Source organism: Wolbachia endosymbiont (group A) of Scambus nigricans, assembly GCF_947251485.1.
GTDB classification, from domain to species: domain Bacteria; phylum Pseudomonadota; class Alphaproteobacteria; order Rickettsiales; family Anaplasmataceae; genus Wolbachia; species Wolbachia pipientis.
On the sequence record NZ_OX366356.1, the window covers coordinates 1 to 57,671 of the forward strand.

Sequence of the window (57,671 nt, forward strand, 5' to 3'; positions counted from 1 at the left end):
TGATAGAACTATTATTATTACTATACTTTAATATACAAAAGAATAAACAGAATAGATTGGAGAGCGGCAAAACAACAATAGCGAAAATTATTAAGAGAAATGAGCCAGGTGGAAGAGTGCCTATCTGGCTAATGCGTCAGGCTGGCAGGTCTCTTCCTGAGTACCGCAAAGCAGTAGAAAATATGAATAATTTTATGGAGATATGCTACAACACAGATTTAGTAACAGAATTGACGTTACAGCCGGTGACAAGATTTGACATGGATGCGGCTATAATTTTTTCAGACATTTTAATAATAGCTGATGTTTTGGGTTGTGACGTGAATTTCGTACGCGGTGTAGGTCCAATAATAAAACCCGTGGAAAGTCCTAAGGAATTGAAGGGTCCACAAGAAATTGAAACTAAAACCTTACCAATTCTAAACGCTATAAAAAAAGTCAGAAGCCAATTACCAAAAGAAAAATCTCTCATAGGATTTGCTGGTGGACCATGGACAGTAGCCTCATACATCATAGAAGGTGGGAGCAGCAAAATTTTTTCCAAAGTATTAAATTTTTATCCTTCGTGTTTGAAGGAAATAATTGAACGAATAACGGAAGTAACGATTATTTATCTAATTAAACAGATAGAATTTGGAGCAGATGTTATTCAGCTATTTGACAGTAATGCTGGTGCGTTATCGGAACCATTGTTTAAAGAATATGTTATCGAACCAACAAAGAGAATTATCTTGGCAATAGAGGATAGATTTTCTGATTTTCCAATAATAGGTTTTCCAAGGTCTGCTGGAAATCTTTATAAAGATTACTGCGAACAAACAGGTGTATCTGCAGTAAGTATAGATTATAATGTTCCAATAAAATGGGCGAAAGCGAATCTAAACATCCCTCTACAAGGAAACCTTGATCCTAATCTTTTAGCCTATAATAAAACGGAAGCAATCAAAGAAGCAAAACGTATAATAGATTGCTTTAGAGATTTACCCTTCATATTTAATCTCGGACATGGAGTACTCCCTGATACTCCAGTTGAAAATATTGCTGCGTTGGTAAACCTGGTAAAAAGCTACTAATACAATACACAAAATTCTAGCTTTTTTGTTGTACGGGGTTTATCATTTGAATTTATCTTCAGTAAGATATGTCAGACCTTGCAAAAAGAATGTCCCTAATAAAACCATCACCTACGATTGCTGTAACTGATAAGGCAAATAAGTTGAAAAATGAAGGAAAAAAGATCTGTGTTTTAGCTGCAGGAGAACCGGATTTTGATACTCCAGATCATATAAAAAAAGCAGCTATTCAAGCAATAAGTGAAGGTAAGACTAAATATACTGCTGTTGATGGAACGCGTGAGCTGAAAGAAGCAATAATTAATAAGTTAAGAAAGGATAATAACCTCGAGTACACGCTTAACCAAATCTGTGTTGGTACAGGTGCTAAGCAGGTGTTATTCAATTTGTTCATGGCAACAATTAACTCTGGAGATGAAGTTATTATTCCAGCTCCTTATTGGGTTTCATATATTGATATGGTAAGTCTTTTTGGCGGCTTGCCAGTTGTAGTAGAATGCAAACAAAATTTTAAACTGACAGCGGAATTATTGAAAAGCAGGATAACTAAAAAAACTAAATGGTTAATTCTTAACTCACCGAACAACCCTGCAGGAGCTGTGTACACATGTGATGAATTGAAAGACATAGCACAAATATTGCTTGAATATCCACATATGAATGTCGTTACAGATGATATTTATGAGCATATAATATACGACGAAAAGTTTTTTACTATCGCTCAGGTTGAGCCGAAGCTTTATGATAGAGTTTTTGTAGTCAATGGAGTATCAAAAGCCTATGCAATGACAGGCTGGAGAATAGGGTATATTGCAGGTAGAAGTGATGTGGTAAAAGCTATCTCTACGCTGCAGTCTCAAAGCACTTCTAATCCAAATTCGATAGCACAAGCAGCAGCAGCAGCAGCATTAAACGGTGATCATAGTTTTTTGAAAGAAAGAACAAGGATTTTTAAGAGTCGTAGAGATTTTATGGTGAAAGAGCTAAATTCTGCCCCGGGATTATCAGCGTCTGTTCCACAAGGTGCGTTTTATTTATTTGTCTCATGTGAAGGATTGCTCAGTAAAAGCACAAAAAGTGGTAAGATAATAAATAATGATTTAGATTTTACTGAATACTTACTGGGAGATCATTTGGTTGCTGTGGTTCCAGGAATTGCATTTGGTCTAGAAAATTTTATCAGAATTTCTTATGCAACCTCTCAGGAACAATTAGAAATTGGATGTGATAGTATTACTAAAGCGTGCCAGGAGTTAAAATGAAATAGACTATCCATAAGTTGTATATTTTGCCATACTTCGCCAAGGTTATTTTGAATGTTCTAACTTGTGTTTTTCTATGGAAGGCATTTTTATTGATTGAGCAAGTGTCTTTCTAATATTGAATTCCTCATTTTTTTCATTTTGTTGAAGTAAGTTAATGTTATTTATTTTATTTACTAAATCTTTCCCCTTTTCCAGAGTCTTTAAATCACTTTCGTTAATGTGATGTTCATTGTAAAATTCTGCAACAATTTCTTTTCTTTTCGGATAAGTATTTAAAAATTCCGATACCTGATGTTTAGCAACAGCTTGAATAAATTTCTTATTAAATCTTGAATCGTTATATAGATCTTCTAAATTTTCATCGTAGTGTTTTGCTTCATTTACAGCAAGCTTTATTATCTCTTCTATACCACTTAGAAGTTTCCTATACAATTTGTCGTATCTATTGCCTAGCACGTGTGTAGCGAATGTTTGTTCAATGTATTTTGTTATGTATAGCCTTTCTTATAATAGTCCGAATGCGATAAGATATGTGTTTATGGCTATAGCAGGCCAGTAGCATATTACGGTCTGTTCGGATTATTGTAAAAAGAGCTATACTTATCATTTGTGGTGTAATTTTTTTCATATACCTTATTCATGAGCCAGTTGTAGATATGGTAGAAAAAATTATAAGTAAAATAAAAGGTCTCTTTTAAAAATAGAAAAAGTGAACTTTTTCCATCATCCAAACTTGAACCTGGAAAATTTAGTTAATGCATAAACTACTTATGTTGGCTATGAGTTCAACTGTATAAAATTCCGGTAAATTAAAATAAGTATTCATAAAAATATTGTTTTCTATAAACAGAGTATCTATAGCTCTTTTTACAATAATCCGAACAGACCGTAATATGCTACTGGCCTGCTATAGCCATAAACACATATCTTATCGCATTCGGACTATTATAAGAAAGGCTATATAACGCTAGCTTTGGGGTAAAGTATTGTAGAGGAATTTTTTAATCTGGTTGTTGGCGTCACTGTTTTATGCATACCAATATATATTACGCGTAATTCCAAATATTATAATTCCTGAATTGGTAGTAAGGTTTAATATAGGAACAACAGAAATAGGACAATTTTGTGGACTGTATTATGTAGGTTATGTGTTAGCACATATTCCTGTAGGTATTCTTTTAGATAGATTTGGTTCTAAAGTTGTTATACCGATTTGTATTGCATTAACATCTTTAGGTGCTTTACCTTTAGTCAGTTCTAATGATTGGAGTTATTCTATTATTGGAAGAATAATTACTGGTATTGGGTCCTCTGCTTCAGTACTTGGACTCTTTAAAATAATAAGAATCTATTACCATAGAGAAAAATTTGCCATGATGTTCAGCATATCGGTTATTATTGGCATTTCAGGTGGTGTATTTGCCACCAAACCATTACATGTCTTACTTGATAAGTTTGGGTGGGATTATTTATTTACTGTGTGTATAATGCTTGGATTATTGCTTGCTTTAACTACCTTTATATCTATACCTAAAGTTGGCACCTCAGACGAAGAATTAAATATTAAAAATTTAAGCAAAGTTATATTTAATAAAGATATTTTATTGATAGGTTTGTTTGGCGGTTTTATGGTTGGACCATTAGAAGGCTTTGCAAATGCGTGGTCCGCAACATTCTTGCATGAGATGTACGCTATAGATAGACACATTGCATATAGCATTTCAAAATGGATACTAATAGGCTTTGGCTTTGGGCATTTATTACTTCCTTACATATTAGCAAAAAATCCAACCAAGCACTATGAAATAATAATTTCTTGTGCTATGGCCATGATAATTGTGTTCTTATTACTTTTTATATGCAATATTAGTGAACTCCTGGCATGTATATTACTATTCATTATTGGTCTTGCTTATGCATACCAAATTGTTTTTACTGCTAAAGTTGTAAGTTGTGTAAAAAACGAAGCAGTAGCAAGTGCAGGATCTGTAGGTAATTCCATAGTTATGAGTTTTGGTTATTTTTTTCACGTCATTATTGCAAATATAATGAATTTTTATTGGAACGGTGAAATTATCGATGGAAAGCCATTTTATGGAACTGATGTAATGGTTAAGTCTATGTTAATAATACCTATATGCCTACTAATAGGAATGATAGGCTTTTGGTTACTTAAAGTTATAAGCTGTAAAAAGAGCTAAGCAGATTTAGATGATTAATATAGTATTGTTTTTTATAACTAAAGTATCTACAATCCTAAATTTTAGCTGAGATTCATGTTGCAGAGGAATTTTTTAATCTGGTTGTTGACGTCACTGTTTTATGCATACCAATATGTATTACGCGTAATTCCAAACATAATTGCGCCTGAATTAATAACAAAATTTAACATAAGTATTGCAGATGTTGGCCAGTTTGGTGGGTTATACTATGTAGGCTATACGCTAGCTCATATACCTATTGGTCTTTTCCTTGATAGATTTGGACCAAAGTTTGTTTTACCTGCTTGTACCGTTTTGACATTTACCGGAACACTACCGCTTATATGCTTTGATGAGTGGAGTTATTCAATAATTGGAAGAATAATTGTGGGAATTGGGTCATCCGCTTCGGCAATTGGAATCTTTAAAGTTGCAAGCATGTATTTTGCGCAAGAAAAATCAGCAAGAATGGCCAGCTTATCTATAATTATAGGAATTTTGGGAGGGATATGTGGCGGGTTACCTTTAGACTTCTTACTCGATAAATTTGGCTGGAATTATGTTATCTATACATTCTCAGCATTTGGGTGTTTACTTGCTCTGTTGCTGTTCTTAGTAACGCCTGAAAGCAATGCTCAACAGGAAAAAGTTAGCATTAGAGACTTAAAAAACATACTTTTCAACAAGCATATTATTCTAATTAGCTTTTTTGGTGGACTCATGGTCGGTCCAATGCAAGGTTTTGCCGATGGTTGGGTAAAAGCATTCTTTTTTGAAGTATATAAAATGAATGAAGACTTGGCATCTTCTCTCTCTTCCGTAATATTGATAGGAATGTTAACAGGATCATTCTCTTTGGCTTATTTATTGGAAAAATATAAAAATAAGCATTATGAAGTAATAATTGCATGCTCATTTGCAATGATCGCTAGTTTTCTTTTGCTTTTTACTCAGATTGGTGGCTTGTATGTTGTATTACCTACGCTTTTTATTATTGGCTTCACATCTGGATATCAGGTGGTTACCATTTACAAAGCGATAAGTTATGTAAATAATAACTTAGTAGGCCTGGCTACAGCTGTGTCAAACATGATAGTTATGGTTTTTGGCTATTTTTTTCACACTGGGATCGCAAAAATAGTAGATTTGTGTTGGGATAGAACAATAATACAAGGAAATCCTGTGTATGGTGCTGAATTGCTGATAAAAGCAACATCAGTTATTCCTGTATGTTTGCTGGTGGCTGTTTTTGGGCTCTTATGGTTAAAAAAGCAGGATAAGCAGTCTTAAAATTGCTTGTGCATCTTAAAATTAAAGCGAGGTTTGATCTATGATGAGTGTTTTAAAAAAAATCTGTGGCTCTAAAAATAGTTTAAAGTCTTTTGATAACGAGGTTTATCAGTCTATAGAAAAAGAATTACAACGCCAAAAATCACAATTGCAATTAATTGCATCAGAAAATTTTGCAAGCAAAGCGGTAATGGAGGCACAAGGCTCTTTTCTGACTAATAAATACGCAGAAGGTTATCCAGGTAAAAGATATTACTGTGGTTGTGAGCATGTGGACAAAATTGAAAGTCTGGCTATAGAAAGACTTTGTAAGTTGTTTGGTGTTAAATTTGCAAACGTTCAACCTCATTCTGGTTCTCAGGCAAACCAGGCGGTATTTGCTTCACTGCTTACTCCAGGTGATACGATACTTGGATTGTCACTGAATTGCGGTGGGCATCTAACTCATGGTGCGGCACCAAGCCTTTCTGGTAAATGGTTTAAGTCAATTCAATATACAGTGAATAAAGACACTTACTTGCTGGATATGGATGAGATAGAAAAGCTGGCGCTGGAGCATAAACCGAAATTGATCATAGCTGGTGCTTCTGCTTATCCAAGAAAAATGGACTTCAAACGTTTTCGCGAGATTGCAGATAAAGTTGGTGCTTATTTGCTTGCAGACATTGCTCACTATGCAGGTCTTATTGCAGCGGGCGAATATCCATCCCCTGATGAATATGCACATGTTATGACTTCCACAACTCACAAAACTTTGCGTGGTCCTCGTGGTGGAATAGTGATGACCAATGATGAAGCATTACACAAAAAAATTCAATCTGCAGTTTTTCCAGGATTGCAGGGCGGGCCACTTATGCATGTGATAGCTGCAAAAGCTGTTGCATTTAAAGAAGCATTGGCGCCAGAATTTAAAACTTATAGCAAGAAAGTCGTGGAAAATGCGAAAGTACTAGCTCAAGAATTGCAAAAGCATGGACTCGACATTATAACCGGTGGCACTGACTCTCATATAGTGCTAGTTGACTTAAGATCGCAGAAATTAACTGGAAAAGACGTTGTAGATAGCCTTGAGAGGGCTGGCATTACCTGCAATAAAAACTCTGTGCCATTTGACACAGAAAAGCCAACCATCACCTCAGGGCTCCGTTTTGGCACCGCTGCTGAGACAACACGCGGACTTGAGGCAGAAAATTTTAAAGAAATAGCTGGTCTAATGAATGAAGTAATTCAAGGATTAATCAGCGGAAATAGCCCTGATATTGAAAGAACGGTGAAAACTAAAGTTGAAAAGATTTGTAGTAATTTTCCTATTTATTAATTTATGTGGTGTCATCCAAGTAGCGTGACTACTTGGATCTAAGCTGTATTACCAAGTCCAATTAAGTGCAGCATCATCACTTGTTGGAGGCTCAAAATACGGTTGTGACATTTCCTCTTGCACAGCTCTTTTAAATTCTGGACTTTGTATGCTTATCTTTGTTACATGCTCTTGTAAGGCTTTCTCAGCAGCTATTGGACTTTTACCATCTGCTCCTTTAGGACCAGTGGCTCCTGTCTCCCCTTTTAGCCCTTTACCTACTAAGAACACCTTTGCTGTTTGATCATTTTTGTCACCATACGCTGTGTCAGTAGCATCAAGAAATCCTCCTAATTTATCCACTAAAATTGATTTGTCGCCGTCTTTTGCATCAAATATAGCATTCACGACATCTTTCGCTGCAGCTTTTGTTTTAAGCTCTGTAGCTTTAACAAAAGCAGTCTCTGCATCAGTTTTAGTGTAAACTTCATCGGCTGGAGCAGCTTTAATATATACCTTATTTGTAAAATCAGGAGAAGCAGTTATAGCATCCACAACAGGCTGTTTTACTACTTCTGTTTTTAGCGTATCTGTAAGTCCTAAAGTTTTAACAAATGCATCATCAACACCTTTTTTGGTATAGATACCATTATCATCATCACCTTTTGCTAATTGTGGTATTAAAGCATCCACAACAGCTTTTTCTGCAACTTTTGTTCCAAGATCTGCAGTTTTAAGAAACGTGTCATCAACACCTTTTTTAGTATATATACCTTTATCATTAGCACCTTTTGCTAATTGTGGTATTAAAGCATCCACAACAGCTTTTTTTGCAACTTTTGTTGCAAGATCTGCAGTTTTAACAAACGCAGTATCTGCATCATTTTTAGTGTATACTTTATCGGTAAAATCAGTAGAAGCAATTATAGCATCCACGACATCTTTCGCTGCAGCTTTTGTTTTAAGCTCTGTAGCTTTGACAAAAGCAGTGTCTGCATCAGTTTTAGTGTAAACATCTGCAGTATTAGCTTTGTTGGCTAGATCAGCTGCACCAGCTTTCTCTCCTAGCTCGGCATCGACGTAATTCTTGTCAGCTTTTTTTGCCAACTCATCATTTACATTTCTTTTAGTGTAAACATCTGCAGTATTAGCTTTCTTTCTCAACTCATCATCCACACCTTTTTTAGTATATATACCTTTATCATTAGCACCTTTATTGAGTTCCACTATCAATTTTCCTAAAAAATTTTTGTTAGTTGCAAGGTTTTCTATTGTATCTATTGTACTCAATTTTTCACTCAACGCCATATCACCCTCCATTAATTACAAAAACCATAGCATGCATGAAAATAGTATAATTTTTGTTAATGCTAGATTTTACATAAGATTTCCTTGAAACTTGTTGTTTCAGAATTCTTCTCTTGTCATTCAAGTGTGTAGCAGATGATGTCATTCCAGTCTGGAATCCAGCCTTTATTATGCAGACACTTATTTAAAGTTAAGTTTTCTGGATCCCAGTGGGCTTTGTTGCATCGCTAGCTATGATGGATTAAAGATAAAAAAGATAGGGAATATCAGTAGCTTATTATTCTGGTATTTATAACAAGAACGGTCAATGAATACCTAAATTTGAGTAAAAGAAATTTCACTACCATTTACCAATCCGGCTAAAATTCAAGAATTTCAATGCTTTAGCTATTTTCAATAGAATTAAATTTATTAATATAAATAACAAATTACTATTCTTAAATTTGATCAGATTGATTGCAAAAAAACAAGATTTTCAATAGTTTGCTTATAATCCTATAGCCTTTCATAAGTAGCGATGCAACAAAGCCATCCCAGTGTCTGGGCACTGGGATGACACCGAAGGGGCTACTCGGATGACAAACCCTGTCATTCCAGGGCGTGACGCTGGTTTCCATCCAAGACGGCAGTGCTTGACACTGGAATGACAAGAAGAGGGCACTGCCCTCCTTGTCTGTATTAGATATAGGCCGAGTTGTGGTCGTGATAAATGTGATCGCTTGCGCAATCGAACATTTTCACAAAACCATTCTCTAGATAAAGATTATATTCGTGATGTTGATCTGATAATACAATATTATCTTGCTCCCCTGAATTGAAATGACTTGAATCTGACAGCAATTCGTAATTTGGATTATCTATTTTACTAATGCTGTTTATTACTTTGCCATTACCACTTGATATAGCTAAACTATAACTATCACCATCCCCCATTATCTTGATGGACACCTTATCTTCAGGTAACACTATAAGCTTCTTTGTGCCACTATCGTGGATTACGAATTTGCCTTTTTCAAAATAGTATTTGTCTTCCGGCAAAGCACCAACCTTATAATCTGATGTGTGCAGTTTGTTCCAAAAATCTAACACAGATTGCTTTTCTGCTCCTTCCGCTCTATCATACAAGGCTTTCACATCATTATAATTTATCGTTACATTTGCCTTATGCTTCCCTTCTGAGTCCTGCTCGTAGCTCTTTTCTATTTTGAGAATTGTGTCTTTTAATACTATCTGTTCTTGCTCTTTCTCCTCCACTGAAGCTGACCTTTTTGCCCTTGTTGGAATTTGTGGCTGATCAGACTGCATTTCACTATTGTCGTTTGATGCAGTTTTCTCTTCAGCAGCTTGTGCAACAACATTAGTAGTACTATGAACTTCTGTCTTAGTTTCACTTACTTGCCCTTTTGGACTTTCGGTTTTTGTATATATTCTCTGATAGTCCGTGTAGCCTCTATTAGTATCACCGATATCACCACTACCTTGATCGAAAGTTATTTTTTTACTTCCATTTCCCATATCCTCAATTTCAACTTGAGGAGAAACAGATGCTAGGAAATCGTTATAACTGTAGTTGTAGTCAGCAGAAAAGAATATTTTACCTTTGAAGTTATGGAAGTTATTAGATAACATTCCAATTTCTTCGTCGCCATCAAACAATTTTACTTTAGTGAAATATGTTTGATCTTTTATTCTAACTATTTCACCGCTAGAGTTTCTTTGTATGTGGTAATCATTTGGGTCGTACTTTATAGCAAAAAGTTTGCCAGAGCCATATTTCTCTAAGTTTATAAGGCCCACATTTACATGTTTATGAGAATAATCTCTCTTTTCATATTCATGTGCAAATATTGGATCTATATATCTATATTCGTCTGATATATTTGGCATACCTACTGGATGTTCATTCCCATCTTTCGTCACCGGAACAAGCTTATATGCTCCATCTTTTTCCACTAATTTTAGGTGAGTAATACTTTGTGGTAGTTGAAACCTTACGTTTGCTCCATGGTCATGAATAAATAGATCACCTTTCTCGGTAATATAAAAGCCCATATTTTTAAATTCATGTAAGCGCTCGTCTCCTTGCTTTACGACAGCTTCATATACATCATCGTCTGTCCTATCTGTTCCCTTATTATCCAGTAATTTTCCTTTTTCCACGATTACTCCATTTGCCTTTTGCTCATCAGAATATTGTGCATGTTCTGAATCCTGATGATTCAAAATTTTGGTACCTCTAAGAAGCGGAGAATCTAAATCTTTTTGGATGTGTCCAGTGCTAGGATGCAACAATTCATTTTCATGTAAATGCGCTTCATCAAAGTATTCATCGCGTTCAACTGTTCTGCCATCTATTAGGGAAGCTTTATAATGACCATTTTCTTTTGTAACTGCCATGTAAGCACCGCCTTCGTATGAAACATTTAAGTTGTGCAATATATCCTCAAAAACGAAAGTTTCTTTAGTTTGGCCTTCAACTTGATTAAAAAATCCTGATTCGCTCAATAATTCTCCAAGCTTTGTATTTCCGTCATATATAGACAGTGCACCCATATCTCCTTGACCATGAGCTTGCATAGAAAAAATCTTACCTTCTTGTAGATCAATATGATTTGTACCTCTTATCAAGTTTGAATCGATGTTGATCATCTCTCCTAACATCTTTTCTACGTCGATGTTCTTAGTCGCTTTTACTTGTTCTAAGCCAGTGTTTATGGTTTTATCAAGTAAGGTACTTTTTAATTCCTCATATTTGGAGGGAATTGAATAATATTTGTCTGAATACTCTTCGTAAGAAATCTTCCCTTCGCTATATTCTTTATTTATCTTGGGATATTCCATTTGCCTCTGCTCATCCAGATTTTTTAATGCATCATCATAAGCTTTCTTTAAATTTTCATCATACTTTGATAGCATTCTAAAAGCCTGATTTTTATACTCTAGACTGTTTCGGTACTCATTACCTTGTTGGTCAGAGTAAGTTAGTTTATCCTGTCCATCGGAAGTTTTTACTACCTTGAGGAAATGATATTCCTTTGATATATCAAATGTATCATTTGTTGCCCTATTTATAGCACGAGCAACATCATAAAATGCAACGTTTTCTCCATCCATTTTTTCTATATTTGCTTTATAGTAGGATACGTTTTTAATTTCTCCACCCACTATTTCTTGACCAATTGCTATGAAATCTCCTTTTGTAACTTGCAAAGCGTTGAGATGTTCCATTGCAGTTTCTGTATCATTCTCAGCAAGCCAACTTTTGAAGTCAGTATCGTGTCCTTTTATGTCTTTCAAGAAACTTTTTGACTCATCTGAGTTACCTTGACGTAAAGCATCTAGGTAGTCTCTTAATAAACTAGGATCTTTTTCCTGTAAGTACATTATCAACGCATGACCTGTTTTATAAACCAAGCTATTTGCTTCGCTGTACTTTGAGTATTCTAAACTTAAAATTTTATCTAAATCCAAATTTGCAGCTTCAGTTTTGTCGATACTTGATCCTTGAGAATTGAATTTATGATCTGAATGATGCTCAAAGTAGTCTGCAATTCCTTCCATTAATACTGTAGTAAAGATTTGCCTCCTGTAGCCAAGTAAGTTAAACCATGTGCAAATTCATGCTGAAGGTTATGAATGCCACCTTGCTGGTAGACGTACATTTCAGCAAAAACGTCAGCTTTCCCTTTGTAGTAACACTTACCACCTTCGTCTCCAAGGTAAGAACCGAAACGCTCGCTTCCGCCAAGGTGAGTGTAATCATCCTTGTCATCAAACATGTAAATTTTAAATGTTTGTTCTGAACTGCCGCGTTCTAACTCGAATGCGTTTTTAAAATTAGTAGCTGTTTCTCTTATCTCACTTTCAATGTTAGCAACTTTACTTGCTCTTAAATTGTGAGAATAAACCTCTACTTTAATATTTAAATCTTCAACTTCTATAACATGTGGCGAATTAAACCCTTTGCCGTTATTGTTGAAATATTCTGCTTTAATTATATTTTTATTTACTTGTTGACTAATTGTCATAATTTTAACCTCTAATTTGCTGATCTTTCAATATCAAGCATAAAGTAATTTCCCTAAAAAAAACGTAAATCCCTGTATTAATATAATTTATATCTTAATAAATAAAGTATAGATAGTTAACTTAATATGTAAAATTTAGAATATGGCTGAAATTCTATACAGCTATATTCCGGAATCACATTGGACAAGGACAAAAGCAAAGTGGTTTATTGACTTTCATTCCACCAAAGCACTATACTAAAACCACGATGGGTAATTAGCTCAGTTGGTAGAGCACTTGCTTGACGTGCAAGCGGTCGCTGGTTCGAACCCAGTGTTACCCACGTTTTTGTTTATGAAAAGATTTTATATGACAGCAGTGCATAACGGTAAACACTCAGCAGCGCAGTCCAAGCGCTTAATCTATTCCATAATAATAGTTGCGATAACAATGTTTATGGAAATAGTAGGTGGAATAATTTCACATTCGCTTGCTATATTATCAGATGCAGGGCATATGCTCACTGACCTCTTTGCCTTGGTTTTAAGCTGGTTAGCACATAGGTTTTCAGCTAAGAAATCCGATTTGCAGAGATCATACGGATATCATCGGTTGCAGATAATTGCAGCATTTGTTAATGGTTTAACTCTATTCCTCATTGCAGTAATCATTATAATTGAGTCAATAAAGAGGTTCATTTTTCCAGTCAATGTTGAGTGGAAAGTAATGTTAATAATTGCTACACTCGGTCTTGTCTCTAACATAATAGTCTTTTTTATATTACATAGTAAATGCGAGAGCAATATAAACATAAAAAGTGCTGTACTACACGTTATAGGAGATATTTTAGGTTCTGTAGCTGCTATACTTGCATCTATAATTATCATGCTTACTGGATGGCAAATAGTAGATCTAATCTTATCAGTATTTGTTAGTGTGATAATTCTAAATAGCGGCTATAAAATTCTCAAAAATTCTTGCCATATACTCCTTGAAGGTACGCCTGAGGGTATATCTGCTGAAGAGATAAAAAGTAAGATCACATCAGAATTACCTGAAGTGATAGATGTGCACCACATACATACATGGTCGCTGTCTGATAATTATTTTATAATTACCATGCATGCTAAAATAAAGCAAAATGTGCAGCACACCAATGTTTTATATGAAATAAAAAAAATATTGCTAGATAAGTTCGAGATAGCACACTCTACAGTCGAGATCGAATACGATGAGTGTGCGGATAATAAGATACTTAAACATTGACGTTTTAAATTATTATGCTATTACTAGAGTGTGATGATGTTGAAGGTAAGCTATGATAGGTATTTCTCAAATACAATTTCCTTCAAAGGATTCTAGTAAGCTAAAATTTGTTAGCTACTTTGGAGCTTTTGTCTCGTTAAGCATTATCACTAATCCTGTTAATGTTCTTTTTTCTCTTGGTACTATGTTCTTCAGGTCTGAAATTAAAACTCTTTATATCTACAAAGAAATAAAAACGGCAAAACAGCAAAAAATGAGCAAAAGGGAATATTGGGAAATATTTTTTAAAAACAATACAATCAAGGTAGCAGCCTTCCTCTTGTTTTCTGCTTTCATAACATATCTAACTTTCACTACCACTTTCTTGCTTATTTCGTTACTGGGAACTATACCACTTACAATGCTATTAATTTTATTGCAGAGTGAACTAAGGCCAAAAGATTTTAACCCATTTACGCTGCTTAAAGCTTCTATAAATTTCTTTTTGGAAGGTATAAAAGAGAATTTACGTGGTATGGTTAATAGTTTTGATGTTAAGCTTGAATATTTACTGCCCCATCAATTAAATGATGATATCATTAAAAATATTGATAAATTAAAAGGTAAGTATAGTGAACAAGTACCTGAAGACGTAATCAAAAATGATGAATATATTCAATTCATTGGATATATAAACAATTCATATGAGTTTAGTGATGAGGATAAAGGAAGAGTAATTGCATTTTTAGATGACTTTTGCAAAGATGATCAAAAGCATAGCTCCGGCTTTACAGGTGGGCAGGTTCTGCTTTTAGTTTTAAGGGCTTGCAATGATGGAGACGGAGAAGCCGTTAAGAGTAAAAAGGATGCATTGATTTCTAATTTAATTGATAGCCAAACTTTCTCTAGAAAAGAGCGAATTCCTAACACTTGCTTCACCGGTATTATCTATAGAATGTTAGGCACGCTAGAGGGTATTCATCCTGATCCAGAAATTAGATTTACTCCCCCAAGGGAAATGTTGCTCTCAGAAGCACAAAATAAAGCACGTGAGTTTATGTTAGACAGGTTAAAAAACAAGAAAAACAATAAAGAAATTCTTAAGGCTTGGTATGACGTTCAAAATGGTTATGAAGACGATGAAAGTCAAAAAATAGTTGATGATTTTATTTCAGAAGTAAGTATTCCTTTAATGAGAAAATTATTGAGTATTACTTCTCAATATAGTGAACAAATTGTGATGACGTTAATGAAAAATATTAGCTCTATAAAGTTAAATAAATTACAATGTTGTGAGCTGGTTCAGCACATGAGAAATAAACTGCAGGAGCATGATTTAGATGACCAAGAAAGTTTACTCGAAAACATCGGAAAAAAAGTATTCTTAGAGCTATTAAATCGAGATCTACTCGAGACAGATTTTTCTCTCAAGGATTCATCTTTGGATGGAGCTAAGAGAATAGCTAATAAGATAATAGAAGAAGAAGTAGCAGAATTTAAATTAAAGGCTGAGAAGACTATTGAAGGTCAGATAATTAGCATGTTAGATGGGTTAAGAATGCTCCCAAGAGAAAAAAGATGTTATAGGGTATATGTAGAACTCAGTAAAAATAACGAAAATGATAAGGAAAAAATAAAGAAAATTTTGCAAGAAAGGTTAAAAGTAACAAAAGCAGCAATGGATGAAATGTTAAAAAAAGGAGCTTCACATAAGCTAGAGCTAGAAATTGAAAGTGTATATGAAGGAAATAAAGATCACGTTACTCAACTTTATGAAAAAATAAGAGAAACAAAAAAGGAATTCATTGAAGATGGTCTTTTATAGCCTTTCTTATAATAGTCCGAATGCGATAAGATATGTGTTTATGGCTATAGCAGGCCAGTAGCATATTACGGTCTGTTCGGATTATTGTAAAAAGAGCTATAACACCTCAAGAAGTAGAGAATATAACAAAAGCAAAAATCATAGACTTAAACAAAGAGGACAAAATCATACCGTCAAGCAATTTGTCTCGTAGTTTAAGTGTCAATAATTTGGCAGTACATTATCTATAAAATTTATACTCTTTACCTTGCAGAAGATTCACAATATTTCTGTGGTGTTTTAGGAAGAGCAGTGCTCCTATAATTAGTAATGTTAAGAACAAATTCCTCTGAAAAAAAAAGGACCATGCTACAGCCGTTGAAGTAGCACTGAGTGAAGCAAGGGAAGAGTATCTAAAGGCAAGAAAGACTATTATCCAAATTATTACGAATACTAAAGTAATATCGATGTTAAATGCTATCAGTATCCCTAGAGTGGTTGCAACGCCCTTTCCTCCACTGAATTTTAGCCAAATAGGAAACATGTGTCCTAAAACTGCTAAAATTGCAGATACATATATATAAAAATCGTTATTATCACAAAATTGTTGTGCTATATAAACGGCAATAAATCCCTTAAAGGAATCCAGAAATAATGCCAAAGCAGCAAGAAATTTATTTCCCGTCCTTGCAACGTTTGTAGCACCAATGTTTCCTGAACCTACTTCTCTTAAGTTTATCCCTTTTATTCTTGTAATGATTAAGCTAAACGGTATTGAACCGAGTATGTAGGACAGCATAAGGACTACATACTTTTCCATTATACCAAGAACCTAATTAATTTTATTATTCCTCAGCCTTTTTAGGTAGCACTGAACTTCATCGTTAATCTGATTACTAAACAGTATAAGCGCTGTCATGTTGATGAGAGCTAAACAAGAGAATAAAGTTCCACCGATATTGGCAATAGCCATTATATCTTTAGAAAGACCAGAGAAAAACGCCACAATTATTACCGCTATGCGGTATATCACTATACTTTTTGCACCGAATAAATATAGCCACCCCATTTCACAACAATATACAAACGAAATTACTGAAGAAAATGCAAACAAAGGAGCAGCTACTGTTAGAAGGATAGGAAACCATGGAGAAACTGTCTCAAATGCTTTGTGAGTAATTAATATTCCCTCACCAACACCTGTTTGGTATGCACCTGTTATTACTATTGTTATTCCTGTTAAACAGCAAATTAACATTGTGTCAAAGCATGGTTCTATCATAGCGACTAGTCCAGTTCTTACTGGTTCTTCATCTTTAGTTGTTGCATGAGTAATTGAAGCAGAACCAACACCTGCTTCGCTGGCAAAGATTGCCCTTTGAATTCCAGCAACAAATGCTCCTACCATCCCTCCGCCAACAGCATTGAAATCTATCATAGTGGAAAATAATATTTTCAACGTATAACCAAGGTTATGAATATTAAATGCAATAATAATAATACAACTAAAGATATATATAAGTGACATAATAGGCACTAGTGCAGAAGATACTCTAGCTATCCTTTTAATTCCGCCAATAATCACTAGAGCAAGCAGCGCAGAAATTATGGAAGAAAGAAACCAAGAGTGACCATCTACCCAACTTGAATAGCCAGATAATATTGAAACCATTTGGTTGGTTTGAAACGCTACACTTCCACCAAGACCTGATAATACAAAGAATACTGCATACATGGCAGCCAGCACAATACCAAGTTTTTTAAATCCAAATTCCTCCAGACCATTCCTTATATACTGAAAGGGACCACTAAACAATAGGTCCTGATCTTCTGTTCTATGTCTAAACGCCAACGTTACCTCAGCAAATTTTGCTGACATACCAAAAAAACCTGTAATCATCATCCAAGGCACCGCTCCTGGTCCACCCATTGAAACTGCAATTGCGACTCCAGCAACAGTTCCAAGGCCTACTGTGCTTGAAAGTGCAGTCATAAATGCCTGAAAATGCGTAATATGACCATCATGGTGATTCGTGTCATATTTTCCACATAAAATAGCAAACGCATGCTTAAACATTCTTATGTTGAGAAATCCAAAACGTAATGTTAGAAACACATAACCAAAAACTAGTAGAAGGATTATAAATGGCACGTAAAGGATCTTGAAAAACAGTACTTCATTCATGAAGTTATTTATTCCATTCAACACAGCGTCATAACTTTCGTAAAAACCTGAAGCAGCGTACACATCATTAAACAATAGGCAAAATAACACCATACAAAGCAATCTATAAATCATGTTAATACCCTTTAGAATTGTAATAAGAATCTATTGTATTCAAAACTTCCCTTCTTAGTAGATATATTGCAACAGCATTTGGAATCATAAGGCACATAAACAAACTGTCACCTAGATAAGATATAAATTCCATATTCTTTGACATACAGCTGATATACACCGAAACCACTATAAGAATTTGGAACGGTATCAGTATTTTTTTACTACCAAATAAATACAGCAAAGCAACTTCACAGTAGTAACAATAAGCTATTATTGTGGAAAATGCAAAGGAAAACATCATTAGCGGAAAAACTAACTTGCTGAACAAGGGCAAAGCTGTTGAAAATATCGAACTAATTAGTGTAATATCACCCACGTTATCAGTGCTATGCATACCAGTGATAATTATCACAATACCAGTCAAAAATGAGATTAATATTGTGTCTATAAGTGGTGCAATCATTGCAACGCACCCAACTTTAATTGGATCTTCTTCTTTTACAGCTGAATGTGCTATAGCTGCTGTTCCGGTACCTGCTTCGTTAGCAAACACTGATCTTCTCACTCCGGCTATTAATCCGCTCAATACTCCGCTTCCTATAGCTGATTTATTGAAGATATCTTGGAATATTATGGATAGAGCATTCAGCAAATTACTTCTGTTTACATAAATTAAATATATACACATACCCACATATAGCACTATCATAATTGGTGTTAAGCTCGTTGAAACGAAAGCAATGCGCTTTATTCCTCCCAATATTACAATAAAGACAAGCAGGGATATAATAATGGATGCGTTGTATTCTAGGAGGTTATTTGATAGTGCTGCTATTTGATTTGCTTGAAATGGTATACCGCCCAAAATCATTGCAATAAGTAGCATAATCGCATAAGTGAAGGCAAGAAATCTACCAGTTTTTGCAAATCCAATTTTTGCAAGCCCGTACTTCATGTAATAAAAAGCCCCGCCAGTTGTATTTTCAGAGCGATAAGTAAATGCAAGCACCACCTCGGCAAACTTTATCGACATACCAAGTATTCCGGTAATTACCATCCAAAAAACTGCACTTGGGCCCCCTATTGTGATAGCTATTGCAACTCCTGATATTGTTCCAAGACCAACTGTTCCTGAAATTACTGTTGCAAACGCTTGAATATGAGTGATTATGCCATTGTTGCTGTTATTACACTTTAGATTGAATAGCGTCTGTATTCCATATTTAAGTAACCTAAAGTTAATGAATTTGAACTGGGCAGTACAAAAGATTCCAGTTGCAATTACCCAAATAATTATAAATGGAATGTTGAATATCTTTATATACAGAAATGAATTTAATAGTTCACTTATCTTCAAAATCATGCAGTTTTCTATTTTTTGTTAGCTAACGAGTTTTATATGTAAAATATATGTAAAACCCGATGCTTATTGGAATAGTAAGTGTATACACTATACCTAAAATTGGTAGAGTCATCCAGGGCTTACTGATGAAAAATACAATAAGTACTCCAAAAAATGACACAAATATATAGGATAGGCTTTTGGGAATATAAATATATTTTGCAGAGAAAGTTGGAATATGACTTATCGAAAAAAATGAAATGGCCAGAAAGTAACAAGCTACGTTTCTTGTGTTAAAAAATCGCTCTATGAGAAGTAAGTATTCACTCTCATGAGATTGAAAGGTAATAATTATTGGTAACAAAGAAAGTAAAGCACACACTGGAGCTGGAACACCAGAAAAGAAAAATTTTTCCCAGTATGGTTGTTCTGAGTGTAGCGAAACATTAAATCTTGCAAGTCTTATTGATATGCAGATTACGTATATCATTACTAAAATCCAACCTATGACTTTGATTTCGTTTAGCTTCCAAAAATACAAAAGAAATGCAGGCGCTGCACCAAAATTTAGAAAATCTGCAAAAGAATCAAGCTGGGCTCCAAAATCGCTAGTTGATTTTAGAATTCTAGCTATTCTGCCATCCATTCCATCTATTATTGCTGCAATGATGATAAAAATTACTGAGAATTCCCATTGTTCATTAAATGTAAATTTAAGTGAAGTGAGACCAGAACATAAACCCAATAAAGTTATAAAGTTTGGGAATAATTTAGTAATAGGTAAGAATCTACTGTTACTTCCATCGTTATTCATATAACGTCAAAAGTAAGCTTCTCTTGAACGTTTTCCTTATTTAAGTTTGCTATAATTGTTTCACCACCAATAACAGTTTGCCCTTCTGAAACTCTGACTTCTGTATCAGCAGGAACATAGATATTCACTCTACTGCCAAACCTTATAATTCCAAACCTTTCACCTGCTTTTACGTTCTGGGATATTCCTAAATTACAAACGATACGACGTGCAATTAATCCAGCTATTTGCTCCACAATAATTTCTTTCCCCTTTTCGTATTCAATTACAATAACCTGCTTTTCATTTTCATTACTAGACCTATTGCTCATTGCGGATACAAACTTGCCTTTTTTATAACTCATTTCCTTTATCGTACCAGATATTGGTATACGGTTCACATGGACGTTCAAAACACTTAAAAATATGCTAACAAGCGTAAACTTCTTCTCCTCTCCGTTTTCTGCTGATAAAGGATAATTAACTTCTTCAATTTTTGAAATCACACCATCAGCAGGACTTAATATAAGATTCTTATTGTTTGGCACAGCTCTTGCTGGATCACGAAAGAAATAAGTACACAATAATGTCGGAAACAAGCACGTAACGCCAAACCCCCAAGATATAGAGAATGCTATACACGTTACTATAAAGGAAACTACTATAAATGAATAACCTTCCCTGTTTATATTAGGTAAACCAAAACACATAATCTTGTTAACAATAACCTATTGTTAACAATTTATCATTTATAATTTCTCATGAAAAGCTTTTTTTAACTGCTTCAGCAAAGTCTTTTTGATACAAGGTAACATTACAGATTGTTATATTAGCAGATAGAATTACCGTCATACTGTAACAACCCGTCCAACACAAAATCTAATGCCTAAGTTTAGATCAGAAAACTGATTCTTCTAAAAGTTGCTCACTATCCTCGTCTATTATGATAGAATTATCATGATTTCTGAGTAAATCTCTGATTTTCGTTTCTATTTCATTTGCGACTTCTTTGTTTGTTTTTAGGTAAGTTTTTACATTCTCTCTTCCTTGCCCAAGACGTGTGTTGTTATATGAATAGTAAGCGCCTGCTTTTTCAAGCACACCAAGCTTTGCTCCCATATCTATTATTTCTCCGAGTTTTGATATACCTTCATTGTACATTATATCAAATTTCGCTTCTCTAAATGGAGGAGCAACTTTATTTTTTACAACTTTAACTCTTGTTTCATTACCTGTAATATTTTCTTTGTCTTTTATTACACCAACTTTTCTTATATCAAGCCTTACAGAAGTATAGAATTTTAATGCATTTCCACCCGTGGTAGTTTCAGGATTTCCATACACTACTCCTATTTTCATACGAATTTGATTAATAAATATCAATATACAGTTCGCTTTTGAAACGGCAGAGGTTAGTTTCCGTAGCCCGTGACTTAGAAGCCTTGCTTGCAGCCCCATGTGTTGATCACCCATATCACCCTCAATTTCAGCTCTTGGGGTTAACGCTGCAACAGAGTCAATAACTATCACATCAACCGCACCGGAACACACTAAATACTCAACAATATGCAACGCCTGCTCTCCAGTGTCTGGTTGTGAAATTACTAAATCATCAGTGCTTACCCCAAGTTTACGAGCATATAAGACATCCAATGCATGTTCTGCATCGATAAATGCGCATGATCCTCCTTTTTTTTGTGCTTCAGCAATTACGTGCAAGGCAAGAGTGGTTTTACCAGAACTCTCGGGACCAAATATTTCAATTATACGCCCTTTTGGCAGACCTCCAACACCTAGAGCCGAATCAAGCGCAATTGATCCTGTGGATATTGTGTCTATTTTTTCTACAGGGTTTTGCTTCAACTTCATTATTGCACCTTTACCGAATGCTTTTTCAATCTGGCTTATTGCGTTATCCAGCGCTTTTTGTTTATCACTATTTCTTTCTTCTGGGTTACTTGCCATAGATCATTTATTAATTTGCATAATTCTCTATGATAATCGAACGCGAATAACCTGCCAAGGTTTTTCTAGTATTTATGTATTATTTCAATGAAAAATATTAACGTTTTCATAAAGCAGATATTTGTTTGCCTTCGTTAGTAACACACTATACTTTAGTGTACGAACGTTGCAATTTGCAGCATAGCAGGTGGTGTCATCCAAGTAGCCAACACTGAAATGACTAAATTCGAAATGGCTACATGAATTTATTGTAAATTACTACCGTATAAGGTGCAATGCAACAAAGCCATTCCAGTGTCAGCTACTTGGATGACACCTCTTAGATGGGTCAGCTACTCAGATCTGCCATGCAAACTGCAAACCTAAATGTTGGAGCACTGTCATACACTAAGCGCTGTAATAACAATTTTAGTCGCTTCATACACTTATCATGCTAGTCATAACAGAAATAATTTTTACCAGAGATATTTATAAAATAATAGACATAGTTTGGAAATATGTATATTATGGAACATTAATAGTTAGTTAATTTGTAGGTGTAATGTAGCTAGAAATGTTTTGAATGAAAATGAGTACCACGCTTTAAAGCAGTTGTTTTTAACATTTAATATTCAAAAGGAGGATGTGGTAAATTCTGACATTAAGAATATTAAGAAAAAGCTTAGTCAACAATACCGTAAATTATCGTTAAAATATCACTCAGATAAAAACCCAAACAATAAAGAAGCGGAGGAGAAATTTAAGATTATTGCATTAAATAAGCCATTTTTTGAAGAATTTATAATAGAGCCATTGGAGAAAGGTCTCAATAAAAGAATTACGCGGTAAGTTGTGGAGTCGCAGTTATGAAGAATTGCAACAATACTTAGATGATAAGTGCAGAAATAAACTCTATAATAAGCAGCAGTCAATTAACAATAATGTAACTGCTTATGTAAAATATTCTTCTTATTCAAATCTCTTAGGAGCGTCGAACAAGAAAAAAATCTTGTTAAACCGGAAAGAAACTATTTCTTCACTTCCATAGCAATTTTTATATATAATTTATCAAGAAGTACTTCTGCAGTTATAACCGACTGATCAATGGTGCTTAAGTGCCCGTTTAGGAGCGTGGTTTTGGAGGAACGGTTAAACCACTGATGGAGTCTATTATGACTACCTCGATTAGAAGATTGTATAATCTAACCGTCCCAAGCTTAAGTGCTTCTCCATTATAAGTTATAGTAGGATAATTACCATGATAAAGGCAAAAAGTAAACCAGAAATAGTGAATCCTGATACAGCAGGAATTGATATCGGCTCAGCTGTACATTATGTATGTGTACCTGAAGGAAGAGGTGAACAACGTGTCAAAAAATTTGGATGCTTTACAGTTGATCTTCATAACTTAGCAGGGTGGTTAAAGAAATGTAAAGTTAGAACAGTAGATATGGAATCAACAGGAGTATATTGGATTCCTTTGTTTCAAATACTTGAGTCATATAGATTTGAGGTAAAATTGGTAAATGCACGATATATTCAGAACGTGCCTGGTAGAAAATCCGAAGTTCAAGACTGTCAATGGTTACAACAATTACACAGCTATGGATTACTCCATGGGTCGTTTAGACCTGATGATCAAATGTGTGTGTTGCGTAATTACGTTAGGCAACGTAGCAACCTGATTGAAAGTGCATCCACACATATTCTACGTATGCAAAAAGCGTTAATTCAAATGAACGTTCAATTACACAAAGTCATAAGTGATATTACTGGAGTGACCGGTATGCAAATTATCAAAGCAATAATTGAAGGTGAAAGGAATCCTGAAACATTATCAGAATTGAGAGATGTACGGATAAGAAATGATAGATCTACCATGGCAAAAGCGCTAAAAGGCGACTACAGAAAGGAACTCTTATTTGTGTTAAAGCAAGAATTTGAATTGTATAATATTTATCAGGAAAAAATAGCAGAATGCGACAAAAGCATCGAACAATATTACAAAACATTTGAAACAAAATCTGACGAGAATAAGCGATGCAGCAAAATAAAGAATAGGTTTTCAAAAAACAGACCAGACTTTCCTTTACACGAAGAACTGTATAGAGTAACCGGTATTGATTTTACTAAAGTTCCTGGGCTTGATGTGCTAACTATACAAACAATTATCTCAGAAGTTGGTTTGAACCACGATAAATGGCCATCAGAGAAGCACTTTACTTCTTGGTTGGGGCTAAGTCCTGCTAATAAAGTTACAGGGGAAAAAGTATTTGGGACGAGAACTCGCAAAGTTATTGCTCGTGCTGCAAATGCTTTTAGGATGGCTGCCCAGTGTGTGTCAAGAAGCAACAGTGGGATTGGTGCATATTGCAGAAGGTTAAAAAAACGACTAGGAGCACCGAAAGCGATTACCGCTACGGCTAGGAAATTGGCGTGCATTTTTTATAGTATGCTAAAGTATGGACAGGAATATGTAGAGAAGGGCATTGATTACTATGAAAAGTTATATAAGGAAAAAATAGTGAAGACTCTAAGCAAGAAAGCTAGTGAATTTGGTTATGTCTTGATTAAAAAAGAGCTACTAGCAGAAAGAGTTTCTTAGAAGTTCTTTTAGTATCCTTCACATCAATTGCATTTTTAATAATTAATGGTATTTCTTCTAATGTACCAATAGCAGTAGGTTTTCTTGCTCCCTTGTTAGCAGGATCTATTTTGAGTCTAGCTGTTAAGAGCATTTATACTAGAAATGGGAAAGAGTTTAATCATCAGACTAATATTTTATTATTGTTTAACTTTGACCAAGAATGCGAAAATTTTTCAAAGAGTGATAGGACTAAATTAAAGTGGCTAAAAAATTCAGTTATTTTGAGCAACACAATCTGTACATCTTTAATGTTTTTCGGTGTGGGATTAGATTTAGTTGCCAACGGCTTTGGTATAACTAACTCTATGATGTTATCCGGCTTATTATAGCCTTTCTTATAATAGTCCGAATGCGATAAGATATGTGTTTATGGCTATAGCAGGCCAGTAGCATATTACGGTCTGCTCGGATTATTGTAAAAAGAGCTATAATATCATCAAAGTTAGCTATTCTCCATAGCGAAGTCTCTAGCTAGGAACAATGAGCCACAGATTAGTATGGTTTTGACGTTTTGGGTAGAGGCTTTTAATATGTGATTTGATATTGCATCGCCAATTGATTCACATTCAACTGCTTTTATTCCTATGTTATTGGCTTTTTCCCTAATCAAATTTGTATTTGTTGCTTTAGGTTCAGACTTAACACAAACCGCACATAGTAGCTTGATATATGGCTTTAAGTGCTCTAAGAACTCTTCCACATTTCTGTTACTAGTAACACCAAAAACCATATAAATACCTTCAGCAAAATTATCTTTTACCCACTGAGATAGTACTCTAGCAGCATCATTATTGTGTGCACCATCTAAAAATAATTGCCAATCTTTCGGTAGTAGGAAAATTAAATTACCTTCTTTTATAGACTCTAGCCGTGCAGGCCAATAAGTGCACTGTAAACCTGAAGTGATATCCTCTTCTCCAATATCAAATTCATACTTTCCACTTAAAATACTACATGCTGCAATAGCATTGCCTGCATTAATCACCTGATGATCACCCTTTAAAGATGGCAAAGGAAATTCTATTGATTGAATAGCTGATTGAAAAACCATTTTGTTGTTCTTTTTTTTGCAATTCCATTCAAGACCTCCTCTATACAAGGGAGATTTCTTATTTATTGCGTGGTGTTCTAGCGTGTTCACTATAGATTTTTCTTGCGGTGCTATTACGCAAGGAACATTAGGTTTCATTATTCCAGCCTTTTCACCTGCTATAATTTCTACAGTAGGGCCAAGATATTCCGTATGATCAAGTGCAATGGAAGTAATTATTGTTAAAATCGGATTATCTATAACATTTGTTGCATCAAGCCTTCCACCCATACCCACTTCAACTAAAGTTATATCGGCTTTATGACGAGAAAAAGCTAAAAAAGCTGCAATAGTTGCAGCTTCAAACAGAGTGATAGGTTGTTCTGCAATTACTGCACGACATTCTTCTAATAAGCTATATAATTCATTATCGTCGATATAGCTGCCGGCTATCACTATCCTCTCATTAAAACTCACTAAATGTGGAGAAGTGTATGCGTGTACCTTATACCCTGCTGCTTGCATTATATATCTTATAAATGCTAGTGTTGAGCCTTTCCCATTAGTTCCAGCTATATGAATTACGGGAGGCACTTTTTTCTCGGGGTTATCTAGTTTGCTAAGAAAGCCTTTTATGCGATCAAGAGAAAAATCATTCGGCCTGCTACCAAGTGGCTTAGGCCAATGAGGCATATATATCATGGATTGTTATTGCATTTTAATTCAGCTATAACGCTTGCTATGCCATGCGTGTCGATTTTTTCACTAAATTGATAACGTTGATTAATAGCAATACTTATTCCACTCATTACAACATCACTTATCAAGAAAGAACTGTTATTTTTAGTAACTTTAAAATCAATATTTGTAAATTCTTCATCACCGTAAGAAAATCTTGTACCAATTAAGCAAGTTTCATCGTCAACTGCTTTTGTACTCATTATGATCATTTCACTATCATGCATGTATTTATATAAAACTTTAACGCACAAACGCGTAAGATACACTTCATACTCTCTTAAAAAATCTTCTTTTTCTTTTTGTTTAACTAAAGCCCAATGTTTTCCTATGACGAATTGCGATATTCCTTTGAGGTTAACATTGTTTTGAATGACCTCCTGAAGCTTTTTTTGCACACATTCCCGGTTTTTTTTATTCTCCTTTGTAGATATACCATCCACTTGTTGCTTCATAGTATGTACAAAAATTTTGTGATCTGTACAATTAGTGCAAGCACTTGAAGAAATTACAATAAAAACAATGATAGTTAAAACTTTAGTAATGTTCATAAGATATATTTATTAGCTATGATACTTAGAATGCAAAGTTTAATAAAGATTAAATAATAATCGCTAGCTTTAATATATCTATAGACACACCTTGTATAAATCATCTACAATTAATTAAGGGTCTGTTCTATGCGTTATGAGTTAAGTTAAATTTCCCGAGCGATAATTTCTAGTCAAGGGAATTGCCTCTGTTAATTTCGTTGAAATTGATATGCGATGCCCACCTTAACTTTAGTCTCAGGAATCTACTAAGGCTGACGGTAGATACGGATCCTATTTTGATTGGTTTAACATTTATGCTTCATCAATACAAAGAACAGGGTGTTTTCCTATGTTTGCCTAATGAAGTATTCCAAATTGTAATTGATGTTGAAAGGTATCCTGATTTTGTTCCTTGGTGCAAAGCCGTTTATATAAAAGAAAAAATTAACAACCAAATGGTTGTGGATCTCCTCGCAGCTTTTCATGGAATTAAAGGTAGATATACATCAGAAGTTACTTCTCTTTCTCCAAGTGGAACAAATGAAGGTTGGATAAAAGCTGTATCATCAAATGGAATATTTAAACATCTATACAATGAATGGCAATTCATTCCCATAGATGAAAATAAAACTATGGTAAAGTTTTATATAGAGTTTAAGTTTAAGTCCAACTCATTTTCCACTTTATTAAACTCAGTATATAAGTATACACAAAGTAAAATAATTGCTGCATTTAAAGATAGGGCTGAAAGCCTTGCTAAACAAAAGTTATCTTGACATTATTAATATAAATGTATAATTTTTTTTAGTAAGTTAAGTGTTTATATTGTAATGATTTTTAGACTATTGTTTTTATTAATTTTCATAGGTGTTAATTCTTATGCAGTTGTTAAGCAAGATTTATCTGATAACCAATACATTCAAAAAAAACCCAATGAAATAACATCAAATGAGCTATTATCGCCATTACCTAATGATAAATTATTAGGAGATCCAAAAGCACCAATTCTAATGATAGAATATGCTTCATTAACTTGTTATCACTGCTCTCTTTTTCATAGGAATGTTTTTCCTAAAATTAAAGAGAAATATATAGACACAGGTAAGATGTTATATATATTTCGTCATTTTCCTTTGGATTACAGAGGGCTAAAGGCTGCAATGCTAAGTCATTGCTACGAAAAACAAGAAGACTACTTTAATTTTAACAAAGCTGTTTTTAACTCAATAGATTCGTGGAATTACTACAATTTAAGTGATTTGACTTTACTACAAAGAATTGCTGCACTAAGCAACTTAAAGCAAGATGCATTTAACCAATGCATTAATGATAAGAAAATAATGGATAAAATCGTAAATGATAAATCACTGGCAATTAATAAACTTGGTATCACAGCCACTCCAATATTTTTCATCAAGCTTAACGATGATAAATCATATATAGAGCATAATAAAGTTAAACATGGAGGGTATAAAGAGCTGAAATACTTCACTAATGTGATAGATGAATTATATGGAAAAGCTATAGTGAAGTAACACCACTGTAGCTTACCATATAAAAGACTCTATGCTGAGTCATTGTTTTTCACTACTGTTTGTTGTTTTTTACGCTCAAACTCTCTTTTTTTACTGTGCCAAGTGTAGTAATACATAGCGATTTTATTCTCTATTAATACTATTGTCCCATCATAAAACTGAACCATATCCATAACTTTTCTCTGAGCTTCATCAAAACGTTCTTTATACTTTTCACGATAAGCTGGATTATGTAGTAACATAACCCCTTCATTCTTGTTAGATTTTTTGTTTAACGTTTCAACTTCACCAGCAATAGTATAAGACATATAACCCCTCTAATTGATTATAAAAATTATATTTTAAAAAGAGAAATGCGCATAAACAATCCCTTTAATTCTAGCATAATAATAGACTGTTTGTTATACTAGTTAACCATAGTACGATATATAATAATTTTTGTCACTTAAAATTTTATACTATGAAATAATAACTTAAAATAAATGTTTTTATTATTTTAAACTATATTATTATATTTATAAATTGTGTATGAATTAAGTCTCCCTAATTTATAATATATGCGTAATAATTTTAGTATAAAATTGTCATACATAAGAAATCTATTTGCAAAAGAATATAAAAAAATAGAAGAATGTTGTATTCTTGAAAAAAAGCAACATATTCAAATTGGCCCTGAAGAAGGAAAGCTATTAAGTTTATTTATAAAAATCCAAAAAATCAAAAGTATTGTTGAGATTGGCACGTTATACGGTTACTCGTCGATTTGCATGGCAAAAGCTCTACTAAAAGACGGTCATATATATACAATAGAAAATAATCCTCAACACTCAAGAATAGCAAAAAAAAAAATTAGTGCTTTTAATCTAAGTGATAAAATTACTCTAATAGAAGGCGATGCACTGGAAAAAATTAATGAATTATCAGCAAAAGCACCATTTGACATGATATTTATTGATGCTGACAAAAGTAGTTATCCTAAGTATTTAGATTGGGCAGAGTCATACATTAAACAAGATGGGCTAATCGTTGCAGATAACACTCTACTGTTTAACACAGTATTTTTAGAATCGCCTCCAAAAGAAGTATCAGAAAAATCATGGCATGCCATGAGGGAGTTTAATAATAGATTATCAGATGAAAAAAAATATTTCTCTATATTGATTCCAACTGATGAAGGAATGACTGTAGCTTTAAAGCTAACATAAGTTAAAAATCAAGGTCAGCATAATGTTTAGGAGGGATTAAACCAGAAATCCTCTCTAATAATATCTCACGAAAACAAGGCTTTGATTTAACAATGGAGTACCATTCTTTTAAAATTTTACTTTTTTCCCATGGAAAACTACTTACATAATCCATTACGGAAATATGCGATGCTAAAGTAATATCAGCTAAAGTGAACTTATCAGTTGCAAGCCAAACGTTCTTGTTAATTAAGTGTTCGATGTATTCCATATGGCAAGGCAGGTTATGCTGAGCTGCATGAAGAAATCTAGAGTCAGGGCTGCGGTTAGTAATTACTTTTTCATTCATAATATACTTAGCAACTTCATTGTAAAATTTGTTATCGAACCAATTGATTAGAGCGCGTATTTTAGACTTAATAATAGTGGATGAACCAAGTAATTTGACGTCGCTATTGTAAGTCTCTTCTATATATTCACAAATGGCATTACTATCCGCTATTACAAAGTTATTATCTATTAACACTGGTACTTGCCCGGTTGGATTGATCTCCATAAATTCATTCCGCTTTTCCCACGGATTTTCATACACTAGATCACAGCCTAATTTTTTTTCTTTTAGAAAAGCTCTAACTTTTCGTGAAAATGGACAAAGAGGAAAATGATATAAAATCATAATGTTCCTCTTTTGTTATACCAATATCCTTTTTTTGTTACTCTATGGCTTGACCTACAACTGTACGAACTTTCTTTGTAGTCCACAGAAGTTTGCGTAGCAGGTAGTGTCATGCAAGTAGCTGACACTGGAATCCAGTTCTTGTTATATAATTGCCTAGTGCGCTCATTTACAGTTAAGTTTTCTGGATCCAAGTAGTCAAGCACTGGGATGACATCCTTTTCGGTAAAAATTGCTCTTATATCACAACATTCATACAGCTGTATGCCTAGGCACTGGGATGACATAAATAAGCGCTGAAATGACATAAATAAACATTGGAGTGACAATCTTGTAGTGACTTGCATGACAACTAACTTTTTGTTTACTTCAAAATAGCACTGTAAAAAATTTAACATATTAAATTATAGAGCTAATATAGGATATACCTTGCTAAATAAAAAAAAAAGTATAATATTTTATAAGGTATGCAGGCAAAAACTCTGTAATTTGGTCAGATCAGAAATGAAGCAGCCATATCAGAACCTTTTTGGGTTGCATACCTATTTCATTATTTGTTTTATCCGAGGCTATGAATATAGCATTAAAACATCGTCCTAGTAGCTTCAAAGATCTAGTAGGTCAAGATATATTAGTGCGTGTATTAGAAAATGCTTTTATTTTAAACAAAATCCCACAATCTATACTGCTCTCTGGTAGTAGTGGAGTTGGTAAAACCACCACTGCAAGGATAATAGCTTTATGTTTGAATTGTTCCCTAGGGCCAATTTTTGAACCTTGCGGATCATGTGAAAATTGTCTAGCAATAAAAAATTCAAGCCATCCAGATGTAATTGAAATCGATGCAGCAAGTCACACTAGCATTGACGATATTAAAGTAATCCTGGGAGATATTTGCTATTCACCTATAAGCTCTAAATTCAAAGTCTACATTATAGATGAAGTACACATGCTATCTAGCAGTGCATTTAACGCATTACTTAAAACCCTAGAAGAGCCACCATCTAGTGTAAAGTTCATTTTAGCAACTACGGAAATAAAAAAGATACCAATAACTATTATTGCACGTTGTCAAAGATTTGATTTACACAACATTCCTGTAGCTAAAATAGTGGAACGTTTAAATGATGTTGCACAAAAAGAGAGTTATTCCATTGAAAAGGGAGCATTAGAATTAATTGCACGACACTCTGGAAATTCAATGCGTAACGCCTTGTTTTTGATGAATCAAGCAGTGCTATATAGCAAAGATGGTGCAATATCCACTAAAAATGTGACAGACATACTTGGCCTAGTGGATAAAGATATTATATTCGATCTATTAGGGGCAATATTAGAAGGTGATTTACAGAAAGCTCTATCAGTGTTTGACAAGGCGGTAAAAACAGCAAACCCACTTAGTATTTTTGAAGGTCTATTGCAAACAATTCAGTTAGTATGCCGTTTTTTGATTACAAAAGAGATTGATAATGCAGTTACAGAGCATGAAAAGAATAGGATAAAAGATTTAAGTATAAAGAGATCTTTAATATTTTTTTCGAGATTGTGGAAGATGTTGCTTAAAGGTATTCAAGATATAAAAACTTCAACATGCAACGATGTTGCTGCTGAAATGATGTTAATTAGCCTCTGTTATCTTTCTGATCTGCCTTCTCCGGAACAGGTGATCAAAAAAGTTCTTTCGCAGAATGTAGAGCAAGGAAATAGACAGGGCAGACCTGTTGCACCTTCCCCCTCTGTCATCCAAGTAGCTGACTACTCGGATCCAAAAAAATATGTGGAAAGTAAACAACAACCCCACTCTGTCATCCCAGTGCGTGACACTGGGATCCATGTGGAAAATAAACAACAAAATTACGATTTTGATAAGATTTTGCGACTATTAAGGCGAAGTAACCAAATTTATCTTTACAAACAACTGTGTAATAATCTACAATTAATAGATTGTAAACCTGGATATTTAAAATTAAAGGCTGTATCTAAGTTGGATAGTAATTTTTGCAATGATTTAAAAAATTACTTAAACCAGGTGACTCAGCAAGAGTGGGTTGTTGCAGTTGATACAGGTTATATAAACAGGGAAGTGAGTAATTTAGATTATGCACCTGCAGTTAAGGATATCCTTGACACGTTTAAAGGTGCAAAAGTAGTTAATATAGAAAATAAGGAGTAAGTTGTGGATTTTAGTCAAATAATGAAACAAGCGCAAGAGATGCAAAAAAAGCTTGCAGAAGCTCAAGAAAAATATGTTGGAAAAGAGTTTCAAGGTATTTCTGGTGGTGGCAAAGTTTCTGTATTAGTGGAAGTCATAAAAATAGGTAGATATAAAGCTAAAAAGGTGAACATAGACTTAGAACTTATGAGAAATGAGGAAAAAGATATAGTAGAGGATTTAGTAACAGCAGCGTTTAATGATGCCGTTAAAAAAGCAGAAGAAGATATGGCGAATGCAACTTCTGATCTTGCAGGTATGATGGGTTTACCATCTGGGTTTAAACTTCCTTTTTGAATTTACTACTGAAGTTTCTTTTAGTGTAAGTATTTTTTTTCTAATATTCCCAACGCTAGTACTTCTTCATATAATGTACCTATACTAGCATAGCCCTACGTCATACCGTGATTCATTCCACAACTGTACAAACATTGCAATATGGCACATAGTAAACGATGTCATTCCAGTTTGGAATCCAGCCTTGCCGTAATCTCATCAAGAACATTGTGTTTTAACATAAAACGGCTACTTTTATGCTTACCAACTTAATAAAATTCCTGGATCCCAGACTGGGATGACAAGAAGATGGTACTTGGATAAGAGGCATTGCCCTCCTGGTAGGCCCAAATTGCAATGTTCGTACAGTTGTGGATTTCTCATCCGCTAACAAGCAGCGAGATGACGAGGTCTTTCGATAGTAAATCTTACCTGTGTTAGCTATACCAAAAAATCAAAAGTCGTATTTATTCATTAATAAAATCTTTGTCTTCTCCTAAAAATTAGTTAAAATGTAGAATATTTTGTGTTATTAAGTTAGCACTTGACTTAACTTTAGTTGTTACTTAGACTGCTAAAGTGGAATTTTAATTTTTTTTACGAGGACAATTATGCATTATAAAAAGTTTTTTTCGGCAGCCGCTTTAGCAACGTTGCTAAGTTTATCAAACTCTGCTTTTTCAGATCCTGTTGGTCCAATAAGTGATGAAGAAACTAGCTACTACGTTCGTTTGCAATACAACGGTGAAATTTTACCTCTTTTCACAAAAATTGGAGGTATTGAATATAAAAAGGCCACAGACATTCATAATCCATTAAAAGCATCTTTTATAGCTGGTGGTGGTGCGTTTGGTTACAAAATGGACGACATCAGGGTTGATGTTGAAGGAGTTTATTCATACCTAAACAAAAATGATGTTACAGATGCAAAATTTACGCCAGATACTATTGCAGACAGTTTAACAGCAATTTCAGGGCTAGTTAACGTGTATTACGATATAGCAATTGAAGATATGCCTATCACTCCATACGTTGGTGTTGGTGTTGGTGCAGCGTATATTAGCACTCCTTTGAAAGACGCTTTAAATGAGCAAAAAAATAAATTTGGTTTTGCTTATCAAGCAAAAGCTGGGTTTAGCTACGACGTAACTCCAGAAATCAAACTTTATGCTGGAGCTCGTTATTTTGGTTCTTATGGTGCTAATTTCGATAAAACTGCTGGTGCGGCAGGTAAAGACAAAGGAGGACATACAGTTCTTTACAGCACTGTTGGTGCAGAAGCTGGAGTAGCGTTTAATTTTTAGTCTATCTCAGTCTTGTTATCCCAGTGGGTTTTTTCTTGTCATTCAAGTAGCATGACACTGGGATCTAGAAAAAAGAAATGTGGATTCCAGTGTCAAGGCACTGGAATAACACTATTTGCTATGTGTTTAAGCTATAACGTTTACCATTGTACTGGTAGAATATCATCTAAAGTTACATAATGTTATCCAATTAGCTAACGCTGCGGCCTACTGTCTCCAAGAAATTAGATGGAAAATTTGTACTTTTTTCAAATCAAAGCTTGAATTTTTGCTGGAAAATCAATATATTATATGCATGAAGTTTTAATTTAAGTTGTTATGTTGACCTCAATGGCAAACTTATGTGTCGATAGCAGAACCAATCTCATGCAATATATTGCTAGGGTGCAAAAATTTCCTATGCTGTCTCAAGAGGAAGAGGTACGATTAGCAAAAAATTGGAACCAATATAAGGATGTTTCTTCTGCTCATAAATTGATTACCAGCCATTTGAATTTGGTAGTGAAAATTGCAATGAAATTCAAAAATTATGGACTATTGTTGATGGATCTGGTCATGGAAGGGAATATGGGTTTAATGCATGCAGTGAAAAAGTTTAATCCTGATTTAGGGTTTCGTTTTTCAACTTATGCGGTGTGGTGGATTGAAGCTTCAATAAAAGACTTTATATTGAAATCTTGGTCGTTTGTGAAAATAGGCACAACGCAAGCACAAAGAAGATTGTTTTTTAGTTTACGTAAAATAAAAAAAAGAATTTTACAGTATACAAACAGGGAAACCTTAAATAATGAAGAAATAAAAGCAATATCTAATGAGCTTTCTGTATCCGAAGGAGACGTTCTGCAGATGAATTACCGTATGGCTTGTAAGGATCAGTCGCTAAACGATTGCATAAAAATAGGTGATGACTCTAAAAGGGAGCTACAAGATATGATCCCATGTAACTTGGTTAGTCAAGAAGTAACCTATCAGAATCATGAAGAAAAAGAATTAAAAGAAGCAATTTTAAACAATGCACTAGCGAGCCTCAACGAAAGGGCAAGAGACATTTTTATCAGTAGATATTTGTCTGAAAACATTCAAACTCTGGATGAACTTAGTAAAAAATATTGTGTTTCAAGAGAAAGAATAAGGCAGTTGGCTGAGCAGGCGATGGCTAAGGTAAAACAATATATACAATCTGAAAGTTTGAAATTTTGTTTGCATGCGTAGTTTTTTTATATTTCTAATATTTTTTTCGATAGACGCTTTTGCATCAGTTAGTGATGTGCAACTGAAGGAAAAATATAAAGATTGGCTCGTGTATACTGCATTGGAAGATGGAGAGAAAGTATGTTATATTGTATCCTATCCTAAAAAAAAAAGCGAATATTATACAACCAATCGCAAGCCGTATGTAATGGTTAGTTATGTTGATAAAAAAGCAGATGAGGTAAGCGTTACCTCTGGTTTTCAGTATGACAAGGAGCCTGTAGCTCTCAATATCGATAAAAAAATTAAATATACATTGCCTATAATACAGGGAAGTTTTGCGTGGGCAGAGCATACAAAAATAGATCAAGATCTCATTCTAAAAATGAAGCAGGGATTATCAATGGTAGTGAATGGAAAAGCAAAAACAGTAACCATTGATGATACTTATTCCCTACTTGGTTTTCAAAAAGCGTATCAAAAAATGCATGATTTATGCCATACAAAGTAAACTATTGTAACAGAATACCCAGCTATAGTATAAAACTAGACTACTCTTTCAATGGAAATATATAGCCTTTCTTATAATAGTCCGAATGCGATAAGATATGTGTTTATGGCTATAGCAGGCCAGTAGCATATTACGGTCTGTTCGGATTATTGTAAAAAGAGCTATAAATAGCACTTTACTTTATATGGGATGTGGATATCATTTAAAATATATTTTTGAGAGTTAGCAATGTCAGAGGTTGCAGGTGTAGATACAGAAATCAAAAAGCAAAATTCTGTGTGCGGGCAGATGCGTTTTAGCGTGAGCCGCACAAGTCTTTTAAATACATTATCCAGAGTAAGTGGAGTGGTTGAAAGGCGTAATGCAATAGATGTTTTGGCGTGTATAAATATCAAAGCACAACACGGCAGCATAAAATTAATGGCAACTGATCTTGACATTTCAATGTTTGCCTCACTTGCTGCAACCGTATTAACAGAAGGAGAAGTAAAAATTTCAGCGCATACTTTACATGACATAGTGAAGAAGTTACCCGCTGATTTGGATGTCAATTTTGAAGTAAACAACCAAGGAAAATTATTGATGTCTTGCGGAAATGCAAACTTTTCTTTACCGAATGTAGTTTCAAGCAGCTTTCCTGCTCTTGAAGAAGACAATTATAAACATGATTTTACTCTACTAAATACGGACCTGATAGACTTATTAACTAAAACAAAATTTGCTGTATTACTAGATGATACAAGGTATAATTTAAATGGAATATATCTACATACAGATGAGCAATTTCTGTACTGCGTTGCAACTGATGGCCATCGTTTATCATGTATCAAGAGGCCAAAGCCTGGGAACATCAATGGCGAATTTGGTGTGATCATTCCACGTAAAACTGTTATGGAGCTGTTAAAAATATTGGACGATTGTAATGAAATTAAAGTAAAACTCTCAGACAGAAAAATCAAGTTTACATGCGGTGAATATATTCTAATATCAAAATTAATAGATGGAACTTTTCCAAATTATAAAGCAGTTATTCCAGCATCTCAAGATAAGCATATGATTATTGAAAGTAAAAAACTTTCAGATGTTATAGATCGAGTTTCCGTTGTTGTATCTGATAAAGTAAAATCTATTAAATTCTCACTACAAGAAAAGCTGCTAACTCTGCATTCAAACTCCCAAGAGTGCAGTGATGCAACTGAATCCATAGAAGTGGACTACAATGAAGCCCCTATAGAAATAGGGTTCAACTCGCGTTATTTACTTGATGTTCTATCCTGCATAAAAAATAAATGTAAGTTTAGCTTGGCCGATGGTAATAGTGCTACAATTATCACTGATGAAGATGATTCAAGTGTATTATATGTAGTGATGCCAATGAGAACTTAAACTCGTCATCTCGCTGCTTGTTAGCGGAATCTGGAGATACCGTGGCGGTATGGCACTTATTTCACTAGCTTTTATTAAATTAGTAATCTATCTTTACCAAATATAAGCCAAAAGGTGGTGCAGTAACTCCAGCGGCATTTCTTTTGCATTGGTTTAATATATTTAGCATTTCTTGCGGATTGGTTCTATTTTTTCCAAATTCAACTAAAGTACCCACAATAATTCTCACTTGGTTATGTAAAAAGGAAATAGCAGATATTTTGATGTGTATATGATTCCCGTTTTGTATTATATCGATATCATCAATTGTTCTTATCGGATTTGCGGCGTGACAATCTTTTGAACGGAAACTTGAAAGGTCATGTTTTCCAAGTAGATGTTTAGCAGCTTCACGCATAATATTTACATCAAGTGGGCTAAACACTTGCCATACATAACCCGTCTCCAGAGCGGCAGGAGCATAGCGATTAACTATTCTGTATTCGTAATATCTTTTTTTTGCTGAAAACCGTGCGTGAAACGCATCATCTACAACTTCCGCATTAAGCACAACTATAGGAATTGATTTTAAATGATAATTTATTGCGTTTCTTATTCTATAAAGCTCAAATTCCTTTTCGATATCAAAATGAGCAACTTGTCCTAAAGCATGAACCCCTGCATCAGTTCTGCCACCACAGTACAAAGTAACTTTCTCACCACTAAAATTAAATATAGCATTTTCTATCTTCTCCTGGATTGAGTTAGCAGAGTGTTGCTGTTTTTGCCAACCAGAGAAACTACTACCATTATATTCTACCGTTATTTTGTATCGCACTGCATTATAGCTCTTTTTACAATAGTCCGAATGCGATAAGATATGTGTTTATGGCTATAGCAGGCCAGTAGCATATTACGGTCTGTTCGGATTATTGTAAAAAGAGCTATAATTCGTCCAATCTTAAATCTTGCTGCCACTGCTTCTCTGCTTTCTCCTTCGTCTAGCGCCTCCATTGCTTTTTTTCTTAAATCATAACTATATGCTGCTGGCATTCAACCTCCTTATCATTATCTATCCTTATCACATCCGGACTTCTATGAAAAGAGCTATAAATCGTGAAAAAGAACTGCTCATTAAGTGCTATTTGCTTAATAAATTTACTGACATTGGTATGGCTAAATTCGAAATGGCTACATGAATTTATCGTAAATTATTACCGTATAAGGTACGATGCGACAAAGCCATCCCAGTGTCAGCTACTCGGATGACACCGTCATAAAGGAACCAGTGTTAGCTACTCGGATGACAACCATTGTGCTTGAGGCAAAATTGACTATCACTTCTTTTTATAGAGCTTGCTCAAAACTTTGTTGTTAGTTAATACAAAAAACACTGTTAAAATTATAAAATACGCCACTACTTTTAATCCAAGTTTATGCCGGCGCTCTAATTCTGGCTCTGCTGCCCATTGTAAAAAATTTATCACATCATACGCCATATTTTCAACTGTGGCTTGCCTTGCACCATCATATTCCACCATTCCTTCAGAAAGTGGTGGCGCCATAGCTAATCTGCCTGTTGGAAAATACGAATTAAAATATAAATCATTTTCATCGTGTTCGCCGTTTTGATAGCCTGTTAACAATGAATAGACATAATTTGCACCATCATGCCTTGCTTTAATAATTAATGATAAGTCTGGTGGGACTGCACCATTGTTGCTTGCTGCAGCTGCTTCTTTTGTATCAAAAGGCGCAATAAAATAATCCGAAGGTACTCCAGGTCTGTCAAACATTTCACCCAAATCATTCGGACCATCTTTAACTTGATAAGAAGCTGCTATTTGTTTTACATCTTCTTCAGAAAAACCGACATCTTGCAAATTACGAAATGCTACCCTATTCATTGAATGACAAGCAGCACAGACTTCTTTATACACTTTATAGCCACGCTGAATTGACTCTCTATCGAAAGATCCGACAATTCCATCAAATTTCCAGTCTATTTTCTTATTTGGTGATGATTTAAATTCTTCTGCAGATATAAGACTAGATAGAAATAACATGCAGAAGATTGCAAATACATTAGATCCCATGCATAACCACTGTTTTAGTAAATTTCGAATTGATGTCATGCAAGTAGCTGACACTGGAATCCAGCTTATTTCATCACTGACATTATGGTTATCGTGCACTCCTAGAATCTGTTGTCCATTGCATGATTTGTAAGTATTTTTATACCTGGATCCCAGTGTCAAGCACTGGGATGACAACGGAAGATAGTGGAATGACACTGTGTGTTGTATACAACGTTCATACAATTGTGTACATGATGCTGGAATCCATTTATTTTTTTTCTGGATCCCAGTGTCAAGCACTGGGATGACAGAGAATTTTGTAAGAGATCTGCTTTGAATTGACATCACCTCATCTCCGGCACAGAATCACTTAAGGTTTTTGGTGGTTCTTTTGGCTTTTCATACTTACTAAGCAGTGGTAAAACTATCACAAAGTATGCAAAGTAATAAAGAGTAGATAGCCTACTCATAGTGATGTAAGGCTCTTTTACCTCTTGTCCTCCAAGCCAGGCAAGAAGTACAAAATTTATTGCAAAAACCCAAAAAAATTTCTTAAACACCGGGCGATAAGCACCACTTTTAACTTTTGATTTATCAAGCCAAGGTAACAAAAACCACACTAAAATAGACGCAAACATGGTAAGCACACCAGTAAGTTTATCTGGAATTGAACGTAGCATTGCATAAAAAGGTAAAAAATACCACTCTGGCACTATATGTACCGGAGTGACCATAGAATCAGCTTCTATATAATTGTCTGGATGCCCAAGATAATTGGGAGCATAGAAAACAAATGCGAACAAAACTACAAAAAACAGACCAAAAGTTATGCAATCCTTGACTATATAATAAGGATAGAGAGGGATGGTATCCTTATCTGATTTTACCTCCACTCCACTTGGGTTACCAGAGCCAAACCTATGCAGAGCTATCACATGAAGCATAGCTAAAGCAATAATAACAAAAGGCAGAAGATAATGCAGAGCGAAAAAACGGTTAAGTGTTGGGTTATCCACTGAAAAACCACCCCATAACCATATAACTATTTTATTGCCAATTAAAGGTATAGCAGAAAATAAGTTGGTTATAACTGTTGCACCCCAGAAACTCATTTGTCCCCAAGGCAATACATATCCCATAAAGGCAGTTGCCATCATTGCAAAAAATATAAATATTCCAATAAACCACACCATCTCTCTCGGTCTTTTATAAGATCCGTAATATAATCCACGCATTATATGAACATAGACTACCATAAAGAAGAGCGATGCTCCAACAGCGTGAGTGTAGCGTATTAACCACCCGTAATTCACATCTCGCATTATGCGCTCTACACTATTAAACGCATAATCAACATGCGGAGTGTAGTGCATAGCAAGAAATATACCTGTTATTATTTGTAAAATCAGCGCTATACCAGCCAAAGAGCCAAAGTTCCAAGCATAATTTAAGTTTTTTGGCACTTGGTAAGAAGCAGTGTGTCTTAGAAAAGAAAATATAGGCAATCTATATTCTATCCATCCTAATATGCCTTTTTCTTCTTTTATTGTTTCTTTTTTGTTATCTTCCTGCATAACTTAAACCTTTCTGAACACATGTCCATTGCTACTTTTATCTTATTTTTTTATTGTAGCAACTTATCCTTTACGCACAAATAAAAACTTTAAAGCAATATTAATTACCTCTTCAGCAACCTGTCACGTGCTGCGTTTAATTTTTGTGCAAAATATTCCGAGCCTCCTTTATCTGGGTGAACTAATTTCATTAAATTTTGATATGCTTTATTGATTTCATTTTGGTTCGCTCCAGAATCTATTCCTAGCACTTTAAATGCTCCATCTCTGAACATGTTACTACTACCAGACTAGTATGATTTTGTCTTGTAAATTTATTCAACAACCCTATTCTAACTATATAATGAAAAATTATCTACAAAGTGTTTATGAAGATGGTATGAAAATCCAACTATCTAAAGTCAACAAATATTTATTAGTTTTACTGATTACTGTCTCAGCATTTCTCATATCTGGGCAAGTATCCAGTTCAAGCAATATCGAGAATGATTTTCAAGATTTACAAGAAAAATTACCATTATTGAAAGATCAGGATTTGTTATTTTTAGATCCAGCTTCAGCTTTAAATTATGGTGATAGGGCAGGTAAAAAAGTGTTAATGGTTATAGTTCACCATACTGAAACATCAACACTAAAAGGTACAAAAGATACGCTGAATGCTAGAGGATTGTCAGTTCATTTTATTGTCGATAGGGACGGCAGCGTTACCTTAATGGTTCCATTAGAGAAAGAAGCATGGCATGCTGGTATTAGTTATGCAAGAGTTAAGATAAATAGCAAGCTTGAAGAGCTACGGAAGCTTAACAACTATTCTGTAGGTATTGAAATTGTAAACACAGGACTTGAGCCTTTTCCGGAAGAGCAAATGAGATCTGTTAAAGAGCTGATTTTATACCTTATGGAGCGTTTTAAAATTAAAAGGGATATGATATTTAGTCATTCTGAAATAGGAACTATAGTGTATGATCCAGAGCTTGGCTATACAATGCGTAAACCAGATCCACACAAATTGTTTGATTGGGAGTTATAGCTCTTTTTACAATAATCCGAACAGACCGTAATATGCTACTGGCCTGCTATAGCCATAAACACATATCTTATCGCATTCGGACTATTATAAGAAAGGCTATATTAGAGAAAAATGAAATTGGATTGCACATAAGTGACAGAATAAACCCTAAAGATGCTAAACACAAAATGGGCAAAACATTGTATAAAGCAGGTGATAGAAATGAAGGTATTTTGAAATTAAAACAAAGGCTGAACAGATTTTTCTATAAGATAGAACCTTGGAATGATAAGAAAGGTAATGTAATTTTTCCTGATAATAATGCTGATTACTCAGATGAGTTTGATGAGAATTTTGTATGGGTTATTTATCAGTTTTCAATACATAATTTACCAAGAGAAATTAGAAAAGATCTACCTCTTAAACTAGAACAAGCAGATATATTTCCTGAATTCTTTAGTGAATATAGTCATGGCATTTCTTCTAGTTATCTAACCTTTAGTGAAAAAATTAAATCGACTCTACAACCATGTTTAAGCAAAGTAGATTATGAGAATTTATTATCTTCTCTTGCACAATATGAGAATAACATTTCTCCTGATGCATCTACCACTTTAATGTACAAAATTAAGTTATACTATGATTCTTATTTAAGATATCGCATATGGTCTTCACTCTATAAACCATTTAAGCTTAATGTATTGGAAGAGTTAGAGATTTTAAAGAGTGGAGTGTTATCTTTAAAATTACTAGATAGCTCTAAAGCTGCAGAAGTTTCCAGTTTAATTGATAGCTTTAAAGTAGATATTTCTTTAGAATTTCAGGGTTTTGAAAAACAGTGGTTTCAGGAGTTTAAGAATGCTTGGAGACAAGAATTTATACCTTCCCTGGAAGAACAGATAACATGGACTGCACTACATGAAGCAATATTGGAGTATTTAGAAAAAGCAAAGGAAGAAATTCGTTAAACGAAAACTTTTTTTAAGATCACTTTTTTAACAATTTATCACGTGCCGCATTTAGCTTTTGCGCAAAATATTCCGAGCCTCCCTTATCTGGGTGAACTAATTTCATTAAATTTTGATATGCTTTATTGATTTCATTTTGACTTGCCTCAGGATTCAGCCCCAGTATCTTTAATGCTTCATCCTTGGACATGTTATCACCAGTGTAATTTTCAGTATAACTTCTACTGCTACTAAATTCGTTCAAAAACTTACTCAATATAGAGTTCATCATGAAACTCATATTATTTTTTTTTGTCAGGAAAAGAAAAAATACAACAACGCTAGGCAAGACAAATGTAATTACTATGAATACTAAAAAAAGAAAAAAGATGAATGACATGTATATTTTTTTATCATTTTATGATTAAATAGTAACAATTATAATTGTCATGGTAAATAACATGTTCATCCAGATTGAAGAAACACCAAACCCAAATACGCTAAAATTCCTTCCTGGATTTGAAATTTTAAACGAAGGAGAAACGGCTGATTTTTCAAATGCAAATGAGATAAAAAATTCTAAACTAGCAGCAAATCTTTTTCAAATAGAACATGTGGTAAGAGTGTTTTTTGGTCATGATTTTATTTCAGTAACAAAATTGGGTGGAATTAATTGGGATACATTAAAAGTAGAAATTTTAACTACAATCATGGATCACTTTACTTCAGGTGGAAAAGCACTAGATAAAGAAGGAGTAAATGATAATAATATACCGGATGAAGAATTTTTTGATAAAAATGATATAGAAATTGTAAATAGAATAAAAGAATTGATGGAAAGTCATATCAAACCTGCAGTTGCTCAAGATGGTGGCGATATCAAATTTCGTGGCTATAAAGATGGGATAGTTTATGTTGAGTTACAAGGAGCTTGCTCTGGATGCCCAAGTGCTGCAATTACTTTAAAGCAAGGAGTGCAAAATATGCTGAGCTACCACATACCAGAGATTGCAGGTATAGAGACCACACTATGACTAATCAAACGGTTAGAGGAACAAAAGATCTCCTGTTTGATGAATGGTACAAGTTTAAACACATAGAGCAAACAGCAAGCAGAATCTCAAATCTATATGGCTTTTTGCCTGCTCAAACTCCGATATTTGAATACACGGAGGTTTTTACAAAAACCTTAGGTGATAGCTCAGATATCATCACTAAAGAGATGTATAGCTTCAATGATAAAGGGGGAAAGAGCATAACTTTACGTCCTGAGTTCACTGCAGCGATTGTCAGGCTACTCATTGAAAAAAAACTGCAAACACCGATAAAATTATTCTCAACAGGACCTGCATTTCGCTATGAAAGACCGCAAAAGGGAAGACAAAGGCAATTTCATCAGATAAATTTTGAGGTTTTTGGCATAGAAGATCCAAAAGCTGATATTGAATTGATATCACTCGCTCAGCACTTACTAACTGAATTTGGCATCAATAAAAATGTAAAGCTGGAAATCAACTCTTTAGGTGATGGTGAAACAATAACTAAATATAGAGAAGCTTTGATCTTATACTTTACAAAGTATCAAAATGATCTATCAGAAGATAGCAAAAATAGGTTGATCAAAAACCCACTCAGAATACTGGATTCCAAGGACGAGAAAGATAAATCAATAATTTCTGATGCGCCCAAAATCAGCAATTATTATACGAAAGAGTCCTCAGATTTCTTTGAACAAATACTAAATGGATTAACAATTCTTGATATACCTTATACCGTAAACAATAAACTAGTTCGAGGTTTGGATTATTATTGCCACACAGTGTTTGAGTTTGTTACAGAGGATTTAGGTGCACAAGGGGCAGTTTTTGCCGGTGGAAGATACGATAATTTAGTATCTTCAGTAGGTGGAAAACACACTCCAGCAATAGGATTTGCAGGGGGTATTGAGCGCATAATGGAGTTAATCAATTATTCTCCGAAAGAAGAGCGACCTATTTACCTAATTCCAATCGGTAGAGAGGTTGAAGAATATACCCTAACACTTGCGAATGAATTGCGCAGAAATGGTTTATATGTAATCTATGAATATAGCGGAACGCTCAGAACCCGAATGAAAAAAGCAAATCAAGCAAATGCTAAAGCTGCTTTAATCTTTGGCGATGAAGAATTGAGTAGTAAAACTTTAAAGATTAAAAACATGGATACAGGTGAAGAAAAAATAATTGCTCGCGATAACACAATAGAAAATATCTATTAGGAGCAATGCAAATGTTTTTCTCAGTCAGCTATAGAAGAAAATTCGTCTGCACAAGAATTTTTCATAGTATTCAATGTATCATAATCTGTAAAATCTAATTTTACCGGTGTAATAGTAATAAATCCTTCTTTTATTTTATTTATACTACCACTGCCTGAGTGCTCTCGAGACCAATTTAAGCTAAAAGAGCCATTCGAATTTTCAGTAAAAATTAAATCCCCATCAATGTTATATTCACCTTGTTCAGCAAATTCTACTCCTTTTACTTTTTCCGTAGCAGGAAAATTTACACTCATCACTATGTTTTTAGGCCAACCAACCTTAACTAGCTTGGCAATAACCTTTGGTGCAAAAACCTTTGTATTGTGCCAGTCTATTTTATCATGATAAACTTGGCTTAGCGCAATAGAAGGTATAGACCTTGCAGCACCTTCCATTACAGCACCAATTGTTCCTGAATAACAAATATCGTCCCCGACATTTGATCCAATATTTACTCCGGACAATATTAAGTCTGGTTTTTTATTCATAACTTTATTTAGCGCAATAATGACACAATCTGCAGGAGTACCAGACACACTAAATTCCCTTTCACTATGTTGTTTTATTCCAATAGATTGTTTCACTGGATAATCAAGAGATCTTGCAGCTCCGCTTCTATCAGTATCTGGTGCCACTATCCATATTTCTGACGCAAAATTCCGTGCAACCTCTTTGAGTAATTTTATTCCTTCACTTCCAAAACCATCATCGTTTGTTATTAATATTATCATATACAATGTTCAGCTATACAGCTCCAAATTATGTAAACCACTGGCTGTAAATAAACTCATGAGGCTTTAAGTTTCCTTGCATAACTACGAACTGTAACAAAGAACCTGCTGTAAATCAATAGATTTCTTGCACAGGCCATAACTGTCATTACAATAGAAACGAAAAAACTTACTTGACAAACTCCGCCAGTCCCCTTATCATGAAACTGAAGCTATTGTATTTGCTTTCGCCAATCTGCAGATTAAAAGGTAAGGGTTACTTAATGTATCGGCGTCTTATGTTTAATTTTTTGCAGTACATAGATACTGTATGTCTTTACAAAACTTCATCTACATCTAGATTTTTATCTAAATAAGCTGAACGCGCTTATAAAGCGTTACAAGACATCAAAAAATGCCAATACTCGACAGAGATAGTAAAAGACTAGCTAACTCGGGGATTCTTTGTCTTTTTTTCTGCTTAGTAAATTTCTTAAACGTTTGCAGCGTAAGTTAGTTGCAATTAAAAGCAGCTGAATTTCGCTTGTCAAGCGTTTAAAACATAAAAAACGCCAATATTTTAAAGCGGATAATAACCCCAGGGCTTCTTTTGCCTTTTTTTCGTTTGGTGAATTTCTTAATATTTATAGCTAAACAACAACCGTCATCCCGCTGCTTGTTAGCGGGATCTCTTGTTAGCGGCTGAGATACCGCGAATGAATCGCGGTATGACGTGTTGAAACAATCCGATAAGGTAAGCCTCGTCATCCCGCTACGTGTTAGCGGGATCTAGAGATACCGCGGCGGTATGACGTGTTGCTTGGGTCAGCTATAGTATTTCTTAAAATTAATAATAAATTTCTTGGCTAGCAAGAAGCTGTAAATTTTTTTGCGATACCTAAGCCGCTTTTGATATAGCTAAAGGTTTACTGATGATTTGTCTCATTCCACTACCTGCTGACTTACTTTCTGCTTAGCATATCCATCAAATCAGATTCTTTGAGTTTACTATGGTCAACTTTACTGAACTTATTTACCATAGAGCTCATTTGATTATACTGCTTAATTAGAAGATTAATGTCAGTTACAGTTGTTCCGGACCCCTTAGAAATTCTAAGTCTTCTTTTGCCATTTAAAATATCTGGATTTTGCCTTTCTTTTTCAGTCATTGAGTTTATGATGGCTATATATTTTTTCACTTTATTGTCATCTGGCACACTGCTACTTAGCTTTTTTGTAAATGAACTAGGAATGAATTTCATTATGTTGCTAATGCCATCCATTTTACTCAGAGTTTTTAACATTCCCACTAGGTCGTTTAGGTCGAATTTACCTTTTTTCACTTTCTTTTGTAACTTATCAATTTCTTCCTGACCAACAATCTCAGCAGCTTTTTCAACCAATGAGACAACATCACCCATGCTAAGTATTCTTTTTGCAATTCTATCTGGATAAAAATCATCGAGGTCACTTAATTTTTCACCACAAGCAATAAATTTAATTGGACAATCGGCGATCATTTTCATAGAAAGAGCAGCACCACCACGTGCATCACCATCAACACGGGTAAGAATAATGCCGGTTACACCTATTACCTCATTGAATGATTTGGCAATGTTGACCGCATCCTGGCCTATCATTGCGTCGGCTACTAAAATAACTTCTGCAGGTGAAGCTATTTCCTTTACGGCTTTCAACTCATTCATCATATTATTGTCAATATGAAGCCTGCCTGCAGTATCTAGTATTAATACATCATAATTATCGTCCTTTGCTGCTGCCAGTGCCCTTTTTGTAATTGTAATGGGCTTCTCATCTATTACTACAGGTAAAGTTTGCACATCTATTTGTTTACCTAGCACTTCAAGTTGTTTCTGGGCAGCAGGCCTATAAATGTCTAAAGAGGCAAGCATCACTTTTTTCTTTTGCTTTTTTAGTTTTAAAGCAAGCTTTCCTGAGGTAGTTGTTTTACCTGCACCTTGTAAGCCCACCATCATAATCACAGCAGGGGGTTTAACTGCTAGATTTAAGTCACTTTTCTCTGATCCGAGAACTGCAACTAAATTATCCTGTACAATTTTAATTATCATTTGTGCTGGAGAAACACTTTTTATGACTTTTTCCCCAATCACTTTATCTTTAATGTCGTTGATGAATTTTTTTGCAACTTCAAGTGAAACGTCAGCTTCAATTAAGGCTATGCGTATTTCACGCATGGCAAGATTAAAATCATCTTCAGAAATGATTGACTTTCCTCTCAGTTTACTAAATACAGAATTTAAACTTTCAGTTAACGATTTAAACATAATAGCATTAGTAGAATACTCATTAAAAAGAGAGAAGAAGCCGAAACAAAACTCACTGAGTTATAACCCAGCACTTCTTTAAGTTTAGTAATATTATTAAAGTATAAACCAGTAAGTGGATTAGTCAAGTTTTGCACTACGCTGGCAAACATTTCTCTAGTTTTAGAGACTAACTGATTGAACAACAAGACAATATAGGATATGAAAGTTCTAAAAATCCAATCAACATCCATTTTAAAATTTACTCTCGGGTAAAATAACTTGCGTAAAGGAATAAACAATAAAGTGGTACATAGTAACAAATTAAATTGCGACAAAATATTTTTTGTGTTGTACACAAAATCGAAAATCGAAGGTTTTTTGTAAATAGGTAAGTAAGGATTGCCAGCGATTACGCATATAAATGCTAAAATAATCATAGTCATTTTGCCTCCTCTCTCTGCTAAAGGTTTTGACTTACTTTTTGCAATAAATAAGTAATAAAGAAACTTTAGCCCCACGCTTAAATGAAGCAGCAAATTTAGAAGCTTATATAAATTTTTATACCCTTTAAAGGCAACAGTGTTCATTTCAATTTCAGCTGTGATATATGATTTACTGATAAATCCAACGGTTCCAGGAAATGCAGCCATTGTAAGTATTGCGATTATAGCACACATGCCTTCCACTGACATCAGTTTACCCACTCCATTAAAACTAATTGTTTTTGTTTGTGAAATAATCGAATTACTGACCACAAACAATAATGATTGATAAACAAGAGAGAAGATTATATGCAGTATCAAAATTGGTATTGCTTTTTCCGAAGGACTGAGCAAACTTCCTGCAATAATCAGCAAGCCCATTTGTCCTACAACGTTATAGCATAAAAATCTGCGAATATTTTGCTCAAGAGAAGCAAATATAATGCTGTAAATTGCAGTGATGGCGCCTACAAGCGCTAATATTTCAGTACAATCTTGCCATAGGTTATAAGTGTGTAAAAGCATCACTAAAAAAGAGACTTTAGTGGTAAATAAAGAGAGATATGTGGTGCCATGTAGCGATGCAGCAGGATATGCATCAACAACCCAAAATGAAAAAGGAAAACAAGCGCAGTTTATCAATAAACCCAAAATTATCAGGTTAGTGCTTTGAAGTGCCAATCCTGCTATTAATATAACTCCAACGAAAAAGTGTACACAAGCGTACCTTATTGCAGGTCCACTATCTCTACAGCTAGCTGCGATAATAAAAAATGCACTGATGGTCATTAATTCACAGAATATTATAACCAATATCATATGTTCAGATAAAACTGCATAAAGTGAACTAATAGTGTAAGCAGCAAAAGATAGCATCTCTGAAAAAGTCAAATTTTGTGCTGGTAGAACAGCTAAAAATGCAACTGATAAAAAAGATATTAGTATGGTACGAAAAGATAAATCAAAATCTAGAATTGGGAGAGACGAATTTACTGCAATGCTCAAATTTTCAGGTAATTTTAGGACTATAACTATTAATACAGTAAGTAGAAGTAACAGTGACGATTTATAAAGTTGCACAATAATTAAAACCAATATGGTTTATGCTATCTCAATATATGAATAAAATCAATTTGCATATTAACCACTAATTAAACTAATTATCATATAATTATATCAGAGTTTAGAGGGTTATAGAGAAATCGGTCAGATTAGGTTTTTAATCTAATCTGACCGATAGCTTTAATAGTGAGGTAAGCTTTAATATAGCACTCCTAATTCATAACGCTACACTCGTGCATAATTTATTTTTAATTTGTGCACGAGCGTTAGTAAATTATTTACTTTTTGAAATAAAATTTGGCATCACTTTAATATTGAGACTTAGTAAACCTCAGTAGGTCTGCCAGTTGGGCCCATAAGAATTATTTGCTCGCCTTCTCTTAAGTGTCTGCATAAATTAGTGGAGCCGCCGATTTCCAGCACAATAGTGGAAATAATTCCTTTTTTTTTGTCTACTTCAGTGCCAGTCACAGCTATACCTTCCATAGCAAGGTTAGTTTTTCTGCTATTGGTTTCAAAATTTTGCAACCTAAAAAATTGTCCAGGTTTAAAATTCTTTGCCGCAAGAGGTGCTTTAATCACTATTTCTATCACTTTATCTGTTAAATATTGAACTTTTATGACTTTTGCAGTGAATTGCTCTTTGATTCTATTAAATAATTCTTTATTAGCCAGGTCTTCAACACTTGACCACGCATTTTTTTTCTGGCCCACAACATCACACACTGGAATGACAGAAACGAAGCTATTAACTCCACTCAAAAGCTGAGAAATAATAGGGTAGCCGTTCTTAGCACTTGCCATAGCTTTCACGACGCTGCCTCTATACGAAGGATGAAGGTCACCAAAAAAGCTAATTGTTTTATTGCCTTGCTTGTATACTAATATTCTGTCTTTATTTTGCATTTTAGGAGAAAATATTGGGTCTATTTCTTTTCCCAATGAATTCAATTGAGTAAAATACCCATTACTTAATTTAAAATGCTTTTCATCTTCTGTTGCAATAACCGTATTTGGCTCAGTACCTGCTGCTATAAAAATAGAACGTGCTTTTATACGTTTGATTTCGCCGGATTTTGTGTCTATCAGTTTTATTGATTCAGCATGGTTATATTTATCCGTCACAACTTCAACTGGCTCTAAGTTTTCAATAAAGTAAATTCCTTCTGACAGTGCATTTTGCACCTCTTCGCTATTTAATCGATAACTCGGTGAATCTTTTAGCTCTTTTCTATATATAACTTTCACTCCCCCGAGGCTCTGCATCAACTCTAATATTTTTATTTCTCTATTCTCTTTTTTTGCTAACTCTTGCTCTGCTTGGATCAACTTTGCGTGCGATATGAGCTCATTTGCAATTTTGTGTTCTTCTTCTGTCCAATCTTTTTCAACACAGTCCTTTCCATACTTATCAACTAATATCTCATAACGAAGAAGAAATTTTTCTACTTGAATTGGATAATACGCTAAAGCTTCAGTGGCAGTGTCAATCGCAGTAAGCCCCGCACCTATGACAACTATCGGCATACGAACTTGCAGATTTGCTATAGAATCAAATTTAAGAGCACCAGTCAGTTGTAACGACATAAGAAAGTCAGATGCCATACGTACTCCACGAGCTAGTATATTCTTTATTTTGATCATTCGTGGCTTGCCAGAGCCAAGTGCTAGGGCGATGTGATCAAAACCCGAGTTGAACGCGTCATCAACATTAATCGTGCCACCAAAACGAATGCCTCCATAAAGTGCAAAATGCTCACGTCTTTCCAGCAGTAATCTAATAATCTTTAAGTAATTCTTATCCCACCGAGAAGTAATACCATATTCTGCCACCCCACCAAACCCTCCTGCCATGCGTTCACTCAATTTTTCGTGTTTGAAATCTTTAATTAGCTGGAAATTATCGATCAAAGGCTCAATTTTTAGTCCATCAATGGTGATAACGTTATGCCCATCGTTCAACAAATGATGAGCTAAATTAAAACCAGCAGGACCAAGGCCTACAACTAGAACGTTTTTTCCAGTGTTTCCTCTTGGCAATGAACGCTGAAAATTTAAAGGATTCCAACGGCTGAGCAGAGAATATATTTCAAATCCGTACGGTAAACTGAGCACATCATCCAGAATCCTTGTTTCAATTGCTGGCACATTTACGGGTTCTTGTTTTTGATATATGCACGAATTCATGCAGTCATTGCATATTCTGTGCCCAGTGGCTGCACATAATGGGTTATCTATCATCACAATTGCAAGACTTGCTATGCTGTACCCTTCGCTTTTCACCAGATTCATTTCTGATATTTTCTGCTCTAGTGGGCAGCCGTGCAGTTCAACTTTTAGTGGAGATTGTTTAAAAGTATTGTCGTTATTAATTAGCCCCTTTGAGCAGCTGTCCTTACTTTGCTTATGACAAAATATGCAGTGGTGAGCATTATCTAGTGCTTTATTCAAACTCACCTTTTTGCTTGTTAGATCAAAACCGTATCGTCTTTTTACTTCATTTGAATACAGCACTTCAACTTTGTCTACTTCTTTTTTAGAAAATGGTATGAGGTTTTCGTGGTCGATTTTTTTATGAATACTGAATAATATACTCTGTTTATTTTTTACTCTCCACACTGCATATTGTGCTGCAAGTTCTATTTCTTCTTTGTGATTTTCTTTATCTTCAAACCAATGCATCACCTGCTCAGCAAAATTTTTTTCTGTTGTTGGCAAAGTGAGAAAATGACTTAGTTTGTTAGTAATATCTATATTCGCCACATTAGTGTATTTCTTCAATGCATAGCGTTGGACAAATAACCTTTTGCATTTATATATTACAGCAAAGTCGTTGTGCTTTTTCTTTAGCTCTTCTATTTCTTTTTCAATGTTGAAAAGTTTTGCAATAAATTCATCAAGTAAGTACGAAAGGTCTATAACGAGCTGGCTATCTGTCATCCAAGTAGCTGACCGTCCTTCTTGTTTTCTAGATCCCAGTGTCAAGCACTGGGATGACGGGGGTTGACAATGGGATGACATCGAAGAAGAAGCTGCTTTTTCTCTTGCTTCAATTAATGAACAAAACAAGCTCTCATCACATGATTTAATATAATTCAAAAATGTCTCATCTAATTTTGTTAATCCATTGCGAGTATATAGATTCGAAAATGAGATTTTGAAATTCAGCTTCATTGCTATACTATAAAGTGTACATGCTGTTTCTTACAGATGAAGATTTTATTTATTTTGCAGTACTGCTGAGATTGTTGCTTCTGCAACTTTTTCTTCGCTAACAGATGCAATACACCTAAATTTGTGTACACCTAAACACACACTTTGAATGTTAGCTTGAAGAATCAATGTGTCCCCTGGAGTAACTGGCTTTCTGAATTTTGCATTTTCAATGGATCTCAAGTAAACAACTTTATTTTCTATTGTTTCTTTACCTAGAACACATATAGCAGATGCCTGAGCTAGAGATTCAATTATCAAGACTCCTGGCATTATTGGATGACCAGGGAAGTGGCCAATAAAAAATGGCTCATTGAAAGTCACATTTTTGATTGCTTTTATACTTTTACCAGGATCACACTCTATAACTCTATCTACTAAGAGAAACGGATAAGAATGTGGTAATATTTTTATAATATCACTGATATTAAATTGCATAAGCCTACTCAATGCCTTTCAAAGCAAATTCAGGTATTTTCTTGTTTATATTGTTTAATACCACATCTGATAAATCAACTTCATCCATGGAGTATAAAACTTGGTTCTTTTTTGAAATAAATAGTACCAAATCTATGTTGTTTTTTTCTGCCGTTTTTTTAGCGACTTCTTTTATCTTGTTAAAAACACTCTCTACTGCGTCTCTATAGCTTTCTTCTAAATGTAACATTTTTTTAGCGTAATTATCTCTAGTATTTACAGTGTGCTTATTAAACTGTTCTGTCTTTTCTTTTTTTGCTTCTTCTGACAAAAGTTCAAATTCTTCTTTTGATGGCTTAAGTTTTTCTAACTCACTTTCAAATTCTTGTTGTAATCTAGAATTCTGCTCCTTTATTTGTTGTTGTATATTTTGCAGAGCAAGAGATTCATTGATGACTTTGTCACTATCGATAATTGCAGCTTTTGTGTTCTGAGGTTGATATCCTACAAACTTATACCCCACAAATAAGGAAATAATTAAGGCAATAACTGATATAAATAACTGTATATATTTCATTCAAATCCCCGCTTCAATAGAAAATTTAACATTTGGTGATGGTATTATATCATAAGATTCCTTTACTAAAGGAAACCCGAAATCCAATCTAAGTCTACCAAAAGGAGAAAGCATTGAAAAGCCAAAACCTGGTGACACTCTCACAAGCTTGCTATCGTAGTATTTCCCTTCATACTTCTTATTTTTATCATCTAAGCCAAAAAGTGTTGCATAGTCAACAAATAGTGAGCCTTTGATACCAGCATAGTCATATAGTTTTGGTAGAGGAAAATCCACTTGCTGTGTTAGATTAAAATAAGTTTTGCCTCCTAATGAGCTTTTATTTTTGTCTTCTGCTCTTGGTCCAATACCGGAAAGGTCAAACCCTCTAATCTCATTACCCCCTTTAAAAAAGTGCTGGCCAATGTTTAGATTTTCATCAGTATAAGAAAAAATATGACCTGCCGCCATCTTAAAGCGTAGCGTTATATCATCGTCAATTTTGCTTAATATAGGGTGCGTATAAAAAGATAAGAATTCAGATTTTAGGAAATTCACGTTTCCTCCCAATCCTGAAATATCCTGACTTAAGCGCAGTAAATACCCTTCTTTTGGAGCATATAGATTATCCAGTTTATTATGTGCCAACGTGTATCCCACTGATGAAATCTGATGTTTACCTTTTCGGTCCAGTATTATTTCAGAGATATCGGTGTCTTGTCCACCCTTATTATCCATGTGTATATGATTATACTTATAAGAATAGCGAAGGGAATTAGTTAAGTTCTCTGTGACTTTATATGATAACTTTGTAAAAAATCCCATATCGCAACTATCAAAAGTAGTGTTTGGTTTATCTTGTTTTTCATAAAATACACCCATGCCTAGTGACGTATCAGAATCGTTAAAATTATTTTCAACAAACTCTAAATCAGTAGAAAATACGTATTGACTTTTTTCAAGAGCAAAAGAGAGCTCTTTTCCAGTACCAAATAAATTACGGTCTTTGAGGTCAATTTTAATCAATGCTCCACCAGGAAGAGACACACCTCCTCCCAAATACAACGAAGTAGTGTTTTTTTCTTTAACACTTAAGTCAAGATTTACTGCATTATCATTAACTGCATAACTATTTACTTTCACTGTTTCAAAAAAATCACTACTCATTAGTTTTTTACGTGACTTTTGAATCTCAGATATATTGTACGCATCACCTTCTGCTACACTTAGCTTACTTCTGATCACTTTATCTAAAGTGCGATCGTTACCATCAATTGTAATTTGATTTATATAAATCTTTTTACCCGGCAGCACTCTGTAGGTTACATCTACAACATTGTCACGTTGTGCATACTCTGGATTAACTTTTGCAAATATATATCCTTTCTCATTTAAATATTTGTTTATTTTTTCTACTGTATTATTAATTTTAACTCTATTAAATATCTTATCGTTTTCCTCTGTTATAAAATCCAATATTTCTTCTTTTAGGCTCAAATCCTGAATTTCAGTTTCAATATTAACCTCATTATTTCCAAATAAATACTGCTGTCCTTCGTCAATCAAAAAAGTTAACTCTGTTTGATTGTTATTATCAACCTCAACAATTGGTTGAATATTATTTTGAATATATCCTTTAGATGAATAAAAATGATCGAGCAATTCTGTGTTAATCAATAGATATTGCGGTGAATAATGATTTCCGCCTTTAAAAATAGCTCTAAATAACTTACTAAATATGTCATTACTATGTCTTTTGATAACTTGCTCTAGCTCATTTTCAGAAAAGTTTTTATTGCCTATAAATCTTATATCCTTAATTTTAGAGGTTTTGCCTTCTTTTATTTTAAAAATTAGATTGACCCTATTGCCATCAAGCTTATTCAGGTCATATTCAATTTTAACACCAATCTTACCGTTATTTCTATAAGTAGTGACTAAATTCACTAAATCGTTTTGCAATTTTGTTTCAGTTAAAATAGTTAGCGACTTTGATTGAATCACATTACTTAGCAGCTCTTTGCTGTTAAATAACTTATTGCCTTTTAACACTACCTTGTTAATCAGTGGATTTTCTTGAATTTTTATTACTAAATTTTTTTTATCATCTATGTAAGCATTAACACTAGCAAATAACTTTGTTTTATATAGATCTTTTATAATTGAGTCTATATCATCGTCGTTTATATAATCACCAGATTTTAGTTTTATATAGAACCCTATTGTCTGGTTGCTTACCCTCTCATTACCAATACATTTGACATCTTTCACCTGCACTTTTTCCGCAGTTCCTAAAGCAACAAGCAGGGCAGGAAAAGAAATAAAAACCACTACCAGCATATAAAATAGCTTTTTCATATTTTATTTCAAAAAAGATCCCTAATATCATTTGACATTCCAGTTGCCATAAGCAAAAACAACACTAAAGCACCAAAAATAGCTGCATATTTTTGACATTTCAAGCTTAAATCCCTACGTATAACCGCTTCTATGATATAATGAAATAAATGCCCACCATCTAGCAGTGGTATTGGCAGCAAGTTAATTGCAGCTAAATTAGCTGAAATAATTGCCATGAAATACACAACCATAACGAACCCCTTTTTAGCTGATTGCCCTGAATACTTTGCGATTTTTATTGGCCCACCTATTTCATTGATACTCCTTTTACCAACAATAATGTGAAAGAGAGCTTTGATCGTTAAGCACATAGTGTGGTAAGTTTCACTTACTGATAAGCTCACAGCCCCAAGAAAAGACGACTGCTTTAATGTATTGACTGAAATAATCCCTATAGTTTCTCCTTCTATTGTGTTGCCAAAAACGTCTTTGTACTTGATTATTAATGGAGTTAAACTGGTCCTGTGCTTCTCATTATTTCTGCTATACTCAATCTCCATTCTTGTTTTAGGATTCGACATTATCACACGTGAAATATCTTCAAAGTATTTTATTTTATGCTCATTGATTTGTGTAATAGTGTCACCTGGCAACAAACCAGCTTGCTTAGCTGCACTACCTTCGATTACATTTTCAATCACCGGTGGAGTGCGATAATAACCTGCTATGCTAAAAAATATTGTAAAAGCTATAACAGCAAATACCATGTTTGCAAAAGGCCCTGCAAAAACTACTGCTGCTTTTTTATGACGCGGTTTTGTATGAAATGAATACAATTTTTCTTCTTCCGTTAATTCTTGTTGATCAGCTGGGACACTCGCTGCATTAGTATCTCCTAGCATTTTAATATAACCACCCAATGGAACAACGCTTAATTTCCATCTAGTTCCAGACTTATCGTTAAAACCAAAAATTTCAGGACCAAAACCTATGGAAAAGGATTCAACTTTAACTTTGCATGCTTTGGCAACAACATAATGCCCATATTCATGCACGAATACTATGACAGAAATTATTAAAGAAAATGATAAAAAATAATATATTCCATCGCTAAATTGATGGATAAGATTAGAAATTAATTCCACCTGTATATTTAGATCTTAACAAAATGTTAAGTATATTAAAATGCGCCTCGCTTGACAAGTATTTAGTTTAACTTTTAAATTAAAAAAAGTTTAATTGTAATGACAGATACCTCACTACTCAGAAGAAAATTAATATATAGAAGCTGGCATAGGGGTTGCAAAGAAACCGATATACTTTTAGGGCATTTCGCATTGAAATATCTTGATAAATTTTCCTTAAGCGAACTAATCGAATACGAAAAAATAGTTGATCTTGATGATTACGAATTATATTGTTACATAACTCGTAAGACAAACCTCCCTCCTGGCTTGAATAGTCAGATAGTCAATTTAATTGCTTGCTTTATTGAAGCTAATCCTTTATGCACTCAAGATTAGTGATAATCTTATTTACCTTATCTAGTACCTCAGTATATTCTATTCTTTTCTCGTTTCTATACTTTTCGCGCTCTTGATTTACTTCATCTAATCGCTTTGTTAATTCTAAAATTTTATCCT

The 57,671-nt window shown here is 34.2% G+C and carries 54 protein-coding genes, 1 tRNA gene, 2 other RNA genes and 5 pseudogenes (1 of these 62 running past the window's edge); 29 read left to right on the plus strand and 33 right to left on the minus strand.

Annotated elements, in window-relative coordinates; translation table 11 throughout:
- The first annotated feature begins 56 nt into the window (after positions 1–56).
- Both hemE and OPR46_RS00010 read left to right on the plus strand, forming a co-directional pair.
- Positions 57–1,073, plus strand: coding sequence for a uroporphyrinogen decarboxylase (hemE, locus tag OPR46_RS00005; RefSeq protein WP_265044113.1), 1,017 nt, complete (start codon positions 57–59; stop codon positions 1,071–1,073).
- A gap of 68 nt (positions 1,074–1,141) precedes the next feature.
- Positions 1,142–2,335, plus strand: coding sequence for a pyridoxal phosphate-dependent aminotransferase (locus OPR46_RS00010; protein WP_265043370.1), 1,194 nt, complete (start codon positions 1,142–1,144; stop codon positions 2,333–2,335).
- Between the two features lie 45 nt (positions 2,336–2,380).
- Here the strand turns inward: OPR46_RS00010 and OPR46_RS00015 are convergent, their stop codons facing one another.
- Positions 2,381–2,794 (minus strand): hypothetical protein, encoded by a 414-nt coding sequence (locus OPR46_RS00015; protein WP_265043371.1) that lies wholly within the window; start codon positions 2,792–2,794, stop codon positions 2,381–2,383.
- Between the two features lie 19 nt (positions 2,795–2,813).
- Entirely contained in the window at positions 2,814–2,966 is a 153-nt protein-coding gene (locus OPR46_RS00020) for a hypothetical protein (protein ID WP_265043372.1), read from the minus strand.
- Positions 2,967–3,171: 205 nt separating this feature from the next.
- Between OPR46_RS00020 and OPR46_RS00025 the strand changes: the two genes are divergently transcribed.
- From OPR46_RS00025 to glyA, 4 genes are all read left to right on the plus strand, one after another.
- Entirely contained in the window at positions 3,172–3,303 is a 132-nt protein-coding gene (locus OPR46_RS00025; RefSeq protein ID WP_265043373.1) for a hypothetical protein, read from the plus strand.
- Between the two features lie 48 nt (positions 3,304–3,351).
- Positions 3,352–4,539, plus strand: a complete 1,188-nt coding sequence (locus OPR46_RS00030) for an MFS transporter (RefSeq protein ID WP_406833320.1) — start codon at positions 3,352–3,354, stop codon at positions 4,537–4,539.
- Positions 4,540–4,614: 75 nt separating this feature from the next.
- Positions 4,615–5,829, plus strand: a complete 1,215-nt coding sequence (locus tag OPR46_RS00035; RefSeq protein ID WP_265043374.1) for an MFS transporter — start codon at positions 4,615–4,617, stop codon at positions 5,827–5,829.
- Between the two features lie 40 nt (positions 5,830–5,869).
- Positions 5,870–7,147, plus strand: coding sequence for a serine hydroxymethyltransferase (gene glyA / locus OPR46_RS00040; RefSeq protein ID WP_265043375.1), 1,278 nt, complete (start codon positions 5,870–5,872; stop codon positions 7,145–7,147).
- A 48-nt stretch (positions 7,148–7,195) separates the two neighbouring features.
- Here glyA and OPR46_RS00045 read toward each other — a convergent pair whose 3' ends face one another.
- The 4 genes from OPR46_RS00045 to OPR46_RS00060 all read right to left on the minus strand — a co-directional run bounded on the left by OPR46_RS00045 (position 7,196) and on the right by OPR46_RS00060 (position 12,462).
- Positions 7,196–8,434: a collagen-like protein gene (locus tag OPR46_RS00045; protein WP_265043377.1), complete on the minus strand. Its 1,239-nt coding sequence runs from the start codon at positions 8,432–8,434 to the stop codon at positions 7,196–7,198.
- A gap of 505 nt (positions 8,435–8,939) precedes the next feature.
- A complete protein-coding gene (locus OPR46_RS00050; protein ID WP_153296799.1) occupies positions 8,940–9,095 on the minus strand; it encodes a hypothetical protein in 156 nt (51 codons plus the stop codon).
- Between the two features lie 17 nt (positions 9,096–9,112).
- The gene (locus tag OPR46_RS00055; protein ID WP_265043379.1) at positions 9,113–11,995 is read right to left on the minus strand and encodes a collagenase; all 2,883 of its coding nucleotides are present in this window, start codon (positions 11,993–11,995) and stop codon (positions 9,113–9,115) included.
- The gene (locus OPR46_RS00060; protein WP_264339519.1) at positions 11,995–12,462 is read right to left on the minus strand and encodes a hypothetical protein; all 468 of its coding nucleotides are present in this window, start codon (positions 12,460–12,462) and stop codon (positions 11,995–11,997) included. The genes OPR46_RS00055 and OPR46_RS00060 overlap by 1 nt, the downstream gene beginning before the upstream one ends.
- 250 nt (positions 12,463–12,712) lie before the next feature.
- Here OPR46_RS00060 and OPR46_RS00065 point away from each other — a divergent pair.
- The 3 genes and pseudogenes from OPR46_RS00065 to OPR46_RS00075 all read left to right on the plus strand — a co-directional run bounded on the left by OPR46_RS00065 (position 12,713) and on the right by OPR46_RS00075 (position 15,742).
- Positions 12,713–12,785 (plus strand) — tRNA-Val (locus OPR46_RS00065).
- Between the two features lie 26 nt (positions 12,786–12,811).
- The gene (locus OPR46_RS00070; RefSeq protein WP_265043381.1) at positions 12,812–13,708 is read left to right on the plus strand and encodes a cation diffusion facilitator family transporter; all 897 of its coding nucleotides are present in this window, start codon (positions 12,812–12,814) and stop codon (positions 13,706–13,708) included.
- Positions 13,709–13,760: 52 nt separating this feature from the next.
- Positions 13,761–15,742, plus strand: a pseudogene (locus tag OPR46_RS00075) (hypothetical protein).
- Here the strand turns inward: OPR46_RS00075 and plsY are convergent.
- The 6 genes from plsY to recA all read right to left on the minus strand — a co-directional run bounded on the left by plsY (position 15,733) and on the right by recA (position 21,872).
- Complete coding sequence (gene plsY / locus OPR46_RS00080; RefSeq protein ID WP_265043384.1) at positions 15,733–16,311, minus strand: glycerol-3-phosphate 1-O-acyltransferase PlsY; 579 nt, start codon at positions 16,309–16,311, stop codon at positions 15,733–15,735. The pseudogene OPR46_RS00075 and the gene plsY sit on opposite strands and share 10 nt — an antisense overlap.
- 12 nt (positions 16,312–16,323) lie before the next feature.
- Complete coding sequence (locus OPR46_RS00085) at positions 16,324–17,790, minus strand: alanine/glycine:cation symporter family protein (RefSeq protein ID WP_320109354.1); 1,467 nt, start codon at positions 17,788–17,790, stop codon at positions 16,324–16,326.
- Between the two features lies 1 nt (position 17,791).
- Positions 17,792–19,135, minus strand: coding sequence for an alanine/glycine:cation symporter family protein (locus tag OPR46_RS00090; protein WP_265043388.1), 1,344 nt, complete (start codon positions 19,133–19,135; stop codon positions 17,792–17,794).
- A 22-nt stretch (positions 19,136–19,157) separates the two neighbouring features.
- A complete protein-coding gene (locus OPR46_RS00095; protein WP_015589351.1) occupies positions 19,158–19,928 on the minus strand; it encodes a CDP-alcohol phosphatidyltransferase family protein in 771 nt (256 codons plus the stop codon).
- Positions 19,925–20,617: a phosphatidylserine decarboxylase gene (locus OPR46_RS00100; RefSeq protein WP_007548750.1), complete on the minus strand. Its 693-nt coding sequence runs from the start codon at positions 20,615–20,617 to the stop codon at positions 19,925–19,927. The genes OPR46_RS00095 and OPR46_RS00100 overlap by 4 nt, the downstream gene beginning before the upstream one ends.
- Before the next feature lie 187 nt (positions 20,618–20,804).
- Positions 20,805–21,872, minus strand: coding sequence for a recombinase RecA (gene recA, locus OPR46_RS00105; RefSeq protein ID WP_010963008.1), 1,068 nt, complete (start codon positions 21,870–21,872; stop codon positions 20,805–20,807).
- A 609-nt stretch (positions 21,873–22,481) separates the two neighbouring features.
- Between recA and OPR46_RS06580 the strand changes: the two are divergent.
- Both OPR46_RS06580 and OPR46_RS00115 read left to right on the plus strand, forming a co-directional pair.
- Positions 22,482–22,616: pseudogene (locus tag OPR46_RS06580) on the plus strand (DnaJ domain-containing protein); the annotation flags it as partial.
- 493 nt (positions 22,617–23,109) lie between these two features.
- Positions 23,110–24,456 (plus strand): IS110 family RNA-guided transposase, encoded by a 1,347-nt coding sequence (locus OPR46_RS00115; RefSeq protein ID WP_265043032.1) that lies wholly within the window; start codon positions 23,110–23,112, stop codon positions 24,454–24,456.
- A gap of 484 nt (positions 24,457–24,940) precedes the next feature.
- Here the strand turns inward: OPR46_RS00115 and OPR46_RS00120 are convergent, their stop codons facing one another.
- Together OPR46_RS00120 and OPR46_RS00125 are read right to left on the minus strand one after the other, a co-directional pair.
- A complete protein-coding gene (locus OPR46_RS00120) occupies positions 24,941–26,230 on the minus strand; it encodes a bifunctional folylpolyglutamate synthase/dihydrofolate synthase (RefSeq protein WP_265043392.1) in 1,290 nt (429 codons plus the stop codon).
- Positions 26,227–26,817 (minus strand): MlaC/ttg2D family ABC transporter substrate-binding protein, encoded by a 591-nt coding sequence (locus OPR46_RS00125; protein WP_265043394.1) that lies wholly within the window; start codon positions 26,815–26,817, stop codon positions 26,227–26,229. The genes OPR46_RS00120 and OPR46_RS00125 overlap by 4 nt, the downstream gene beginning before the upstream one ends.
- A 116-nt stretch (positions 26,818–26,933) precedes the next feature.
- Between OPR46_RS00125 and ssrS the strand changes: the two genes are divergently transcribed.
- From ssrS to OPR46_RS00140, 3 genes are all read left to right on the plus strand, one after another.
- Positions 26,934–27,094: non-coding RNA, 6S RNA (ssrS, locus tag OPR46_RS00130), on the plus strand.
- A gap of 19 nt (positions 27,095–27,113) precedes the next feature.
- The gene (locus OPR46_RS00135; protein WP_010963012.1) at positions 27,114–27,575 is read left to right on the plus strand and encodes a type II toxin-antitoxin system RatA family toxin; all 462 of its coding nucleotides are present in this window, start codon (positions 27,114–27,116) and stop codon (positions 27,573–27,575) included.
- Positions 27,576–27,629: 54 nt separating this feature from the next.
- Positions 27,630–28,334: a DsbA family protein gene (locus tag OPR46_RS00140; RefSeq protein WP_265043395.1), complete on the plus strand. Its 705-nt coding sequence runs from the start codon at positions 27,630–27,632 to the stop codon at positions 28,332–28,334.
- Positions 28,335–28,363: 29 nt separating this feature from the next.
- Here the strand turns inward: OPR46_RS00140 and OPR46_RS00145 are convergent, their stop codons facing one another.
- Complete coding sequence (locus OPR46_RS00145; protein ID WP_006279425.1) at positions 28,364–28,642, minus strand: DUF2671 domain-containing protein; 279 nt, start codon at positions 28,640–28,642, stop codon at positions 28,364–28,366.
- 249 nt (positions 28,643–28,891) lie between these two features.
- Between OPR46_RS00145 and OPR46_RS00150 the strand changes: the two genes are divergently transcribed.
- Complete coding sequence (locus tag OPR46_RS00150; RefSeq protein WP_265043396.1) at positions 28,892–29,539, plus strand: O-methyltransferase; 648 nt, start codon at positions 28,892–28,894, stop codon at positions 29,537–29,539.
- Between the two features lies 1 nt (position 29,540).
- On the opposite strand, the gene OPR46_RS00155 is transcribed toward OPR46_RS00150, so the two are convergent.
- Positions 29,541–30,194 carry a glutathione S-transferase family protein gene (locus tag OPR46_RS00155; RefSeq protein WP_265043397.1) on the minus strand — a complete coding sequence of 218 codons (654 nt, stop codon included), beginning with the start codon at positions 30,192–30,194 and terminating at the stop codon, positions 29,541–29,543.
- Positions 30,195–30,301: 107 nt separating this feature from the next.
- Positions 30,302–30,418: pseudogene (locus OPR46_RS06585) on the minus strand (WPE palindromic element domain-containing protein); the annotation flags it as partial.
- A gap of 232 nt (positions 30,419–30,650) precedes the next feature.
- On the opposite strand from OPR46_RS06585, the gene ffs reads away from it, so the two are divergent.
- The 7 genes from ffs (at position 30,651) to OPR46_RS00195 (ending at position 35,688) form a co-directional block, all read left to right on the plus strand.
- An RNA gene (gene ffs / locus OPR46_RS00165) (signal recognition particle sRNA small type) lies at positions 30,651–30,750 on the plus strand.
- Positions 30,751–30,765: 15 nt separating this feature from the next.
- Positions 30,766–32,367, plus strand: coding sequence for a DNA polymerase III subunit gamma/tau (gene dnaX, locus OPR46_RS00170; protein ID WP_265043398.1), 1,602 nt, complete (start codon positions 30,766–30,768; stop codon positions 32,365–32,367).
- A 21-nt stretch (positions 32,368–32,388) separates the two neighbouring features.
- Positions 32,389–32,703 carry a YbaB/EbfC family nucleoid-associated protein gene (locus OPR46_RS00175; RefSeq protein WP_320109359.1) on the plus strand — a complete coding sequence of 105 codons (315 nt, stop codon included), beginning with the start codon at positions 32,389–32,391 and terminating at the stop codon, positions 32,701–32,703.
- Between the two features lie 590 nt (positions 32,704–33,293).
- Positions 33,294–33,986, plus strand: coding sequence for a P44/Msp2 family outer membrane protein (locus OPR46_RS00180; RefSeq protein WP_265043400.1), 693 nt, complete (start codon positions 33,294–33,296; stop codon positions 33,984–33,986).
- 51 nt (positions 33,987–34,037) lie between these two features.
- Positions 34,038–34,166 (plus strand): hypothetical protein, encoded by a 129-nt coding sequence (locus tag OPR46_RS00185; protein ID WP_255407348.1) that lies wholly within the window; start codon positions 34,038–34,040, stop codon positions 34,164–34,166.
- A gap of 138 nt (positions 34,167–34,304) precedes the next feature.
- A complete protein-coding gene (locus OPR46_RS00190; RefSeq protein WP_041582625.1) occupies positions 34,305–35,198 on the plus strand; it encodes an RNA polymerase factor sigma-32 in 894 nt (297 codons plus the stop codon).
- Positions 35,191–35,688 carry an invasion associated locus B family protein gene (locus OPR46_RS00195; RefSeq protein ID WP_265043401.1) on the plus strand — a complete coding sequence of 166 codons (498 nt, stop codon included), beginning with the start codon at positions 35,191–35,193 and terminating at the stop codon, positions 35,686–35,688. Before OPR46_RS00190 ends, OPR46_RS00195 begins: the two co-directional genes overlap by 8 nt.
- A gap of 48 nt (positions 35,689–35,736) precedes the next feature.
- Here OPR46_RS00195 and OPR46_RS00200 read toward each other — a convergent pair whose 3' ends face one another.
- Positions 35,737–35,862: a hypothetical protein gene (locus OPR46_RS00200; RefSeq protein ID WP_265043402.1), complete on the minus strand. Its 126-nt coding sequence runs from the start codon at positions 35,860–35,862 to the stop codon at positions 35,737–35,739.
- A 54-nt stretch (positions 35,863–35,916) separates the two neighbouring features.
- Here OPR46_RS00200 and dnaN point away from each other — a divergent pair, with 54 nt between their 5' ends.
- Complete coding sequence (dnaN, locus tag OPR46_RS00205) at positions 35,917–37,074, plus strand: DNA polymerase III subunit beta (RefSeq protein WP_265043403.1); 1,158 nt, start codon at positions 35,917–35,919, stop codon at positions 37,072–37,074.
- A 79-nt stretch (positions 37,075–37,153) separates the two neighbouring features.
- On the opposite strand, the gene truA is transcribed toward dnaN, so the two are convergent.
- Entirely contained in the window at positions 37,154–37,891 is a 738-nt protein-coding gene (gene truA, locus OPR46_RS00210) for a tRNA pseudouridine(38-40) synthase TruA (protein WP_265043404.1), read from the minus strand.
- Positions 37,892–38,004: 113 nt separating this feature from the next.
- Positions 38,005–38,106, minus strand: a pseudogene (locus OPR46_RS00215) (IS630-like element ISWpi11 family transposase); the annotation flags it as partial.
- A 47-nt stretch (positions 38,107–38,153) separates the two neighbouring features.
- Between OPR46_RS00215 and OPR46_RS06915 the strand changes: the two are divergent.
- Positions 38,154–38,252: pseudogene (locus OPR46_RS06915) on the plus strand (IS5 family transposase); the annotation flags it as partial.
- Between the two features lie 138 nt (positions 38,253–38,390).
- Here the strand turns inward: OPR46_RS06915 and OPR46_RS00220 are convergent.
- The 3 genes from OPR46_RS00220 to OPR46_RS00230 all read right to left on the minus strand — a co-directional run bounded on the left by OPR46_RS00220 (position 38,391) and on the right by OPR46_RS00230 (position 40,980).
- Positions 38,391–39,149 carry a cytochrome c1 gene (locus OPR46_RS00220; protein ID WP_265044029.1) on the minus strand — a complete coding sequence of 253 codons (759 nt, stop codon included), beginning with the start codon at positions 39,147–39,149 and terminating at the stop codon, positions 38,391–38,393.
- A 326-nt stretch (positions 39,150–39,475) separates the two neighbouring features.
- The gene (locus OPR46_RS00225; protein WP_006280242.1) at positions 39,476–40,705 is read right to left on the minus strand and encodes a cytochrome b; all 1,230 of its coding nucleotides are present in this window, start codon (positions 40,703–40,705) and stop codon (positions 39,476–39,478) included.
- A 104-nt stretch (positions 40,706–40,809) separates the two neighbouring features.
- On the minus strand, positions 40,810–40,980 hold the full coding sequence (locus tag OPR46_RS00230; protein WP_010082675.1) for a J domain-containing protein: 171 nt from the start codon (positions 40,978–40,980) through the stop codon (positions 40,810–40,812).
- 68 nt (positions 40,981–41,048) lie between these two features.
- On the opposite strand from OPR46_RS00230, the gene OPR46_RS00235 reads away from it, so the two are divergent.
- Together OPR46_RS00235 and OPR46_RS00240 are read left to right on the plus strand one after the other, a co-directional pair.
- Complete coding sequence (locus OPR46_RS00235) at positions 41,049–41,735, plus strand: N-acetylmuramoyl-L-alanine amidase (protein WP_265043405.1); 687 nt, start codon at positions 41,049–41,051, stop codon at positions 41,733–41,735.
- Positions 41,723–42,682: a hypothetical protein gene (locus tag OPR46_RS00240; RefSeq protein ID WP_265043406.1), complete on the plus strand. Its 960-nt coding sequence runs from the start codon at positions 41,723–41,725 to the stop codon at positions 42,680–42,682. Before OPR46_RS00235 ends, OPR46_RS00240 begins: the two co-directional genes overlap by 13 nt.
- A 19-nt stretch (positions 42,683–42,701) precedes the next feature.
- Here the strand turns inward: OPR46_RS00240 and OPR46_RS00245 are convergent, their stop codons facing one another.
- Positions 42,702–42,962: a J domain-containing protein gene (locus OPR46_RS00245; RefSeq protein WP_227738613.1), complete on the minus strand. Its 261-nt coding sequence runs from the start codon at positions 42,960–42,962 to the stop codon at positions 42,702–42,704.
- 160 nt (positions 42,963–43,122) lie between these two features.
- Here OPR46_RS00245 and OPR46_RS00250 point away from each other — a divergent pair, with 160 nt between their 5' ends.
- Together OPR46_RS00250 and hisS are read left to right on the plus strand one after the other, a co-directional pair.
- Complete coding sequence (locus OPR46_RS00250) at positions 43,123–43,695, plus strand: NifU family protein (RefSeq protein WP_265044031.1); 573 nt, start codon at positions 43,123–43,125, stop codon at positions 43,693–43,695.
- On the plus strand, positions 43,692–44,918 hold the full coding sequence (gene hisS, locus OPR46_RS00255; protein ID WP_155969466.1) for a histidine--tRNA ligase: 1,227 nt from the start codon (positions 43,692–43,694) through the stop codon (positions 44,916–44,918). Before OPR46_RS00250 ends, hisS begins: the two co-directional genes overlap by 4 nt.
- A gap of 20 nt (positions 44,919–44,938) precedes the next feature.
- On the opposite strand, the gene surE is transcribed toward hisS, so the two are convergent.
- The 8 genes from surE to rseP all read right to left on the minus strand — a co-directional run bounded on the left by surE (position 44,939) and on the right by rseP (position 57,173).
- Positions 44,939–45,691 carry a 5'/3'-nucleotidase SurE gene (gene surE, locus OPR46_RS00260; RefSeq protein ID WP_265043407.1) on the minus strand — a complete coding sequence of 251 codons (753 nt, stop codon included), beginning with the start codon at positions 45,689–45,691 and terminating at the stop codon, positions 44,939–44,941.
- A 941-nt stretch (positions 45,692–46,632) separates the two neighbouring features.
- The gene (gene ffh, locus OPR46_RS00265) at positions 46,633–47,976 is read right to left on the minus strand and encodes a signal recognition particle protein (RefSeq protein ID WP_265043408.1); all 1,344 of its coding nucleotides are present in this window, start codon (positions 47,974–47,976) and stop codon (positions 46,633–46,635) included.
- Entirely contained in the window at positions 47,961–49,520 is a 1,560-nt protein-coding gene (locus OPR46_RS00270) for a proton-conducting transporter transmembrane domain-containing protein (protein ID WP_265044032.1), read from the minus strand. Before OPR46_RS00270 ends, ffh begins: the two co-directional genes overlap by 16 nt.
- A gap of 303 nt (positions 49,521–49,823) precedes the next feature.
- Positions 49,824–52,676 carry an FAD-dependent oxidoreductase gene (locus OPR46_RS00275; protein ID WP_265043409.1) on the minus strand — a complete coding sequence of 951 codons (2,853 nt, stop codon included), beginning with the start codon at positions 52,674–52,676 and terminating at the stop codon, positions 49,824–49,826.
- 45 nt (positions 52,677–52,721) lie between these two features.
- Positions 52,722–53,153, minus strand: a complete 432-nt coding sequence (gene fabZ, locus OPR46_RS00280; RefSeq protein ID WP_006279640.1) for a 3-hydroxyacyl-ACP dehydratase FabZ — start codon at positions 53,151–53,153, stop codon at positions 52,722–52,724.
- A gap of 4 nt (positions 53,154–53,157) precedes the next feature.
- Positions 53,158–53,709, minus strand: a complete 552-nt coding sequence (locus OPR46_RS00285; RefSeq protein WP_077188197.1) for an OmpH family outer membrane protein — start codon at positions 53,707–53,709, stop codon at positions 53,158–53,160.
- The gene (gene bamA, locus OPR46_RS00290; RefSeq protein WP_265043410.1) at positions 53,710–56,046 is read right to left on the minus strand and encodes an outer membrane protein assembly factor BamA; all 2,337 of its coding nucleotides are present in this window, start codon (positions 56,044–56,046) and stop codon (positions 53,710–53,712) included. It lies immediately after the preceding gene.
- An 8-nt stretch (positions 56,047–56,054) separates the two neighbouring features.
- On the minus strand, positions 56,055–57,173 hold the full coding sequence (rseP, locus tag OPR46_RS00295; RefSeq protein ID WP_265043411.1) for an RIP metalloprotease RseP: 1,119 nt from the start codon (positions 57,171–57,173) through the stop codon (positions 56,055–56,057).
- A gap of 99 nt (positions 57,174–57,272) precedes the next feature.
- Here rseP and OPR46_RS00300 point away from each other — a divergent pair, with 99 nt between their 5' ends.
- Positions 57,273–57,551, plus strand: a complete 279-nt coding sequence (locus OPR46_RS00300; protein WP_006279484.1) for an FAD assembly factor SdhE — start codon at positions 57,273–57,275, stop codon at positions 57,549–57,551.
- Here OPR46_RS00300 and OPR46_RS00305 read toward each other — a convergent pair.
- Positions 57,526–57,671 carry the final stretch of a cell division protein ZapA gene (locus OPR46_RS00305; protein ID WP_010082086.1) on the minus strand. The gene runs 181 nt beyond the window's last position, so the window shows 146 of its 327 coding nt (coding positions 182–327); the start codon falls outside the window, past its right edge — the gene reads right to left on this strand; it ends in the stop codon at positions 57,526–57,528. The genes OPR46_RS00300 and OPR46_RS00305 overlap by 26 nt on opposite strands.

Coding starts and splice junctions, on each gene's coding strand:
- bamA (WP_265043410.1), bottom strand. CDS start 56,046: ATGAAAAAGCTATTTTATATGCTGGTAGTGGTTTTTATTTCTTTTCCT.
- OPR46_RS00180 (WP_265043400.1), top strand. CDS start 33,294: ATGCATTATAAAAAGTTTTTTTCGGCAGCCGCTTTAGCAACGTTGCTA.
- plsY (WP_265043384.1), bottom strand. CDS start 16,311: ATGGAAAAGTATGTAGTCCTTATGCTGTCCTACATACTCGGTTCAATA.
- OPR46_RS00245 (WP_227738613.1), bottom strand. CDS start 42,962: ATGAGTTTCATGATGAACTCTATATTGAGTAAGTTTTTGAACGAATTT.
- OPR46_RS00055 (WP_265043379.1), bottom strand. CDS start 11,995: ATGGAAGGAATTGCAGACTACTTTGAGCATCATTCAGATCATAAATTC.
- OPR46_RS00100 (WP_007548750.1), bottom strand. CDS start 20,617: ATGTGTTTTGGTTTACCTAATATAAACAGGGAAGGTTATTCATTTATA.
- OPR46_RS00190 (WP_041582625.1), top strand. CDS start 34,305: ATGTTGACCTCAATGGCAAACTTATGTGTCGATAGCAGAACCAATCTC.
- OPR46_RS00250 (WP_265044031.1), top strand. CDS start 43,123: ATGTTCATCCAGATTGAAGAAACACCAAACCCAAATACGCTAAAATTC.
- OPR46_RS00145 (WP_006279425.1), bottom strand. CDS start 28,642: ATGTCTTATACTATTGCTGGTGAAGTTGAAACGTTAAACAAAAAATCT.
- OPR46_RS00125 (WP_265043394.1), bottom strand. CDS start 26,817: ATGAACATTACTAAAGTTTTAACTATCATTGTTTTTATTGTAATTTCT.
- OPR46_RS00175 (WP_320109359.1), top strand. CDS start 32,389: ATGAAACAAGCGCAAGAGATGCAAAAAAAGCTTGCAGAAGCTCAAGAA.
- OPR46_RS00225 (WP_006280242.1), bottom strand. CDS start 40,705: ATGCAGGAAGATAACAAAAAAGAAACAATAAAAGAAGAAAAAGGCATA.
- OPR46_RS00140 (WP_265043395.1), top strand. CDS start 27,630: ATGATTTTTAGACTATTGTTTTTATTAATTTTCATAGGTGTTAATTCT.
- OPR46_RS00195 (WP_265043401.1), top strand. CDS start 35,191: ATGCGTAGTTTTTTTATATTTCTAATATTTTTTTCGATAGACGCTTTT.
- OPR46_RS00150 (WP_265043396.1), top strand. CDS start 28,892: ATGCGTAATAATTTTAGTATAAAATTGTCATACATAAGAAATCTATTT.
- ffh (WP_265043408.1), bottom strand. CDS start 47,976: ATGTTTAAATCGTTAACTGAAAGTTTAAATTCTGTATTTAGTAAACTG.
- OPR46_RS00045 (WP_265043377.1), bottom strand. CDS start 8,434: ATGGCGTTGAGTGAAAAATTGAGTACAATAGATACAATAGAAAACCTT.
- OPR46_RS00285 (WP_077188197.1), bottom strand. CDS start 53,709: ATGAAATATATACAGTTATTTATATCAGTTATTGCCTTAATTATTTCC.
- OPR46_RS00090 (WP_265043388.1), bottom strand. CDS start 19,135: ATGATTTTGAAGATAAGTGAACTATTAAATTCATTTCTGTATATAAAG.
- OPR46_RS00020 (WP_265043372.1), bottom strand. CDS start 2,966: ATGAAAAAAATTACACCACAAATGATAAGTATAGCTCTTTTTACAATA.
- OPR46_RS00235 (WP_265043405.1), top strand. CDS start 41,049: ATGAAAAATTATCTACAAAGTGTTTATGAAGATGGTATGAAAATCCAA.
- OPR46_RS00220 (WP_265044029.1), bottom strand. CDS start 39,149: ATGGGATCTAATGTATTTGCAATCTTCTGCATGTTATTTCTATCTAGT.
- dnaN (WP_265043403.1), top strand. CDS start 35,917: ATGTCAGAGGTTGCAGGTGTAGATACAGAAATCAAAAAGCAAAATTCT.
- OPR46_RS00070 (WP_265043381.1), top strand. CDS start 12,812: ATGACAGCAGTGCATAACGGTAAACACTCAGCAGCGCAGTCCAAGCGC.
- OPR46_RS00185 (WP_255407348.1), top strand. CDS start 34,038: ATGACACTGGGATCTAGAAAAAAGAAATGTGGATTCCAGTGTCAAGGC.
- OPR46_RS00085 (WP_320109354.1), bottom strand. CDS start 17,790: ATGATTTATAGATTGCTTTGTATGGTGTTATTTTGCCTATTGTTTAAT.
- OPR46_RS00135 (WP_010963012.1), top strand. CDS start 27,114: ATGCTTCATCAATACAAAGAACAGGGTGTTTTCCTATGTTTGCCTAAT.
- glyA (WP_265043375.1), top strand. CDS start 5,870: ATGATGAGTGTTTTAAAAAAAATCTGTGGCTCTAAAAATAGTTTAAAG.
- fabZ (WP_006279640.1), bottom strand. CDS start 53,153: ATGCAATTTAATATCAGTGATATTATAAAAATATTACCACATTCTTAT.
- hisS (WP_155969466.1), top strand. CDS start 43,692: ATGACTAATCAAACGGTTAGAGGAACAAAAGATCTCCTGTTTGATGAA.
- dnaX (WP_265043398.1), top strand. CDS start 30,766: ATGAATATAGCATTAAAACATCGTCCTAGTAGCTTCAAAGATCTAGTA.
- OPR46_RS00115 (WP_265043032.1), top strand. CDS start 23,110: ATGATAAAGGCAAAAAGTAAACCAGAAATAGTGAATCCTGATACAGCA.
- OPR46_RS00060 (WP_264339519.1), bottom strand. CDS start 12,462: ATGACAATTAGTCAACAAGTAAATAAAAATATAATTAAAGCAGAATAT.
- OPR46_RS00155 (WP_265043397.1), bottom strand. CDS start 30,194: ATGATTTTATATCATTTTCCTCTTTGTCCATTTTCACGAAAAGTTAGA.
- OPR46_RS00300 (WP_006279484.1), top strand. CDS start 57,273: ATGACAGATACCTCACTACTCAGAAGAAAATTAATATATAGAAGCTGG.
- recA (WP_010963008.1), bottom strand. CDS start 21,872: ATGGCAAGTAACCCAGAAGAAAGAAATAGTGATAAACAAAAAGCGCTG.
- OPR46_RS00095 (WP_015589351.1), bottom strand. CDS start 19,928: ATGAATAACGATGGAAGTAACAGTAGATTCTTACCTATTACTAAATTA.
- OPR46_RS00120 (WP_265043392.1), bottom strand. CDS start 26,230: ATGATATATATGCCTCATTGGCCTAAGCCACTTGGTAGCAGGCCGAAT.
- OPR46_RS00230 (WP_010082675.1), bottom strand. CDS start 40,980: ATGTTCAGAGATGGAGCATTTAAAGTGCTAGGAATAGATTCTGGAGCG.
- OPR46_RS00275 (WP_265043409.1), bottom strand. CDS start 52,676: ATGAAGCTGAATTTCAAAATCTCATTTTCGAATCTATATACTCGCAAT.
- OPR46_RS00035 (WP_265043374.1), top strand. CDS start 4,615: ATGTTGCAGAGGAATTTTTTAATCTGGTTGTTGACGTCACTGTTTTAT.
- surE (WP_265043407.1), bottom strand. CDS start 45,691: ATGATAATATTAATAACAAACGATGATGGTTTTGGAAGTGAAGGAATA.
- OPR46_RS00010 (WP_265043370.1), top strand. CDS start 1,142: ATGTCAGACCTTGCAAAAAGAATGTCCCTAATAAAACCATCACCTACG.